Source organism: Bradyrhizobium sp. (assembly GCF_047605465.1).
Classification (GTDB): Bacteria; Pseudomonadota; Alphaproteobacteria; order Rhizobiales; family Xanthobacteraceae; genus Bradyrhizobium.
The window spans coordinates 1-49,403 of record NZ_JASGFS010000052.1 but is presented as its reverse complement, the minus strand read 5'-3'; the positions used below and the strand labels follow the sequence as shown (position 1 = coordinate 49,403).

Sequence of the window (49,403 nt, the reverse complement as noted above, 5' to 3'; positions counted from 1 at the left end):
GCGATAGTCGATGTAGTAGGAGTGCTCCCAGACGTCGACGCCGAGGATCGGGGTAGCGCCGTGCACCAGCGGATTCTCGCCGTTCGGGGTCTTGGAGATTTCGAGCTTGCCGTTCTTGACCTGCAGCCAGGCCCAGCCGGAGCCGAACTGGCCGACGCCGGCCGCCTGGAAGTCCGTCTTGAACTTCTCGAAGCCGCCGAGGTCTTCGTTGATCTTCTTCTCGAGCTTGCCCGGCAGCTTGGTGCCGCCGCCATTGGGCTTCATCCAGCTCCAGAAGTGGATGTGGTTGTAGTGCTGGCCGGCATTGTTGAACACCGCGGGGTTCTTGCCGAACGAGCCCTTGACGATCTCCTCAAGGGGCTTGCCTTCCCATTCGGTCCCCTTGAGCGCGTTGTTGCCGTTGGTGACGTAGGCCTGATGATGCTTGTCGTGGTGGAATTCCAGCGTCTCCTTCGACATGAACTGGCCGAGGGCGTCATAGGCGTAAGGGAGTGGGGGCAGCGTAAAGGTCATGGGTTCTTGTCCGCAACTGGGAGGGAACTGGCTTAACGGGGACTCTTATAGAAGGTTCCATCGTCGTTAAATACCGCCAATTTGCGAAAATGGGTGATGCGACGGCATGACTCGATTGCGCGGCAGCGCTATCGCGAAACCGCCAACCAACCGCCGCGGTCCGCAAAATATCATTGCCTTTGAGGCGCTTATGGCAGAACGAACACACCACGAAGCCGAGATGCGAGAGGCAGGACGATGAGCATCGAGATCGACATCCTGAACGGCGACGCCTCGTGGTCGATCGCGGAGCCGCTGCACAGCGCGGTCTGGCCGCGCCACCGGGTCGAGAAGCTGCCCTGGGGCCGCGTCATGTGGGCCCATGCCGACCTGCGCGTCCTGATCGAGACGCCCGAGGACGGCCTCGTCTGCCATGTCGGCATCTACTTCCGCACCGTGAGCTGGAACGGCCGCAAGGTTCACGTCGGCGGCATCGGCGGCGTCTGCACGCGCGAGGATCGCCGCGGCCGCGGCTACGCGACGATGGGACTGGAGGCAGCGATCCACACCATGCGCGCCAACGAGGCGGTGCGCTTCGCGCTGCTGTTCTGCGAGCCGCACAACGCCGCGTTCTACGAGGCGCGCAAATGGCAGGCCTTCGCGGGCGAAATCTATTGCGAGCAGCCGGAGGGGCGGGTCCGCTTCGACTACATGGCGCCCTACGTCTTCGACATCGTCCGCGCGCCGACGCTGGGCACCATCGACCTGTGCGGCCTGCCGTGGTGAGCCATCCGGGCGCATCACTCCAGACACTCGCCCGCGATGGGGCAAATGAGCGCAGCGACGTGATTTTGTCCGGCGTTGCACTATCCCGCTAGGCTGCTATGGAAGCGCCTCCATTTTCGGGGGCTTCCTCCATGTTCAACCGATTCGCCATCCTCTCCGTCATCCTGGCCGCGCTGTCCGGCGCGACGGCCGCGCATGCGCAGAGCGCCGATGCGAGCGGAACCTGGCTCACCCAGGCCGGCGATGCGCGCGTCAAGATCAGCAAATGCGGCGGCGGCATCTGCGGCGTCGTCGTCTGGCTGCGCGAGCCCTACGACACCGCGACCGGCCAGATCGCGACCGACAGCAAGAATCCCAATCCCGCGCTCGCCAAGCGTCCGATCGTCGGACTGCCGCTGTTCAGCGGCATGCAGCCGTCGGGTCCGAGCAAATGGTCGGGCCAGATCTACAATGCCGACGACGGCAGCACCTATGCCAGCAACATCAGCGTGAGCGGCGCGGATTCGCTGCGGGTCGAGGGCTGCGTCGGCGCGCTCTGCGGCGGCGAGACCTGGACGCGAGCGGGACGCTGAGCTTAGCCGCTCACGCCATCATCGCCTTCAACGCCGTTGCCGCCGAGGCGTAGCCGCCCCGCGCGCCGTCGATGAAATGGACATGGTCGCTGCGCAGCGCCGACGGCGTGAAGCAGGTCATCATCGCGGCGTCCTGCCGATGAAGACCGTGGCGCACGATGCCGTCCCTTGCAGCCGCCGCGAGCCGATCTCTCAAATCCCGTTCGAGTTCCGGCGTGCAGTCGAGGATCATGCGCAGGCCGTCGTCGTACTTGCGGAAGTCCGAGTTCTCGACGAGCTCCCGCTTGTAGGTCTTCGGCATGAAGCCTCCGACCTTGAGGTCGAAGCGCATGATCAGATAGACGAACAACGTATAGGCCAGCACGCGGGCGCGCCGGGCGAGCAGCGGACCGCCGCGCCTCGTGCGGGCTTCAAAGTCCAATCCCTGCGGCGGCCATTTCAGCGGAGGCCCCTGCGGCGGCACCGGGCGGCCGCCATCCGGACTGCGTTCGACGAGGTGAATGATGTCCTCGATCACCTTGCGGAACGCCTGTTGATCGGCGCCACGCGCCGGCAGCACCAGCACCGACAGGATCAATCCGCGCGAGGCCGGGATCACCTCGAAGCGGCAGGACAGGCCGGACAGATCGGGCTGGGTGCCGGCCGGCGCCTCGGTCAGCGCGAACTCGCCGCGCTTCATCGCGGCATCGGCCCAGCTCAGCCCGCCGCCCGAGAACATCGCATAAGACAAGTTCGCCGAGGGCCCGAAACGGGCGACGCGCACGTCGAGGCCCTGCGCACGGATGGCGCTCACCGGCACCAGCGCGATCCGCATGCTTAGATCGAGATCCTCCCGCACCCAGGTCGCAGTGGCCGCAAGGGCCTCGCGGGCGGCCTCGACATCGGAGGGGGCGACCGCGAAGCTCGCGCCGTCGCCGCCGAACACGAAGGGGAATTCCCGTCCCTCGAGCGCATTGGTCACCGCCGCGATCACCGCGGCACCCGCCATGTTGACCGCCTTGTAGCGTTGCGCGGCGATCGCCTTGGTGGAATCGACGATGTCGGCGACGCCGATGCTCCAGTCGTCCGGCAACGGCGAATACAGTGCCGGGTCCATCAGGCTGGTGAAGCCACGGAAAACCCGGATGCCGTCGTAGAAGGATGCGCCAGAGATCATCGGGTGATGCCGGATGGTTGGGAAGCGTGTCCGGGAACAGATACGCGGCAGAGCGGTCGGGGTTTTGATTCCCGATCATTGGCCGAAATGGACCGGACAACAAGCAGCGCGTTGCAATGCCGCAGGCCGCGATCGATCGCCGGCTCGATCCCTCATCGCGCCAAAGAGCGCGCACGGCACATCCATCGCCTCACCGAGCGGATGCCTGACGTCTCAAGAAAAACGGATTGACCCGCCGAATGGGCGGACGCGAGCGGCTAATGCAGCTTCTCGTCCTGGCGCTTGCGCAACGTGGACGCGCGCGCGTCATGACAGCCCACCAGGCGCACGAATTGCTGCGGATACATCTCGTGGCCGTAGGCACCGGAGTTCTGATGAGTCATGGGTTGGCAGCGGACGTCGCCCGGCTTCTCACGCGAAGGCTCGGCCGACGCGTGCCCCTCGTTCGCAGCGGACATGTTTGACATGGCCATGGACTGCTCCCTGTCGATTAGGGCAGATCGATTGACGTAACCCAACCGATTGCGAGGCATCTTATGACCAAACCCGGCTTGCTGTCATTGAGCCGGATCAACTCGATCGAGGCGTGACGGTTCCCGTCAGGCCGTGTTGCCCGCATCGATCGTGAATACGGTGCCGGTCACGTTCCGGCCGCCCTCGCCGAGCAGATATTCCACCATGCGCGCGACGTCGTCCGTGTCCGGCAGGCGCCGCAGCGCGCTGCGTCCGGCGATGCGCTTGCGCCCCTCGTCGGACAAATTGTGCGTGAGCTCCGTGTCGATGAAGCCCGGCGCGATCGCATTCACGGTGATGCCGAGCTTGCCGACTTCGCGCGCCAGCGAACGGGTGAAGCCGGTCGCCGCAGCCTTGGTCGCGCCATAGACGGACAGACCGTTATAGCCCGTGGTCGCGATGATCGAGGAGATGTTGATGATGCGGCCGGCGCCGTCAGCCATCATCTGCCGCGCCACATATTTGGTGAGGATGATCGGCGACAGCACGTTGAGCTGCACCAGAGCTTCGATCTCGGAATTGTGCATGGTCGCGAGCAGGCCTTCGGTGCCGAGGCCGGCATTGTTGACCAGACCGTAGATCGCGCCGAAATCATCGCGCACGAGCTTGGCGAAGGCCGGGATCGCGTCGATCACGGCGAGGTCGCAAGCACGGAAATGCAGGCGGCCTTCGGATGCGGCAATCGCGGCCTTGAGCTCCTCGCTCTCGCGGCGGGCCGCGGCGATCACATTGTATCCGGCGCCGGCAAGGCGCGTCGCGATCGCGAGGCCGATGCCGCGGCTGCCGCCGGTGACGAGAACATTATGCATCGGTGCGCGCCAGTTTTCCGGCCGGCGTGACGTCGAGCGCATCGACGAAGCGGATCACCGCGGGCACCTTGTGGGAGGCGAGATGCGCCCTGCACTGATCCAGGATCTGGTCGCGGGTCTCCTTGGCTCGCGCCGGATCGGTGCCGTCGGCGAGGATCACGTCGGCCACGACGATGCCGCCGGTGATCGGGCTGCGCCGCGACTTGGCCCGCGACATCCGCACCGCCGGATGACGGTTGATCACCGCCTCGATCTCCTCGGGGTGGACCTTCAGGCCGCCGATATTGATGATGCCGCCGCGGCGGCCGACGAAGTAGTAGCGGTCGCCGCGCAGCTCGACCATGTCGCCGCTGTCGACGAAGCCGTCGTCATCGGTCAGCGCGGAGGCGTTGCGGCCGATATAGGCATGCGCCGTGCGCGTCGAACGGATGCGGAGCGAGCCGTCGACGACCTTCATCTCCACTCCGTTGCGATTGCCGAGATAGTCGGCCGGAAAGCCTTCCAGCCCGTCGTTGACGGCGAAGCCGACACCCGCCTCGGTCGATGCATAGGCGTGGCCGACGGACGAATTCGGAAAGGCCGCCTTCAGTCCGTCGAGCACCGCCTGGTCGGCAATTTCGCCGGAGAGCCGGACATAGCGCGGCGCGAATTGCGCGGCCGCACCGCTCATCAGGAGCTTGCGCCAGTGCGAGGGCGTGCCGGAAATATGCGTGACGCCCCGCGCATTCAGGCGCGCGACGTGGTCGGCGAGCGCTTCATGCGGGTCCGACAGCACCATCGAGCCGCCGGAGAGGACGGCGCGAAGGAAGATCTGCAGGCCGCCGTAGCGGCGAATGTCATAGAATGTGGCCCACACCGGTGCCGGGCCGCGCGCGGGGCCCTCGGCGACGATCGCACCGGTCAGGGCTTCCAGCGTATGGCCGGCGATCTTCGGCACGCCCGACGTGCCCGACGTCAGCATCAGCCATTCGGTGGCGCGCTCGGTCCGGGCGGGCGTGGTGGTTTCGAGCGGCAATTGCGAGGTGACGACGAGCGCGACACCCGTCCCGGTCCAACGCGCGGGCTCGTCGGTGACGACCGCATCGATACCGGCGTCCGCGATCAGCGCATCGAGATGCGCCGGATTGAGGTCCGGCGGGCACAGCAGCATGCGACGGGCGATGCCGTCGAGTTCGATCATGGCGAGGCCGGATCGCAGCTGATCCGACAGCTTGAGCAGGACCGCGCGACCAGAGAGTTCAGGCAGCCGGCCGCCCAGAACCGTCTGCGACAGGATATCGGTCAGCGACACGCAATCATGCGCGTCCGACAGGGTGCGGCCCTTCAGCTCCGCGCCGAGATGGTCGCGAAGCGCGAAAATCTCACGCGGGGACATTTTCGTAGGCCCGCACGAAGTCACCCACGGTTGCGGGGAACGCTGCGTCCTCGGAAATGGTGAAGGGGTCGACGCCGGTCTCGTCCTCGAGGCGCGCGACCAGGATGGCGAAGGCGAGCGAATCGAAGCCCGTCTCGTGCAGGGACAGATCGTCCGTCAGTTCGGGAAGCGCGACGTGCTGTTCTTTGGCGATCTGCCGGATCGCTTCAATGATCTTTAACCTTACCGACATGGCTTGCTCGCTCTGTTATTGATCGTTCGTATCGCGGCGGCTCTTGATGACCGCCTCCCCATGGCCGTCTGTTTACCCGAGAGAAGTAAATGGCCTCTTGGACAATTCAGATAAAATTGGATCTATCTCCCGATTTCGGTGCGTCTACAGCCTGATCGATCCATTCGCGATCTCCGCGAAGACCACCGCATCGAGCACGACATAGGCCCCGGATTTCGGATCGAGCATGAACAGCGGATCGGCGATCGCCGCGGGATCAGATCCCTCGCGGGCGAGATCGCCCTTCTTCTGCTTGAACGTTTCGGTCGCGTCGAGTTCGCGCGAGATGCGGACGAAGACCGGGCGTGCGTAGGAAGGCAGGCGTTGGGCGAGATGCGCGGGCAGCGCCGCGATGTCGAACCCCTCGTTGACGACGATCGCGCTCATGCCGGCGCGGCCGTCGGCGCCGGGAACGCTGACGCCGTAGGTCGTGGCATCGACCACGCCGGTGAAATCGCGCACGGCGTCGTTGACCTCCGAGGTCGCGACGTTCTCGCCTTTCCAGCGGAAAGTGTCACCGATCCGGTCGACGAAATGGAAGAAGCCCTTGTCGTCGAGCCGCATCAGGTCGCCGGTCCGGAACCAGGCATCGCCCTTGGCATAAACATCGCGAAGGATCTTCTTCTCGGTTTCCCCGGCATCGGTGTAGCCCTCGAAGCGGCCGCCGCCCTCATCCGCCGTTCCGATGCGGCCGATGGCCTCGCCGGACTCTCCGCGTGCGCTGGCGACGCACAAGCCGTCGGCGGTGCGCAGCGGCTCTCCGCTGTCGGGATCCAGCTTGACGAGGCTTGCGGGAAAGCGGTGCGCGAGCAACGGCGGGATGCGGCCGATCGCGCCGGGCTGGCCCTCGACGTTGAACAGCGAGAAATTGCCCTCGGTCGCGGCATAGAATTCGAGGATGCGCGGAATGGCGAAGCGCCCCTGGAAATCCTCCCAGATGTCGCCGCGCAGACCATTGCCGCAAACGAGCCGCAGGCGATGACGATTTTCGTATTCCGACGGCGGAGACTTGAGCAGGTAGCGGCACAGTTCGCCGATATATTGGAACAGCGTGCAGTCGTGGCGCACGATGTCGGACCAGAAATGCGAGGCGGAGAACTTTTCCGCGATCACCACCGAGCCGCCCGCAGCCAGCATGCTGCAGGGTGCGACGATGCCGCCGACCGAGTGGAACAGCGGCAGGCAGTCGTAGAGCCGGTCCTGCGGCGTCGCGCCGGTCAGGCCGGCGAACCAGAAGCCCCAGTTGAGAATGCGGCGATGGCTGATGCTCGCGGCCTTGGGCAGACCGGTGGTGCCCGAGGTGTAGATCAGCAATGCGCGATCGTCGATGGTAACGTCGCCATGTTCGTCGCGCGAGAGCGGTCCGTCGTCGAGCGCGGCCAGCGCGACATCGATGGCCCGTTCGCCGCGGGCATCGCCATGAGTCCAGATCTTGCCTTGCCTCTTCAAATGCGGCGACGCTCCGTCCAGCACGTCCGAGAGCTGATGGTCGACGATGATGTGCGCGGGATTTGCGACGTTGAGGCAATGCGCCAGCGATTGCCCTACGAGCCTGATATTGATCAGCGCGGCCACGCCGCCGACGCGGCTGATGCCGAGCCAGGCAGCGACATAGTCGATGCCGTTGGGCATGATCAGGGCGACCGTATCACCCTTTGCCACGCCGACCGCGTGCGCCCAGCGCGCATAACGGTTGATGCGTTTCGAAAGTCCTTCATAGTCCAGACTTGCGTCGTCCGCGATCAGCGCGACACGATCGGGCTGCCGCCTCGCCCAATCGTCGACGACGTCGGCAAACAGGCGGCCTCGCAGAGTCTCGATCCGCGCGGTGAGTTCGATGGCCTTCAGCCAGATTTTCGAAGCCGAGGGCGCACGCGCCGCTTTCGACTGCTCGATGACACCGGTGGTCATGCCGTTCATTCTTTCGGGCCGTGTCTGCCTGTTTGCGGCAGCTTAACGCCCCCGCCCTGACCCAGGCGTTAAGAGACAAGGTAAAACTCGGTTAGCTCCCTATTAACTGCAGTCATCCTTTACCAAGTCGACGGGAACGCCGCGCGGCCTGGCGCAATTCTTGCGATAACAGGTTCTCAAATCCAGACGACACGCTCACCGCTTCTCCTCGTGGGAGGAACAACGCGAGAGTGGGGATGCAGACGATGATCTCGAAGCGACGTTTCCTTCAGACCGCCGCCGGAGCAGCGGCTTCGCTCACCGCACCGCGTGCCTTCGCCATGGGCAATCCGTCCTATCCATCGCGCAGCGTCAAATGGGTGGTGCCGTATGCGCCCGGGGGTGCCACCGACGTGCTGTCGCGGCTGCTGTGCCAGCGCCTGTCGGATCGGCTCGGCCAGACCTTCATCGTGGAGAACAAGCCCGGCGCCGGCAGCAACATCGGCACCCAGGCCGTGATCACCTCGACGCCCGATGGCTACACGCTGCTGCTGACCTCGACAGCGAACGCCATCAATGCCTCGTTCGATCCGACGCTTCCCTACGATTTCGCCAGGGATATCGCTCCCGTTGCAGGCGTCGCGCGGATTCCGCTGGTGCTGGTCGTCAACAACGACCTGCCGGTGAAGAGCGTGGCCGATTTCGTCGCCTATGCCAAAGCCAATCCCGGCAAGATGTCGATCGCCTCCTCCGGCATCGGTACCTCGCTGCATCTCTCCGGCGAATTGTTCAAATCGCTGGCGGGCGTACAATTCATTCACGTGCCCTATCGCGGCTCGGCGCCGGGATTGACGGACGTGATGAGTGGCCAGATCCAGGGCATGTTCGATAACGTCACCTCCTCTTTCGAGCTGGTCCGCGCGGGCAAGCTGCGCGCACTCGGCGTCACCACGCGCGAGCGCTCGGACATCCTGCCCGATGTTCCCCCGATCGCGGACACGCTGGCCGGCTACGAGACGAGTTCTTTCTACGGCGTCGGCGCCCCGCACGACACGCCGCGCGAGATCGTCGATCTCCTCAACCGCGAGATCGACACCGCCTTGTCGGATACGGAGATCAAGGCCCGGATCGCCGAGCTCGGCGCGATCCCGCTGCACGGCACTGCGAAGGAGTTCGGTGGCATGCTGACGGCGGAGACGGATCGCTGGCGCAAGGTGGTGCAGTTGTCGGGGATCAGGAAGGAATAGCGGCGAGCACCGCGTCCCTCACTCCGCGATCTCCCGGAGAACCCCACGGTCCAGGTTGCGGTTCAGGCGCAGCAGAAGATCGCAGAGCATTGCGACCTCCGCATCGCTGAAACCCTCGAGCAGCTCGGCACGGCCCGCGTGCAGCGCCTCGCGCAGCGCCGGCATCTTCGCCACCGCCTTCTTCGTGAGCGAGATCAAGCTGCTGCGGCCATCCTCCGGATCCGGCACCCGGCGGATCAGGCCATCGCGCTCCATGCGAGCAAGGGTCTGCGCCATCGACGGCTGTTCGACACGCGCAAGCCGGGCCAGGTCACGCTGCGACATCGTCTCGCCATTGCGCAGCAGATAGAACACCGGAATCTGGCCGGCGCCGACCCCGAACGGCTTCAGACGGCGCTCGGCGAGGCGCATCAATCCGCGCGAAGCCATGTTGATGAGCGGCGCCGGCGTGCTGAACAGCTCCTGTTCGTCGGCTGCGGCAAGTCCCGGCTCTCCCGTCGCCGTCACTGCCCCTTCCTTGCTCGATTCCACCATTGCATAGTCACCTATATATAATATATAGGACCCTATATATCATGCTGGAGGAGCCTGTCCATGGTCTCGCGTCCCCGTATTGCCATCATCGGCGCCGGCCCCGGCGGATTGACGCTCGCGCGCATTCTCCATCTCGCCGGCATCGCCGCCACCGTGTTCGAGAAGGAGACGCATGCGCTGGAGCGCCCGCAGGGCGGCACGCTCGACCTTCACGCCGACGACGGCCAGCTCGCATTGCGGCGCGCCGGGCTCGAGGCCGAATTCCGCCGTATCGCCCGCTTCGAGGACCAGGGCAGCCGGCTCTATGACGAGCACGGCACGCTGCTGTTCGCCGACGACGATGCCGCCGACGCCGACCGGCCCGAAGTGGATCGCACCGCGCTCAGGGAGATCCTGCTCGCATCACTGCCCGTCGGCAGCGTCCAATGGGGTCACGCTCTGCATGAGGTGCTTCCGGCCGGCGACGGCACGTTCGTGCTTCGCTTCGAGAATGAGACCAAAGGCCCGTTCGACCTCGTGGTCGGAGCCGACGGCACATGGTCGCGCGTGCGTCCGCTACTGTCGGCCTACCAGCCGCAATACACCGGCATCACCTTCATCGAGTTCGGCATCGACGATGCGGACGCCCGTCATCCGGCACTCGCCGCGCTGGTCGGACGCGGCAAGCTCGGCGCCGAAGGCGGCGGCCGCGGCCTGATCGTGCAGCGCAATGGCAACGCCCATTTGCGCGGCTACGCCATCTTCCGCGTCCCCGCCGATTGGGCCGACAAGACCTTCGACCTCGCATCGCCCGCGGCAACCCGCACCCGGCTCATCGACGAGTTCGCGGGATGGGCGCCCAGGCTGCTCGACCTGATCCGTGCCAGCAACGATCTGCTGGCGGCGCGCGCGATCCACGCGCTGCCGGTCGGCCATCACTGGACGAACCGGCCCGGGCTGACGATGCTCGGCGACGCCGCGCATGTGATGTCGCCCTTCGGCGGCGACGGCGTCAATATGGCGATGTTCGATGGGGCGGAGCTCGCCCGGCATCTGGCCGAGAAGGCGGATTGGCGCGAAGCGGTCCGCATCTACGAGCAGGAGATGTTCGCGCGAGTGGCAATGCCGGCCGCGCATGCCGCGGAAGCGGTCGCGACCGAACTTTCCCATATCGGGCTCGAACTGTCCCTGCAGCACATGCAGGGCCATCTCGCCGCGAGAGCCAATCTCGCCGCCGGCGTCACCGCGCACGGCGATGCCGCACGAGGCTAGCCGCTTCTCCGGTGGCGCAAGCGCGCCGGGGGAGGGGTGGGCGGATAATACGGATTGAGATCGCAGGTCGCCGGGCGGCCTGAGGCCGTTGCACGGCACTGCGGCAGCGAGGTGAAAGAGCAGTCGTACCACTCCCCGCCCCCGCCGTTCGCGCCGGAATAGACGTGCATGCAGACGGGAGCGCGGGGGTCGAAGGTCTGGGCATGCAAGGGCGCGGCCGCGAACACCGCGCCGATGGCGACGATCGAGCCGAGACGCATCAGGGATGCCGCTGTTGGCCGCACGCCGGAACGCTACTGCGGCTGCCGCTGACGCCGGCGCGGCGGCGGCGGTTCGTTGAAGGCGTAATAGGGATTGAGATCGCAGCTTGCGGAGCGGCCCGACGCCGAGGCGCGGCACTGCGGCAGCGACGTGAACGAGCAGTCGAAATAGTCGCCGCCGCCGCCCCACCCGCCCGTGGTGTAAATGTGCATGCACACCGGATAGCGCGGATCATAGGTCTGGGCGCTGGCATCCGCCGCGGCGAACAGCGCGGCAATCGCGGTGAGGGTCAGGATCGGCAGGCGCATGGACATGTCCTCGAATCGGTAGCGTCGACGGGTCTGAAGCCGACGGCACCCTATGGCACAACACCGCGACGGAGGCGACTGTTCCTGGGTGCGGATGACGGCAAGGTGAGGGAAATATAGCAGCGGAGCAGGCGGCAAATGAAGTCGCCTGCGGCGCCCTACCCACCGAGCCCCTGCAGCACGAGCCGGTTCAGCCGTGCGGCGAATGCGGCCGGGTCTTCCGGCAACTCGCCGTCCAGAATCTGCGCCTGTTCGAGCAGCAGCAGGCTGAGATCGTCGACGGCCTTGGAGCCGGCCTGGGCCTTGGTGATCGCGACCACCATCGGGTGGCGCAGATTGATCTCCAGGATCGGCTTGGTCCGCATGCCCCTGTTCTGCTGGGCCAGGATGCGCTCGAGCTCGCGGCTCGGGCCCTGGCTGTCGGCGACGAGGCAGGAGGCGGAGCTGGTGAGGCGCGTCGAGGCCTTCACGTCGCTGACGCGCTCCCCGAGCGCGGCCTTGATCACCGCGATGGTGGCAGCCTCGTCCGCGGCCGGTTCGTCCTTCTTGGCCTCGTCATTCTCGTCGACACGCGGGATCAGGTCGAGATTGAGGTCGCCCTGGCTCAACGATTTCAGCGGCTTGCCCTCGAACTCCGTCGACATCGAGGTCCAGAACGCATCGACGGGATCGGACAGCAGCAGCACCTCGATGCCGCGCGCGGCGGCGGCCTCGAGCCGCGGACTGGACTTCAACCGCTCGATGCTGTCGCCGACGAGATAGTAGATCTCGGTCTGGTTCGGCTTGAAATCGGCGACGACCTGCTTCAGCGAGCGGTTCTCGCCGGAGGTGGTGGTGAAGCGCGACAGCGCGAGCAGCTTTTCGCGCCGCTCGAAATCCTCGTAAATGCCTTCCTTCAGCACCGAACCGAATGCGTCCCAGATCTTCGCGAAATTCTCCGCGTCCTTGTCGGCCAGGCTTTCGAGCTCGTTGACGACGCGCGTGGCCACGGCCTTGCGAATCTGTGCGAGCTGCGGATTGTTCTGGAGCATCTCGCGCGAGATGTTGAGCGGCAGGTCCTCGCTGTCGACGACGCCGCGGACGAAGCGCAGGTAGCCGGGCAGCAGGTCGGCATCATCCGTGATGAAGACGCGCCGGACATAGAGCTTGACGCGCCCCTTGCGCGAGGGCTCGAACAGGTCGAACGGCTTGGTCGACGGCGCGAACAGCAGCACGGCGTAGGAGTAACGGCCCTCGGCGCGATAGTGCAGCGTCATCGCGGGATCGTCGAAGGCGGACGCGATTTGCTGATAGGCCTTCTTGTAGTCGTCCGCCGTCAGCTCGGATTTCGAGCGCTGCCACAGCGCGCTGGCCGAATTGATCTGGCGCGGCTCGCCCTCCTCGGGGACGAGTTCGATGGGGAAGAGGATGTTGTCGGAATAGGCGCCGACGATGCGCTCGATCTCGTAAGTCTCGAGATATTTCCTGGCGTCGTCCTTGAGGTGGAGGACGATCTCGGTGCCGCGTGTCACGCGCGCTGCATCGTCCTCGCCGGCGCGCGCGATCTCGAAGACCGAACCGCCGGACGACGTCCAGGTCCAGACGTCGCTCTCGCCGGCGCGGCGGCTGACGACGACGATCCGGTCGGCGACCATGAAGGCGGAATAGAAGCCGACGCCGAACTGACCGATCAAGCCGAGGCCGTCCTTGGCTTCCCTCAGCTTCGAGACGAAGGCCTTGGTGCCGGAGCGCGCGATGGTCCCGAGATGGTCGATCAGCTCCTGCCGCTCCATGCCGATGCCGTTGTCGGCAATCGTCAGCGTCCCCGCCGCCTTGTTCGGGATGATGCGGATATTGAGGGCGTCGCCCTCGCCCAGCAGCGCCGGGTTGGCGATCGCCTCGTAGCGCAGCTTGTCGCAGGCATCCGAGGCGTTGGAAACGAGCTCGCGCAGGAAGATGTCGGTTTCCGAATAGACGGAGTGCACCATCAGGTGCAGCAGTTCGGAAACCTCGGCCTGGAATGGCTGCGTATACACAGCCGTATCTGACGTCGTCATGCGTTTACCCGGTCAAAAGCAAGGGAAGAAACCCGGGATATAACGAGATGAGACGGGGGATCAAGAGGACATCGCGCCGGAGCCTCCCCCTGCGACGGGGAGAGGCGTCGTACCGGCGGCGGGACGAACGATCAGGTCACGCAGCGGCCGGGCTGCAGCAGCTTGGCGACCTCGGTCAGCGAGCTGACCATCGGCTCGCAGGCGACGGTCGGCTTGCGGCCGGACTTCTGCAGCAGCATCGGAGGCCGCGCGTTGCCGGTCTCGACGGCCGCGGGGACGCGGAGCAGCACCGACGTGTCGGCCAGATCGTTCAGGCGCATCGACACGGTGCGGGTCGGATTGGCGACGGACTTCGTTTCGGCGAGCCGATCGGCCTTGCCGGAACGATTGACGACATTGCCGGTCGCCACGTGGCCGGGCTTGTCGGCAACCGCCTGCCAGCGGTCCGCGAGATCATGGCCAAAGGCCAATTGCACGGCGCCAAGAGTTGCCGCAACGGCGACGGCGCTCAAAAATACCTTTTGAATCTGTGGCATGAGTGTCGGTCCCTCGCCCCATGGCGATCGCGGGAACAACGCGACGACAGGACCGGGAGTTCTCGGCAGTTAAGATCACTTAACCGTGTGCGAAAAAAATCGCGACGTGCGAAAAAATTCGCAACGGCCTGGAACGAGTCCAGCTCCAGCGAGTCGTCTCAACAGCCGGCTATTCCCCCCTGCCCCATAAGCCGGCGACGTAGGGCGCGGCTGTGGTGATGCCAGTCGCGCCTTACTTTTTTCTGCGAAAATACGTATTATTCTAGGGCACTTACCAACATTTTTACCAACAACGGCCGGCTCCAATCCGGCACGCTCGCCGCCTAAGAATTAAGAATCCCAACGCATGCCCGCATGGAGATTGGGTCGGGACCGGAAACATCCGCATTTAGAGCCCTTGGCCAGCCCGCGGAGCCAACCAGTTAAGGAACCGCGTCTCCTGCCGAACCTCCAGTGGTAAATTTGACTTAGTTTTCTAAGGAGATTCGACCGTGCTCAAGCTTCGCAACTACCCCGGTGGTCGCCCCGCTGCCGACGACGAATCCAATCTCGAATACAGGCCCGAACACCTCGGCTATCCGGTCTTCGTGGTGTGGATCGCCGACGACGTGCAGGGCAATGCGGTGAAGGTCTCGATCGGCTTCCCCTTCATTATGTCTTCGCGCATCAATGCCGCGCTTCTCAACAATCGCGCCGAGTTGGAAGCCGCCGCCAATGTGGCTTACACTCCCGGCGCGACCGAAGTAGGGGTGTTCGCCCAATACGGAGAAGCCGCTGCTTAAGCTCACGTCGGCTGGTTCAGATTGCCTCACAACGGCACTGATCCGACGGGCCCGCCAGAACTTATGTCTCTGCCGAGCTTAGCGCAGCCCCTTATACTTTCGCCTTTTGAAACAGCGCAGCACCTTTCCGTATTCGCGCGCAGCGAAATTGTGATTTTTCAAGAGCCACTCTGGCGTAAGCAACTCGGAAAACTCAACAAGAATTTTTCCATTGCTATTTTTGGTGCCAAATTTCCACAGCCGCGCAGGAAATTTCTCGAAGTCCGTGAACAATCGTCCGTGCGCAAACGCGTTTCTTAAATCAACGATCTTCTTGTCCAGAGTGAAGTTCTCTTGCTCGAAGCCAGCGTCCAACGAGTCGTTGAACTCGCTTACGAGCGGCCCAAAATAAGCAAACTTTGTCAGCCAAGTTTCATCGACCTCGGCCTCGCCCGGACGAGGGAAGACAAGATCCTGACCGTCCCGACATTGAAGAAAGGCCCGGATGGCCGTTTCGATTGCTTGGAGGTTCATGACGAAATAGCCGGTATATCGCGTGTGTATTTTTACCCGCACCACGTGCCTCCCGAGACATTTCGTACAGTCGAAGAGTTCAGTTAATCAGGGCATCAAATCTGCTTCGGAGCAATTTCCATTCAGCGAAGAGCTGGTCGCTAGATCGAGATTCAGTCAAGGACGCTAAATCATCATCATCGAGAGCGATCACGAATCCGCGCGAGTCTCTGGCCGTGTCGGCACAACGTTGCACGAACAATGCCTTGTTCTGAAATTGGCGACACACAAGAATTCCCACCTGCCCTCTACTCGGCGAGAACCTACCCGAAATCTGGTCTAGCTCGGGATTTCCAACCTCTTTGCCGTAATTCTTGCATTCCACGAACACGTGCGCCGACGAATAGTGGGTAGCCAGCCACTTGAAGAAGCCGTGGACGGCCATGTTCGTATACGTAATATCGATCCGTTTTCGGCCATTATGAATTTCGTGCTGTACGTTCGGATTGGTCAGATTGGGGTAGAACAACGCGCTCAGAATGCCTTCAACGGCTTTTTCGTAACGTCCGGAATCTGTCTGCCCTGTCGGCACGCTTCGCACGGCCTGCAACAATGCGGCCCAATCAGTCTCCGCGGCCCCCTCTAAACTCGACATATCTTCAAGCGTTAGCGGCAAGTGCTTTTCGTCGCGCTTCAACGCCTTATATGTAGCGAGGGCTTCGGGATGCTTTCGCGTCTCCGTCACGATTGCTTTCTTGCCGGTGCCATACTTGCCGAGAAGTGCTTTTTTAGTCACCCTCTTCCGAGTCCGCGCCCGCTTACCCTTGCCGGACTTTACGATCTCAACGAGCTCCGTGTTTGCAGCAAGCTCTGCCTGTTGCATGCGCGTTAGCAAAAAATGCCGGAAGTATTCGCCAGCGTCGTACTGAAGGTGGGTTCGCACGAGAACCTTTGGTACGAACATCAAACGGCCGCTTCCGGCTATAGGAAGTTCGACAAACTCCGAATACCAGCGCTTTTCGATTGGGTTCCAAAGCGGCCCCGAATCGACGCCGGGCGACATCGGAATTTCGTACTGCTCACACATGCGCTGCGTGTAACGAATTAACGGAGCGCGAATTATGTTGGTGGTAATGTCGGAAACAATGTCCACCGAGATGCCTTCAATCATCAGGACGGTATCTTCCAAATCTTCGAGCAAACCACTTTTTGCGGCCTCGCTCTGGCTTAGCGATTCCCACACATTATGCGCTGACCCGCTACCTAGCGCATGGCCTTGCGCTTTCCCGCTAGAAAGTCCCAGCCGCGTTTCGTTCGGCTCGCGAAGTTCTCGGAGCAATGCTTCAGCCTGTTGGTTTCGACCTCCCCGTATGTGGTCCAAAACAGTTTGGAAAAAGTTCTGAACTAAATGGACACACTCATCACCAAACTCCGATGGCAGCATCGTCAACGCCTTCGGGCTGAGAAATACAGGAGTATCGTTCACGATATCGACGTCAACAAAGTCCATGGTCGCCTGTGTCCGGCCTAAGCCGTAGTGCTGCGAAACCCTCATGATATCTTTCTTGGTCGTAGAAGGCTTTTTAACCCTCGGTCGGGTTACGAAGCCCCGCAATTATTGCGATGACACTCACCACTGAAGTGGCTGCCTCCACGCAAATGGCAGCGTCCTTAAATGTCGCCGTCCGCTTGTGCTGAAGTTGAACTGCCAGTTCGAGAGCAGCTTTCGCGTGTTTCCGCACATACTCATTGGCACCGCCAACAAGCTCAACGGCAATATACGCTTCGAGCATTCGTTTTGCGTCAGTGGAGCTTGCCTTAACACCGTCAAGCGTGGGATGGCGCTCAGCGTCAAAAACTTGTTGTGCGGCTGATATAAGTAACTCGCGGCCCAGCAGACCTATATTCTGGAACTGCTCCTCGGTTTTAGCGGCCGACAACTGCCGCTTCATTTCGGTGACGGTGCGATCTACCCGCGCCCATCCGGTCGGCTCGTACTGTTGTCCCGGCTTTCCAAGAAGGCGCTTCTGTAACTCGTCAAACCGCTCATTCAGAAACGTTCGCCTTGATTGATAAGTCGGAAGGTTTCCTTGGCTCCATCTGCCGTACCAGTCCCAAAGAGATCTATAGGGCAAACCACCTTCTATCCCTCTTTCTCTCAACGCCCGGTCCGCCTCATCGTGCATTCTAACGAATTGCGACTCGACAGTTGGGATCTTTCGATCCGTGGTTGCGACAGAAACCATGATCGCTTTGATCTTGTCGAGCGCCGCGATCAGCTCTGCCTCTGTCACGCTAACTTTCCGTCGCACGCTCTCGGATCAGCGACAGCGCCGCGTTGATCGTTTCCGCAGCTGCTTCTAACGCAATCACGGCTGCATGAGCATCGCGCCCGGTCAAATACGGTCCGGGAGGCGGCAACTTCTCGTGTGGAGCGGCAGCCACGTTCGCAAACTTTGCGCCAGTCGATATATCGCCAATTCGACCGCCGTTTACGCCAAACCATGCTGCGATATCGTGCTGCCTGTCGCCTCGCGCAAGCATGCCCTTGACGATAGCAGCGTCAACATCAGTCAACGAAATGCCGCTCGGCTCGGCCCTAGCCATTCCCACCTCGCAACCATTAATGGAAAGATAGTATTCTCTGTTGAGTCGCAGCCGCTGCCAAGACAAAAGAGAGCATGGGGATAAGTCTGAGGTACCGTAGCGCCACACGTGCGTCGTGGCGTCGCACAGCAGTCAACCCACGTCTGGCGCGACTGCGCAGACCTCAAATCCGAAACGAGGCCGCCGCTCGGGACTGAACCGGCGCGAAGCCCACCGACGCATCTTCTCGCACCGCCGTTTAGCGTCGGCCGAACATCCCCGCTTGGTTTTGTAACGACGCCCCAAAAATGCAAGTCGGTCGCCATCGGCAGTTACCGAATGAATCTCAGCTCTAAACATTTGTTGTCAGCTCCTCTGTTGTTATCTTCTGCAACGAGGAAAGCGGATGACGGAAAGGCTTGCAATAGGCGCATCATTCGTGATGCGGCACCGAATCTGCGGTCTCGGACGCTGTTTTCAAAAATAGAGAATCGAGCGAAGCTTTATTTTCCAAGGCGCGCGGCAGATGCCACGACGCTCCCAAGGCGCGATTTTAAAAATAGCGACGCCGTTCTTTAAAATACGTTTTATCAGAAATGGTTAATTGAACCGGGCCGGGGGGTATACCCTAAGCCTCTCCAAATTAATTTGTTGCTGGCCGACCACGGCGCCTCCGTTCTGCCCTCATTGCGCAAACGCTGGAAGGTAGCTGCGGGGGCAATCGAAGTGATTTGAGGGCGTGTATGGATCTCTAATACATTCCGCTTTCAAGCGACGCGGCGAGCTGCTGCGGTCCCAAGTGTTGCCGTTTCAGACTAGTGTTGTCGTTTTGTTGCTGCTTACGGCAACATCAAATGCGTTGATCTATAAGTCCTTTCCGCCATTTGTTGTCATGTTGCGGCTCAAAGACTAAAGTCGATTGTGAAGCTCACATCACTGAGCTGCTACACTGTTGGTTGGTATCGCGTAGGTAATAAGCGCAAACGCCAGCCAGTCTGAAAAAAAGCGGCAACACCGCAACAAACGGTCGTTCCCGCCGCAATCTCAGTCGCTTAGGCGTTGATCCGCTGCGGCAACACATCAGCAACAAGGAGCGCACAAATTCCGTGCGCAGCCGCAAAAATGCGGGCGCTAGCTTCTGTTTTGATGGTTTTGAAAAACGTACTAGTGGCCGGACTGTATCGGCCCCTCAGGCAAAGATCTTAATCTCTGCCAAGTCACCGTCCTTGGATCGCACGAGAAAGTTCGACCCTTCGCTATCTTTTTGAATCACGTATTCATAAAGGCGCAGAGCATCCTTCATGACCTCCGTATACGAAGGAGCTTCCACAAGATCTTTTAGCCTATTCAAGCGCTCAAACGAGCTTTGACTAAGCTCCATCTGAACCCTTCGGGTCTTGTCCGCACTTCCCATAACGCTACCGTCTACCTCTTGCGCCGGCTCTTGTTGTCGCCCTGTCGCGAGAAGAAATAGCCAGCGATGGCGCCGTACACCGGCGCGGTCGCACTCCAGACCGCCTGAAGTGCGCTGAATTCACCCTTGTACAAGCCGAGCGCGGCAGATCCCATTAGGAAAGCGGCGATCGTCCCGAACACAACCCAAACTATCCGGGAGCGAGTGATCGCCTCGGAAAGCTCGACGTTTTCAATATCGAACTCCTGCCCTACCGCAAGCGAGCGGCGCTGCCGAAGCTCCTTGCTTTCCGACTTCTCAGCAGCGGGCGTTGAGTCAACGCTCGTGACTGACAATTCGAAAGCCTTACCGACCTTCACTCGCCGACGCATCGCCTACCCTCCGGGTAGCGAGTCGTCAGAACTCACGCATCAGCTCTTGCAATTCCTATCTCCCGTGGAGCGACTTCTGACGAACTCACTGTTCGTTAGTCCACACGGCTGAAGAGCTGACGCTCTCCATAGGAGGGGCAAAGTTAGGATTCTCGGAAACAATTCTGGCCGTTGATGCCGATGAGCTTTGTTTCCAGATGAATTGTCTGATGGCTCATGTGCTTTCTCCTCTTCATGTTGCGGATCGCGGAATTGCGGTCCGGTCGCTTATCGACATCGCCTACATACGCCGCTCCCCGGCCAAGGTCAATGAAATCATCAAAATCTCATCATGATCCCATCAAAATTCGTGTAACAAGGTCGTTACAGCTACTATAATACCTCTATCTGATCACGATGGCTCTTTGGCGGTAGCATTATTGCGGCATGCCAGTTTCGGGTTCAAACAACCTTGCACGACCAATCGAGTCAGTCGCAGGGGGCTTTCTGCCGGACTTTGACTCCAGTGAACCAGCGGCGCATCACCGAGCCGCCCCCATGGGTCGATCCAATTCTGGGATCACGCCAGCGCCGGGCCATCTTGGAATCGAACCGAACACCGCACTCGCCAAGCGCAGCGATTAGATCGGCCCTGAAGTCGGCTCGGTTGCGCTTCTCGCGGCCGGACATGCCTTCGACGTGCAACGCCCAATGCTCATAAGCTTCAAACGCAACGGCCAACGGCACGGCGTCTGCTTGGTCGCCCGTCACGATCATGCATTCGTTCGCAAAGCGCAGCGCAGGGCTCTGCGCCTCTGCAAGCTCCTGTTGGGCTTTTCGTCCCCGCTCACCCACCGTGAAGCGATTGCCATTGCTGCGCAGGCGGCGAAGTCCTTCTAACGCCCAATTGGCAATGCCAGGCCATTCCGCCCGTAGCTTGTTGCCAAGCTCTGTGTCTTTCACCTTTGCGAAGGAGGACTCGAAGATCAGAACCAATTCGCGGTCTGCGAGCGCTCCAGACTCGTCCAAGAATTTTGGATGCTTATTTGCGACCAAGACGATCTTTGCGGGAATCCGGACCGACAACATGGCCTGATTCTTCCGGTTTACTGACAACTCGTCGTTGCCGGTAATGGACTTGATGCGCTCGATTGCGGCGGCCGGATGTTTCGTGTCGTGCGCGTCCGGGATAAACACCGCGCGCTTATCCATCAAACCAGCCAAGCCGAAGTCGCTGCCAAGATCGTTGAGCGTCACCGATGCATGATGATGCTTACCCACCAGCGCCTGCATGACCTTGGTAATCGTGCCCTTGCCACCGCGCTTGGCTCCCATCATCGCCAACAGGACTTCAATGGAGGTGTCTGAAGTCAGCAGATACCCCATGAACTCTTGGAGCGTGGCATGGAAGGATGGGTGTAACCATTCGCCAAGTTTTTCAAGCCAAAGCGGACAGGTCGCGTCGGGATCGCACTCCCAAACGGGCACGCCGGTCGCGAAGTAACGGCCATCGTGGGGAACCAATGCTCCGGTGTTTGCATCTAGGATTCCGTTCGCCGCAAGCACCAAGTCGGTGGGCTCCGGCGCGTCGGCGGGCTTATCGATCCATTCGAAGGGGCGCGCTTTTGTGAAGCGAGCCAAATGGATGGCCTTGACCATCAGGTAAATCTTGCCAACGTCCAAAACATTCGTCGGATCAGTTGCGCGGATTTCGGCCGCCAACTCATCGTCTTCAAGCGTTCGCCAGACGCAGTTGCCCTCCAGCGTGTACGACGCGCCGTCTGACGAAATGAGCTTTCCCGGCCGGTCTGCTAAGAACGTCTCCGCACTTCTGCTGGCGTTGTCCTTGCCTTGATACAAGAGCGGCTTAGGCCAGACGATTGGAAGATCAACATCCGACGCAGCGGGCCATGCGCCCCCGATTGCCGCAGCATTGGCCGCGTTGGCATAAGGGACGCTGCTCGTCACTCCCGGCTCCGTGCGTGCGCCCAAGTAAGCGTAATGGCACTGCTCGTTTACGTCTCCCTTCGTGAGCGGGCTGGTGCAATAGGTGTGAATCAAATCCACCGCCATCGCTTTGGAGATGCCCATGTCCCGAAGGTCAATCGCAAGGTCAAAAACGATGCGACGGCCCAGTGCGTTGTCTACAGGAGCATAGGCCAAGCCTTGGCAAAGGCGCTTGGCCTCCGCAACATCAACCGCGTTGTCCCAGCCATAACGCGGAGGCGGCCCGAAGTCGAAATTCGGTTCCACTTCATAGATCGATTCATCGTCGGCGACGATGGACACCGCGAACGTAGGACTTTGGAGCTGAAGCAAGGCCGCCCCAATCGTTACTTGAGGGCCCTTTGCGGACGTGATTTTCTGTTCGGTATTCATCTGACAATCTCCTCTCGGCCGTCCGTGCTTGCCCGCACCGACGGCCGTCTTTCTTTTCGAGACTGTCTCAGTCCGTCGCGCAGGCGACGGAACGCCTTTCGTACGATGCCCTAGCCGAAGTCGGCCTCGCCCTCAAAGACGAATTCGGCAGGGGCAAACGCGGTCATTAGCAACATTGTTTGCGGGCTAACGTCGTCGCCCTCCTCCTTAACAAGGGCCAACCAGCGCCCGGTAGCCGCGAGCCGTGCAGCAAGCCACGCAAGATCGGACGCGCTCGGCGCAACACCAAAGCGCCCGTGGGCTTCCGCAACATATCCCCTACCGTCGTTACCGTCCGCCAATTGACCGATGTCCTGATAGCGAGGAACGCCTTGCTCGTCCGGGCGCAACTCCATGATGGCTGTAGGATGGGACGACTTACGCGCGACGCGGTAGACTAGGAACCCACGCGGCACAAAATTCCTGAGCACGCTCCGGTATGTGTCAAGCTTCGCCCAGTAAACACCTGCAAGATGCTGAGGCAACGTCGCCCCGCGCGCCGTCCGGGGGATGGTGAGCCAAATCGGCGACAACACCGCCAGCACGTCGTTTGTCGTGATATCCGGGAGCTGTTTCGGACGGAGCTTGGCCGCCCGCACTTCGATGTCGCGTTTCCAATCGGCGTGGGTCGTACGCCCCTTAAAACCCGGCTTGATGGACTCCAAGAAGTCATCCGCGAACTCGCCGAACGTCGTTCTGACGGTCGCGCCTGCCTTGCGTTCGGCCGCCGGGTCAGTGCCCTTGCGGAGCTGCGCGCGAAGCTCGTCGGCGCGCTCGCGGGCGTCGGCAAGGCTTACCCCTTCCTTGTCGGCTGATCCAAGTCCAAGGTCATTCCCGCCCCCGCCCGGGCGACGATATCGAAACACCCATGACCGTCCACCATTGGCGCCAATCAGCAGACAAAGGCCGCCGCCGCCGCTGTGCCGTCCGGCTGCTTTGATTTTCTCGACTTCCTTCGCGGTGCCGAGCTTACGCAACTCACGCCTAGCCATGCTCTTACCAACAAACTTACCAACATCGGCGCCCGGCTTGGGGCGCTTTCGCTGGAATGCGACCGAACTATAATGGACATAATACCCGATCTAAGTATCTGATACAATTGGGGTAAAATGGACTGAGCTGGACTACTCTGGACTAAGCTGAACGCCCTCCACAGTCGGGGTGATGCCAGTCGCGCCTTACTCTTGTCTGGCGTTTACTTCGCCTTGCCCGCGAGCCACGCCCGCCCTTCTCCGTAGAGCTTTTCGACTTCGGCGCCGGTCAGCCCCGGCATGTCGCGCTTGACCTTGTAGCCGATCAGCTCCTGCATGTAGGCGAGGTGGCGATATCCCTCGGGAAGCGCGGCCAGCGCCTTCTGGTCGAGACTGAGTGTCGCGGCGGGATCGACCGGATCGATCCGGTCCTTCTCGTAGATCGGCTGGCGGCGCACGATGCCCCATTTGCCCTGCCGCTTTTCCAGGAAATCGTAGAAGCGGCCGGTGCAGACGACGTCGCAGAGCACGTCATGCACCGGCGCCCGCTGCGAGATCGTCATCTTGGTCTGGGCGATCGCCCGCTCGGCGGAGAGGTCGATGCTGGTACCGCCGAGAAAATGCAGGATGCGCACGCCCTTGGCGAACCCTTCCTGGCTAACGCGGATGAAATCCCGCGCCGGTCCCTGAAACCAGGTGGCGGACATCCAGCCGTCCTCGTGCCAGACGGTGACGAAGCGCTCCCAATCGCCGGCATCGCGCCAGACGGCCCAGTTCTCGACGAGGTCGCGGATGGCGAGACGGTCGAGCAGTTGCGGGTCCATGGGCTCATCTCCGATCGGGGCCGATGCACGAGGTATGGGCGGCGAATTCGGCCGCCGTCAAGCGCCGCAGGCGCGCAAGAAAAATCCGGCGTGCCTTGCGAGCACGCCGGATCGGGTCTTTTGGCCGGATGGAAGCCGCAGGCTCTCTATGACGGCGCCGTCGTCGTTGTCACGCCGCGGGCGCCTTGGGCGCGCGGTTGCGCGAGTTGCGCTGGAAGAACAGCGCCTGGCTGGCGACCGCCGACACCATCGCGGGCTGGAACGGCTTCGAGATCAGGAACGCCGGCTCGGGCCGCTCGCCGGTGAGGAAGCGCTCCGGATAGGCGGTGATGAACACCACCGGCACCTCGAAGGTCCGCAGCAATTCGTTGACGGCATCGAGACCCGACGAGCCGTCGGCGAGCTGGATGTCGGCGAGGATCAGGCCGGGCCGCTTGTTCTTGGCCAGCGCCACCGCGTCGGCATGGGTCCGCGCGACGCCGACGACGTTGTGGCCGAGATTCTTCACCAGGCTCTCGAGGTCCATGGCGATGAAGGTCTCGTCCTCGATGATCAGGACATCGGTGGCGATCTCGGCCGCCATCTCGCGTCCCGCGGTGTCCGCGAGCCGCCGCGTCTCCGCGACGTCGGTGCCGAGGATGTAAGAGACTTCCTCTTCCGAAAATCCCTCGAGCGACAGCAGCAGGAAGGCCTGCCGCGGCAGAGGCGTGATGTTCGAGAGCCGGCGCTCGGGCGGCATCGGCAGCTGGGTCACTTCGGCGTCGTCGTTGACGGAGACCGAATTCCATATCTGGGTGAACAGCCGGAACAGGCCGGCGCGCGGCCCATGGCTCTCGTCGAGTACCGACGGATCCCCCAGCATGGCTTCCAACATGGCTGCAACATAGGCGTCGCCGGAAGCCTGGTTGCCCGTCAGGGCACGGGCATACCGGCGCAATAACGGCAAGTGCTCAGCAACAAGCTGTGAACGGGACATCCCCACTCCATTCATCTTCGGGCCAAACTTGAACCATGCACAACGAGGAGAGGCCCGGGTTCCCCTACTGGACTGATTACGTTTCGGGACAAGAAAAGTTCCGCCAATCCGGGAACTTTTTCTCGAACCTCGCATTGAGCCTAACCAGGGAACGGCTCCCGGTTGAGAAAATTACTCGATTTTGCAGTCGCTTAACTCGGGGAAACGTGGAACAGGTCATGAAAGATCTCAAGTCTCAAGCCAGCAAAAGCACGACCCCCGGCAAGGGAGGGCTGACTCCGGAGATCCAATCCCGGATCGGCCATCAATTGCGCGCCATGTATGACGATGTCGTACGGCAAGGGGTTCCGGATCGGTTCGCGGAACTGATCAAGAAGCTTGATGCCCCCGGAGCGACACCCCAAGTGGAAACTGATGGGGGATCGAACGACAACAACAATGGGAGGGATTAATGCCTCTCACGGACTCCCTTCGTAATGACATCCTTGCCGCCGTGCCGAGCCTGCGAGCGTTCGCCATCTCGCTGAGCGGCAATGCGGATCGCGCTGACGACCTCGTGCAAGAGACATTGTTGCGCGCGCTCGCCAACATTGACTCTTTCCAGCCCGGCTCCAATCTGCCGGCGTGGCTGTTCACGATCCTGCGCAACCTGTTCCGCTCCGACTATCGCAAGCGGCGGCGCGAGGTCGAGGATGCCGAGGGCAATTATGCCAAGACGCTGAAGACGCAGCCGTCGCAGAACGCACACCTCGAATTCGAGGAGTTCCGCACGGCGCTCGACAAGCTACCGCAGGATCAGCGCGAAGCGCTCATCCTGGTCGGCGCATCCGGCTTCTCGTACGAGGATGCGGCTTCGATCTGCGGCTGCGCGGTCGGAACGATCAAGAGCCGCGTCAACCGCGCCCGCTCGAAGCTAGCCGCGTTGCTCTATGTCGACGGCGCCGAGGATTTCGGGCCTGACGAGACGGTGCGCGCCGTGATCGGCGGCAGCGGCGGCTGATAGCCGTCGCCCATCGGATCGAGACGAAAAATGAGGGCGGCCGTTCGCGCGGCCGCCCTCATTCGTGCGCAGGGCGTGCTGACGTCAGCGAGCAGGATCACTTGTCAACGAAGGTCACGGTGTCCGCCACGCTCGCGCGCGAGGTGCGGTAGCTGTTGACCTTGTGGGCGTCGTCCGCGTAGCCGAACGAAATGCCGCAAACGACCCGGCGATCGTCCGGCAGGTCGAAGTGGCGGCGGATCAGACCGGAGTGACGCGCAAGCGCGGCCTGCGGAATGGTGCCGAGCCCGAGCGCCTGCGCCGCCAGCATGAAATTGGAGACATAGCCGCCGCAATCGATCGCACCGTAGATGCCGAGCGGCTCGTTGGTGTGAATGATCGCCACATGCGGCGCACCGAAGAAATTATAATTCTCCAAGGCCTGCTTGGCGTAGGCCATCTTGTCGCCGCGGGGAATGCCGAGCGTGTTGTAAAGCTGAAATCCGCTCTCGCGGCGGCGATCGAGATAGACACCGACATATTCGCGGGGTGGCGCGAAGTCATGGTCGTCCGTGGCACCGCTCGCCGCCTCCGCGTAGATCGCCTTTCGGAAGCGCTCCTTGGCATCGCCGCTGGCGATCAGCACTTGCCAGGGCTGGCTGTTGCACCAGGACGCCGTGCGTTGCGCGGTCTTCAAGACATGCTCGATCGTCGCGCGGTCGACTTCCCGCGGCAGGAAGGCGCGCACGGAATAGCGCTCGTTGAGGAGCTCCTCGAGCACGCCGATGCGGTCTTTCTGGCTTACTTTTGCATCCATGGATCAATTCTCTTGTAAGGTGGGCGAAGGCGCAGCAGCGCCGCGCCCACCAAGCAGCGTACCTAGAAGCAAGATGGTGGGCACCTTCGCCTTGCCCACCCTACGCGATCAAGCGCGACGCAAGATCACCGTCCCTTGGTCGGGATCTTGTTGTATGGCACGTCCTTGTCAACGCGAATATCCCCGGGCAGACCCAGCACGCGCTCCGCGATGATGTTGCGCAGGATTTCGTCGGTGCCGCCTGCGATGCGCATCGAGGGCGAGGACAGCAGCATCTGCTGGAACTGCCCTTGCACCGTCTCCTCGTCCGTCCCGGTGAGAACACCGGCTCCACCCTGGAGGTCCATCGCATAGGCGGCAATGTCCTGAAGCATCATGCCGGAAACGAGCTTGCCGATGGAATTTTCAGGACCCGGCCGCTCGCCCTTGGACAAGGCCGAAATCGCGCGGTAGCTGGTATACTTCAATCCGCTCGATTTCACCGCCCAGTTCGCGAGCTTCGAACGCACGGCGGGATCGTCGATGGCGAGCCCGTCTTCCAGCATCAGGTCCGAGCAGAACTCGAACAATTCGGGGACCCCGGTCGCGAGGCGCGCGCCGATCGACATGCGCTCGTTCATCAGCGTGGTCAGCGACACGCTCCACCCCTCGCCGACGGCACCGAGCCGCTGGCTGTCGGGAATCACCACGTCGGTGAAATAAACCTCGTTGAATTCCTGCATGCCGTTGGCCTGCCTGATCGGACGCACCTCGACGCCCGGGCTCTTCATGTCCAGGAAGAACATGGTGAGGCCCTTGTGCTTGGGCACGTTCGGATCCGTGCGCGCGATCAGCAACCCATAGTCGGAGTAATGCGCGCCCGAGGTCCAGATCTTCTGGCCGTTGACGACCCAATTGTCGCCCTTCTTCTCCGCGCGTGTGCGGAGCCCGGCGACATCGGAGCCCGCGGACGGCTCGGAGAACAGCTGGCACCAGATTTCCTCGCCCGACGCGAGCTTGGGCAGATAGCGGCGCTTGGCCTCCTCGCTGCCCCAGGCCATCACGGTCGGGCCGCACATACCCTCGCCGATCTGGAACGGCTGCGTCAGCTTGCCGTAGACGCCCTCCTCCTGCTGCCAGATCACACGCTCGATCGGGGTGGCGCCGCGCCCGCCATATTCCTTCGGCCAGTGAAGGCAGGCCCAGCCGCCTTCCGCCTTCTTCTTCTGCCAGGCCTTGCCGACCTCGACCATGTCGTGCTTCGCCAGCTTGATGCGGCCGAGCGAGGACTTCGACAGCTCCTGCTCGAATTCCTTCGGCGCGTTGGCATCGACCCATTTGCGCGCGGTCTCGCGGAATGCGGCTTCCTGCGGGGTGTCGTCGAAATTCATGGCGGCTTCCTTTCTGTCATTCCGGGGCGCGCGACGCGCGAACCCGGAATCTCGAACCACAACTTCTGATTCCGGGTTCGCCGCGACGCGGCGCCCCGGAATGACGGCTAATTCCGTCCCTTCGTCGGGATCTTGTTGAACGGCACGTCCTTGTCGACACGGATGTCGCCGGGCAGGCCCAGCACCCGCTCGGCGATGATGTTGCGCATGATCTCGTCGGTGCCGCCTTCGACGCGGGTGCCCGGCGCACGCAGCAGCATCGCCTGGAAACGGCCCGCGACCTCGGCATCCTCGGGACCACTGATCACGCCGCTCGCGCCTTGCAGGTCGAGCGCGTAGGTCGCGACGTCCTGGATCATGGAGCCCGCCACCAGCTTGCCGATCGAATTCTCCGGCCCCGGCCGCTCGCCCTTCGACAAGGCCGAGATCGCACGCATGCTGGTGTAGCGCAGCCCGCTCGCCTTCACGGCCCAATTCGCCAGCTTGGCGCGCACCGCACGATCCTCGATCGCGGGTCCATCGTCGAGCATCAGGCTCGAGCAATATTCGAACAGTTCGGGAAAGCCGGTAGATACGCCCGCGCCGATCGACATGCGCTCGTTCATCAGCGTCGTCAGCGAGACGTTCCAGCCGTCCCCGACCTCGCCAAGCCGCTGATGGTCGGGAATGCGGACGTTGGTGAAATAGACCTCGTTGAAGTCGGACGCGCCGCTCGCCTGCTTGATCGGACGCACCTCGACCCCGGGGCTCTTCATGTCCAGGAAGAACATGGTGAGGCCCTTGTGCTTGGGCACGGTCGGATCGGTACGGGTGAGCAGGATGCCGTAGTCCGAATAATGCGCTCCCGACGTCCAGATCTTCTGTCCGTTGATGACCCAGTCGTCGCCGTCCTTCTCCGCGCGCGTGCGCAGGCCCGCGACGTCGGATCCGCCGGCGGGCTCGGAGAAGAGCTGGCACCAGACCCTCTCGCCGGAGGCAAGCGGCGGCAGATAGGTGCGCTTATGGTCCTCGCGCGCGAACGCCATCATGGTCGGCCCGCACATGCCGTGGCCGATGATGAACATGTGCGAGAGCTTTCCGAACGCGCCCTCTTCCTGCTGCCAGATCACGCGCTCGATCGGAGACGAGCCGCGGCCGCCATACTCCTTCGGCCAGTGCAGACAGGCCCAGCCGGCATCGGCCTTCTTCTTCTGCCAGGCCTTGGCGACCTCGAGGATGTTGGCGTTCTTGAGCTGGGTGCGGCCGAGCGAGGATTTGCGCAGCTCTTCTTCATATTGCCGGGGCGCGTTCGCGCCGATCCACGCGCGGGCGGTGGCGCGGAATTCAGCTTCCTGCGGGGTGTCGTCGAAGTTCATGGCGCTCTGCTCTATTCTGTCATTCCGGGGCGCGCGTAGCGCGAACCCGGAATTCAGAGGTTACCGAATCAAACCGAGGTTCCGGGCTCGCCGCCTTGCGGCGCCCCGGGATGACATCACGCCGCGTTCTTCTTCCGCATGCGATCGATCAGCTGGTCCTCCCAATAGGACAGGCTGCCGAGCCCGAGCGCCATCGCGTTGGCGCGGCGGTAGTACATGTGGCAGTCGAACTCCCAGGTGAAGCCCATGCCGCCGTGGACCTGGATGTTGTTCTTGGCGCAGTGCTGGAACGCCTGCGTCGCACTGATGCGCGCGGCAGCGGCGGCTTCCGGCAATTCGGCCGCGTTGGTGGAAAGTGCCCAGGCGCCGTAATAGCTGTTGGAGCGCGCCAGCGTCGCCGAAACATACATGTCGGCGAGCATGTGCTTGACCGCCTGGAACGAGCCGATCTGGCGGCCGAACGCGATACGATCGAGCGCATAGTCGCGGCCCATCTCCAGCGCACGATCGGAGCCGCCGACCTGCTCGAAAGCACAGAGCACCGCGGCACGGTCGAGCACCTGGGTCAGGATGCTCCAGCCTTCGCCGGCCGCGCCGAGCGGCTCGGCCTTGCAATCCTTGAAAGCGATCTCGGCCTGTCCGCGGGTCGGATCGAGATTGGTGAGGCTTTTCACCTCGACGCCTGCGGCTTTGAGATCGACCAGGAACAGCGAGATGTCTCCGTCGCGGCCGCTCGATCCCGTGCGCGCGGCGACGACAGCGAAGTCCGCGATGGCACCGTCAGCGACCGGCTTCTTCACGCCGTTGAGAACGCCGTTCGCGGCGGTCAGCTTGACGTTCTTCGGCGAAGGATTGCCCTTGCCCTCGAACAGCGCCAGCGTGCCGATCGCCTCGCCCGCGGCGATCGCGGGCAGCCACTTTTTCTTCTGCGCATCGCTGCCGGCGATCAGCAGCGCTTCCGCCGCCAGATACACGGTCGAGGAGAACGGCACCGGCGCATTGGCGCGGCCCATTTCCTCCGCGATCACGCACAGTTCGAGATGGCCGGCACCGGCGCCACCGAATTCCTCGGGGATCGCGACGCCGAGGAAGCCCATTTCGGCAAGCCCCTTCCACAGGTCCTTGTCGTAGGGCGCCTTGCCGTCGAGCACGGCACGTACCGCCTTGGGCGCGCACTTTTCGGCAAGGAATTTGCGCGCCTGGTCGCGGAGCTGTTTCTGGTCGTCCGAGAAATCGAAGTTCATGGCGGCTTACCCTCATTGATCCGTCTTGTTCATTGATCCCGTCTTTCCGGGGCGCGCTACACGCGCCCCGGAATGACACGTATGGAAACAGCTGTTCATCTCAGCACGATCACGTCCTGGTCAGGCCTGTCCGCATAGAGCCGATCGACCAGCGCCGCGCGGCGCTCCAGGCCCGCGCGTTGGTTGATGTAGCCCTTGTCGGTGAGCTCGTTGCCGTCGATCGAAGGCGGCTCGACCATCAGCATCGCGCGAGCGATGACGCGGCTGCTCGCGCCGCCGCATTCCGTGTTGTGCGCCTCAAGGCCACGCCTGAAGCAGGCGATCACCTCAGGGTGCCTCACCGCGTCCTCGAAGCTGAGATCGGGATTGCCGACAAGTTGACGGCACGCATGCAGATTGGGCCAGGCAAGCAGGCCGATCGAGCATTGGTCCTGCCCGGCGACCAGCGCGTCGTGCACGACGGGGGTGGCCGCCGCGATCGCGTCGGTGCGCAAGGATCCGACATGCACGAAGGTGCCGGTGGTGAGCTTGAAATCCTCGACGACGCGCCCTGCGAAGATGATTCCCTTCACCGGATCGGACTCATCGACGAAGATTCCGGCATCGCCGATGCAGTAGAAGCCCTCTTCATCGAACATCTTCTTGGTGAGGTCAGGCTGGCCAAAATAGCCGGGCGTGACGTTCACGCCGCGCAGGCGCAGCTCGTATTTCGTGCCGCACGGCACCATCTTCAATTCGACGCCGGGGAACGGCAGGCCGATCAGGCCGACGCGCTCGGTGTCCCAATAGGTGCCGGTCGAGGTCGGCGCGGTCTCGGTCGAGCCCCAGCCGGTGTAGAAAACGATGCGCTCACCGGTGGTCTTTATCGCCAGCGCCTGCATGCGATCATAGAGATCGTCAGGCAGCCGCGCGCCGCCATAGCCCATGATCGTGAGATTCCTGAAGAAGGAGCGGCAGAGCGCGTCGTCATTTTCCATCGCGGCGGCAAGCGCAGCGTAACCGGCCGGCACATTGGCATAATATGTGGGTGAGATTTCGCGCAGATTTCGCAGCGTCTCCTCGAGCTGACCCGGCATCGGCCGGCCGTCGTCGATGTAGAGCGTGCCGCCGTCGACCAAGACCGGATGGAACGCGGCATTGCCGCCCATGGTGTGATTCCAAGGCATCCAGTCGAGCACGACCGGCAGTGAACCGCCGGGCGTACGCGGGCGCACCTGCATCATCATTGCCGCATTGGCGCACATCATCTCCTGCGTGTTGATGACGGCCTTGGGCATGCCGGTCGATCCGGAGGTGAACAGCAGCTTGCCGACGGTCTGCGGCGTGATCTGCGCGATCGACGCCGCGACCTCGCCGGTGACCGGCGTGGCCGCGAGCTCGGCGAAGCTCACGCTCTTGATGCCGTCGCAAGGCCGCACGACGTGAACCACGGTGACGCCGGTGAGATCGAGCGCCTTCAACGCCTTCTCGAAGATCGGACCGTCCTGCACCATGACCACGGCCGGCTTGATCAGGTCGAACAGGTATTTCAGCTTGACGTGATCGTGGCTCATCAGCGAGTAGGCCGGCGACACCGGCGCGGCCGGCGAACGCGCCTGCATCGCGGCCTGCGTCATCAGCGCGTGCTCGATCGAATTGCCGGAAAGGATCGTGACCGGCCGGCCGTCGAGCTTGAGATCGAGCAGCGCCTGCGTCAGCGCATCGACGGTTCGCTTCGCTTCGCCGTAGGAGACCTTGCGCCATTCGCGATTGGGACCGCCGCGCTGCGCGAGCCAGATGCGCTCCGGCGCTTCCTTCGCCCATTTCGCCAGCGAAGCCGGGAGGTGCTTCTCGTAGGGTTGCAGCGGAATGCGCGACTTCAGCACCACCGTGCCGTCGCCACGGCGTTCGACGTCGATGTCGCGCTTGAGCCACTCGACCTTGCGAAAGGCGGGCTTCGTCATCACCGCCGCCGCACTCCCACTCATTTTGCGTCTCCCGGAATTACTGTCCTTTACGGATCATTCTCGTTTCAGCGCTTGATATAGACAGGCTTTCGCTTCTCAAGGAAGGCCCTGATGCCTTCCGAAAATTCTTCCGAGCGGCTGCACAGGACCTGGTTGCGGTCCTCCATCGCGATGGCGGCTTCCAGCGATCCCGCATCGACGCTCATGTTGAGACATTCCTTCGACAAACGCAGGCCCACGGGCGATGCCGACGTCATCGCATCGACATAAGGCTCGGCTGCTTCGTCGAGCTTGTCCTCGTCGACGACTTCCGAAATCAGCCCGACCGCAAGCGCGCGCTCGGCGCCGATGAAACGTCCGGTGAGGATCAACTCCGACGCCACGGAAACGCCGACGAGGCGCGGCAGGAAATAGCTGGTGCCGATGTCGCAGCCGCCGAGGCCGAGCTTGATGAAGGCGCAGTTCATCCGCGCCGATCTCGTCGCGATGCGGATGTCGGAGGCGAGCGCCAGCGCGAAACCGCCGCCGGCGGCAGCGCCCTGCACCAGCGCCAGGATCGGCTGCGGACAACGCCGCATCAGCATCACGATGTCGGCGATGCGTCGCTGCGAGTCCAGGGACTCGGTGACGCCCGGAGGCTCCTGCTGCCCCGCGCGGCGCGCCATCGCGCTCTTGAGATCGAGCCCCGCGCAGAAATTCTTGCCGGCGCCCTTGAGCACGACGACGCGGGTATCGCGGTTGCGCTGGAGGCCCTGGAAGTAGACGTTGAGTGCGTCGATCAGCGCGGGATCGAGTGCGTTGAGGCTGTCGGGACGATTGAGCATCACCCGGTCGACGCCGTCATTGTGTTCGATCAGCAGCGGTTGGGACATGGGCGCTCCTGCATCCGCTCTTTGAGTGGCGGTTATTGCGCCCTCCCCCCGTGTGGGAGAGGGCATTTACGTCGCTGACCAGATACTCGCCTGGGTGAGGGACCTGTCTCCGCGGATAGAGACCCCTCATCCGGCGCGCCTGAGCGCGCCACCTTCCTCCCACAAGGGGAGGAAAAAGAGCACCGCCTAGCGCGGCGCCATGCGGATGGCACCGTCGAGACGGATGGTCTCGCCGTTGAGCATCGGGTTCTCGACGATATGCACCGCGAGCGCGCCGTATTCGGCGGCATCGCCGAGGCGCGAGGGATGCGGCACCTGGGCGCCCAGGCTCTTGCGGGCCTCTTCGTTCAGACCCATCAGCAGCGGCGTGAAGAACAGACCGGGCGCGATGGTGTTGACGCGGATCTTCTGGCTGGCGAGATCACGCGCGGCCGGGAGCGTGAGACCGACGACGCCACCTTTCGAGGCCGAATAGGCGATCTGGCCGATCTGGCCTTCGTAGGCCGCGACCGATGCGGTGTTGACGATGACGCCGCGCTCCTCGCCGATCGGCTCGGCGGTCACGAGGCGTTCGGCGAACAGACGCAGACAGTTGAACGTGCCGATCAGGTTGACGTTGATGATGCGCGCGAACTTCGCCAGCGGATAGACACCGTCCTTGCCGACGATGCGCTGCGAACCGCCGATGCCGGCGCAATTCATCAGCACGCGGGCGACGCCGTGCGCGGCCTCGGCCTTGGCGATCGCAGCCTTGATCGCATCCTCGTCGGTGACGTCGGCATGCAGGGCCACGCCCTTGACCTCGGCCGCGACCTTTTCGGCGTTCTCCTTGCTCTGGTCGATGACGCCGATCTTGGCGCCCTTGGCTGCCATGGCGCGGGCGGTCGCGGCGCCGAGGCCGGAACCGCCGCCGGTGATGAGAACGGCTACGTCTTTCAACTGCATCGTAAGCTACCTTTCCTTGGGCGTTTCTTCTCTGGACTTGAACGTTCCGGCCGGGATCATCCGGCCGCGGCAGCTTCCACCTGTGCGGTGAGGATGCCGCCGCAGATCAGCGTTTCCATGTGCTTGATGTATTGCCGGCAGACTTCGTCGGTGACCGGGCCGACGCCGGTCGCGCGGGACATCGCGTGCCGGCCGAAGAACAGGTGATCGCAGGCGCCGATCAGGCTGGTGTAGAACAGCACCGGATCGGTCTTGCGGAACTCGCCGCGGCTGACGCCTTCGGCGAGCAGGCGGCGATGGAAGTCGAGCAGCGGCGCGACGAAGAACTTCGAGACCTCGTCGGCGGAGCCTGCGCTGCTCTCGTGCAGGAGATAGTGGATCAACCGGTTCATGTAGGGGAACCGGTAGTAGGCACGGATGATGCCGCCGATATGCAGCTTCAGCTTCGCCGTCGGCGTGATCGGCTGCACCAGCAGATATTCGAGATTGGACATCTCGGTCGCGGCATCGCGCGCGAGCAGCGCCAGCAACAGGCCGTCCTTGTTGCCGAAGTGATATTTGACCAGCGCGGCATTGGCGCCGGATTTCTGCGCGATGTCGGAGAGCGAAATCTCGATCGAGGAGCGTTCGATCATCAGTTCGCTCGCGGCCACCAGCAATTTCTCTGCCGTGGAATTCTTGGTCGCCGCAAGCCTGGTCGGTACGCTGGTAGTCACGGAGATCCCTGTTCTCGCCGCATGAGCGGGCCGCAGATAAGCTCAAGCAGCGCCTCATCACAAGAGTTAATTGATCGATTGACTAAACGATTGTCCGTCCCTTAAATCCGCCCCGACAACCCAATCCTATCCAGAACAATCCAGGGAGAAACCGAAATGGCCGAGGCTTACATCGTCGCCGCTGCGCGTACCGCGGGCGGGCGCAAGGGGGGCCGCCTCGCCGGCTGGCATCCGGCCGATCTCGCCGCCAAGGTGCTGGACGAACTGGTCGATCGCACCAAGGTCGATCCCGCCCAGGTCGAGGACGTGATCATGGGCTGCGTGATGCAGGTCGGTGAGCAGTCGAACAACGTCGCGCGCAATGCGATCATGGCCTCGAAGCTTCCGGAGAGCGTGCCGGGCACCTCGATCGACCGCCAGTGCGGCTCCTCGCAGCAGGCGCTGCATTTCGCGGCGCAGGCCGTGATGTCCGGCACGATGGACGTGGTGATCGCCGCCGGCGTGGAATCCATGACGCGCGTGCCGATGGGCCTGTCCTCGCAGCTTCCGGCCAAGAACGGCTTCGGCAACTACAAGAGCCCGGGCATCGAGACGAAGTATCCGAACATCGTGTTCAGCCAGTTCACCGGCGCCGAGATGATGGCCGAGAAGTACGGCCTGTCGAAGGATGACCTCGACGAATACTCCTACAACAGCCATCAGCGCGCGATCGCGGCAACGCAGGCCGGCCACTTCAAGAAGGAGATCGTGCCGCTCGAGATCACCCGCGCCGACGGCTCGAAGGACACGCACCACATCGACGAGGGCATCCGCTTCGACGTCAGCCTGGACGGCATCAAGGGCGTGAAGCTGATCGCGGAGAACGGCAGGCTCACCGCGGCCAGCGCCAGCCAGATCTGCGACGGCGCCTCCGGCGTCATGGTCGTCAACGAGCGCGGCCTCAAGCAGCTCGGCGTCAAGCCGCTGGCGCGCATCCATCACCTGACCATGACCGGCGGCGATCCCGTGATCATGCTGGACGCGCCGCTGCACGCCACCAAGCGCGCGCTGGAGAAGGCCGGCATGAAGATCGACGACATCGACCTGTTCGAGGTCAACGAGGCCTTCGCGTCGGTGCCGACCGGCTGGCTGAAGACCACCGGCGCCGATCCGGCCCGCCTCAACGTCAATGGCGGCGCGATCGCGCTCGGCCATCCCCTCGGCGGCTCCGGCACCAAGCTGATGACGACGCTGGTCCACGCCCTGCACCAGCGCGGCAAGCGCTACGGCCTGCAGACCATGTGCGAAGGCGGCGGCATGGCCAACGTGACGATCGTCGAGCGGCTGTAAGCGGTCGTTGCACCGCTCAGACGTTGCCACGCGAAAGGTGTCGTCCCGGCGAAGGCCGGGACCCATGACCACAAGGGTCCGTGGCGAGTCCAGCTCGGACGACATCGCTCTTCGACAATCTTGACCGATGGGTATGGATCCCGGCCTTCGCCGGGTGACACCTGTTTTGTTGCGAGATCTCGACCATGACCCATCCATCCGTCCACGCGAAGACCAATCCCGACAAGATCGCCTACCGGATGGCCGGCAGCGGCAAGGCGATCACCTATCGAGAGCTCGACGAGCTTTCGAACCAGGGCGCGCAGCTCTTCCGCTCCCTCGGCCTGAAGGCCGGCGACCACGTCGCGCTGCTGATGGAGAACCGTCTCGCCTTCATGGAGATCTGCTGGGCCGCCCAACGCAGCGGGCTCTATTACACAGCGATCAGCCGTTATCTGAAGCAGGACGAGATCGACTACATCATCGGCGACTGCGGCGCCAAGGTCGTGATCACGACGCCGAAATGCGCGGACCAGATCGGAGGCCTGATCAAGGGCGCGGCCGGCGGGCCGGTCTTCTACATGGTCGACGATCCCCTGCCGGGCTTCCGCTCCTACGACAAGGAAGCCGCAGCCCAACCGACGACGCCGATCGCGGACGAGGTCGCGGGCTACGACATGCTGTATTCGTCGGGTACCACCGGGCGCCCCAAGGGCATCAAGAAGGAGTTCGAGGGCAAGCCCATCGACGAGCCCAACGCTTTCCTGCGCGTGCTCTGCGCCGACATGTGCGGCATGAACGCGGAGAGCACCTATCTTTCGCCGGCGCCGCTCTATCACGCGGCTCCGCTGCGCTTCAACATGATGGCGGTCGTGCTCGGCGGCACCTCCATCATCATGGAGCATTTCGACGCCGAGGATTTCCTGAGGCTGGTCGAGACATACAAGGTCACGCAGTCTCAACTCGTGCCGACCATGTTCGTGCGCATGCTGAAGCTCCCCGACGATGTCCGCAACCGCTACGACGTCTCGACGCTCAAAGGCGCGATCCACGCCGCCGCGCCCTGTCCGGTCGACGTCAAGGCGAAGATGATCGAATGGTGGGGACCGATCCTGATCGAGTATTACGCGGGCTCGGAGGGCAACGGCGTCACCGTCTGCAACTCCACGCAATGGCTGGAGCATCGCGGCAGCGTCGGTCGCGCCGTGGTCGGCAAGATCAAGATCCTGGACGAGAACGACGAGGAACAGCCCACGGGCGAGATCGGTACGGTCTATTTCGCCGATGCGCCCGTCTTCACCTATCACAACGATCCCGAGAAGACGAAGAAGGCCTACAACGCCAAGGGCTGGTCGACGCTCGGCGACGTCGGTTATCTCGACCAGGACGGCTTCCTCTACCTCACCGATCGCAAGTCCTACATGATCATCTCGGGCGGGGTGAACATCTACCCGCAGGAGACCGAGGACGTCCTCATCACCCATCCCGATGTCGCCGACGTCGCCGTGTTCGGCGTGCCGAACGAGGAGATGGGCGAGGAGGTGAAGGCCGTAGTGCAGCCGCACGACCTCAAGCGCGCCGGCAAGACGCTCGAGGCCGATTTGATCGCCTACTGCAAGACGCGCCTCTCCGCGATCAAATGCCCGCGCTCGGTGGATTTCGAGGCCGAGCTGCCGCGCACGCCGACCGGCAAGCTGGTGAAGCGGCATCTGCGCGACAAATATTGGCCGAAGACGGCGGCGAAGATCTAGCTGTGACCATCGTTTACGTCATGCCCGGGCTTGTCCCGGGCATCCACGTTCTCTGTGCTGCGGTAAAGACGTGGATGGCCGGGGCAAGCCCGGCCATGACGCGCCGGACGAGCATCCGCAATCAATCGAACAGGCTCGGCGTGTGGTTCACCAGCGCGCCTTCGATCTCGAGCATCTTCAGCTTGGTCACGACGCCACCATTCGCAGAAAAGCCGCCGGGCTTGTTGCCGGCCGCCAGCACGCGATGGCAGGGCACGACGATCGGGCACGGGTTGCGGCCGAGCGCCTGGCCGACGTCGCGCGACAACTGGACGCCGCCGAGCTGCTTGGCGATGTCACCGTAGGTGATCGTCTTGCCGGGTGGAATGGTGCGGGCGATCTCGTAGACGCCGCGGTTGAAGTCGGGCACGCCGTCGAGATCGAGCGGGATGTCGGTCAGGTCGTCCGGCTCGCCGGCGAGCAGTTTTCCGATCCGGTCGATCGCGTGCTGCACCTCGACGGTCGGCTCGGCCTCGCTGGCGTCGGGGTGGCGCTGATGGATGCGGGTACGGATCTTCTCCTCGCCGCCCATCGGGAGCTGGGTGCCGTTGATGCCGCGCGGACCCCAGGCGATGGCACAGAGGCCGATCCTGGTCTCGAACAGGGTGAAATGCTGGTCGGTCATGACTGAAATCCTGGCTTGCGTCCCGTCGCAGGCCCCCACTTTGATCCAAGGCTAAATCTAGGCTTGGAAATAGTTGCGATCCACCCGGTTTCCGGGAATCTTGCACAGGAGTTCCTCCCGTCCTGCGAGCGGCCATGCAAAGCCTCCACGTCAACGGATACGACATGCCCTATCTCGATGTGGGCGAAGCCAGGTCCGGGCCGCCGCTGGTCTGCGTGCACGGCTCGCTGTCCGACTTCCGCGTCTGGGGCTGCGTGCTCGGGCCGCTGACGCAGCGGCATCGGCTGATCTGCGTCAGCCTGCGGCACTTCTTCCCCGCCCAATGGGACGGCATCGGCGACACCTATTCGATCGCCCAGCATGTCGACGACGTCATTGCCTTCATCGAGAAGCTCGATCTCGGCCCGGTCGACCTGATGGGCCATTCCAGGGGCGGCCACATCTGCTTCCGCGTGGCGCAGCGGCGGCCCGACCTGCTCCGGCGGCTGATCCTGGCCGAACCGGGCGGCGAGCTCGATGCGAGCCTGGACCCCGATCATGCCGGCGGCCCCTCGCCGCTGCTGGCGCGCTTCACGGCCTCGGCCGAGAAGATCATCGCCGGCGATGTCGACGGCGGCCTCGCCTTGTTCGTCGACACGCTGGAAGGTCCCGGCACCTGGCCGCGGCTGCCGGCGATGGTGAAGCAGAATCTGCGCGACAATGCCTACACCCTGATCGGGCAGGTCCGCGACAACCGCCCGCCCTTCTCGAAGGCGGACGCGGAATCGATCAAGATGCCGACGCTGTTCATCCTGGGGGCGCGAACCAAGGGCCTGCTGCCGAAGGTGCTGCACGCCCTGGCCGCGCACGTCCCCTACTCCAGGACGGCGATCATCCCGAATGCGACGCATCCCATGTTCGAGCAGGCGCCGCAGAAATATTCCGAAGTGGTGTTGGACTTCCTGGCGAGCTGATCATGCAGACATTTCGCGTCAACGGTTACGACATGGCCTATCTCGAGGTTGGAGAAGGGCCTCCGCTGGTTTGCGTGCACGGCACGCTCGGCGATTTCCGCACCTGGTATTCGGTGCTCGGCCCGCTGTCGAAGGCGCATCGCGTGATCGCGGTCAGCCTGCGGCACTTCTTCCCCGAGCACTGGGATGCAGTGGGCGACGACTACAAGATGGCGCAGCATGTGTCCGACATGATCGCCTTCATCGAGCAGGTCAGGCCCGCGCCGGTCGACCTGATGGGGCATTCGCGTGGCGGGCACATCGCGTTTCGCGTCGCGCAAGCTCGTCCCGATCTCGTGCGCAAGCTGGTCCTGGCCGAGCCGGGCGGCGATCTCGACGCCAGCCTGCCGCTGCCGCCAGGGACGCCCGTACACCCACCGCTGGCCGCGAAGACGATCCGTTCGGTCGAGATGATCCGCGCCGGCGACATCGACGGCGCGGTGAAGAATTTCTACGAGGGCATCGAAGGCGACGGCTCCTGGCGGCGCGTGCCGGCGGCGGCCAAGCAGCAGCTCCGCGACAACACGCTCACCTTCCTCGGCCAGATCAACGAACAGCGCAAACCGTATATGCTCGCCGACGCGCAGGCGATCAGGACGCCGACGCTCCTGATCGGCGGCGGCGCCACCACAGGCAGCCTGTCGGTGATCTGGCGCGCGCTGGCCGAACACATCGCCGGCAGCAGGACGGCGGTGATCCCCGATGCCGGCCACTGGATGTTCGAGCAGGCGCCGCAGGAATTCGGCGACGTCGTCAACACGTTCCTGGCGGAATAGGCGAACTCTTCGCCTCTCCCCGCTCGCGGGGAGAGGCCGGGTCGCATCGCAAGATGCGATCCGGGTGAGGGGGAGCCTCCGCGAGTCCAGCTGTCACCGTCCCTGTGGAAACTCCCCCTCACCCCAACCCTCTCCCCGCAAGCGGGGCGAGGGTGTGTACAACCGGTGCGCACCTCACATTCACACGCCGACCGGCATCTCGATCGCCGGTCAACCCGGTGGACGTCCGCGCCTCACGTCCGGTGGCGACTGCATCGTCGCATTCGACGCCATCGACGATGCCCGGCGGATCGCAGCACTCGATGTCGACCTGCCGGTGCGCCAGAGCGGCGTGGTATCCGAATGGCCCCGATGCTACGCTGCGGTCCAATCGCGCGCAGTGCCGGCGCTCAAGACGCGAAAGGATGCCCCATGACAGCCCGTTTCACTGCCCTGCTCGCCTTGTCCCTGCTCGGCCTTGCCGCCGGCGCCACGTCCGCGCTTGCAGCCGCCGACGAGAAGCTGAAGGCCGCGGCCGAGCAGGAGAAGGCGCCGCTGATCGAGACGCTGCACGACATGGTGATGATCGAAAGCGGCAGCGGTGATGCCGAAGGCCTGAAGAAGATGGCCGACTTCACCGAGGCACGCCTCAAGGCGCTGGGCGCCAGCACCGAGCGGCGCAAGACCACCGCGGGCACGCGCGCCGACATGGTGATCGCCACGTTCGAAGGCACGGGCACGCGCAAGCTGATGCTGATCGCGCATATGGACACGGTCTATCAGCGCGGCATCCTCGCGACGGAGCCGTATCATGTCGACGGCACGAAGATCTTCGGCCCCGGCATCGCCGACGACAAGGGCGGCATCGCCGTGGTGCTGCACGCGCTGAAGATCCTGAAGGACGCCGGCTGGAAGGACTATGCGAAGCTCACCGTCTCGTTCAATCCGGACGAGGAGGTCGGCTCGATCGGCTCGGGCGAGATCATCTCGGAGCTCGCCGACCAGCACGACGTCGTGCTCTCCTGCGAGCCGACGGCAGCCTCGCCGCCGGCCAAGAACGACTCGCTGCTGCTGGGGGCGAGCGGCACCGCGACCGCGAAGATGGAGGTGAAGGGCCGCGCATCGCACGCGGGCGCCGCGCCCGATCTCGGACGCAACGCGCTGATCGAGCTCGCGCATCAATTGATGCAGACCCGGGACATCGCCAAGTCGATCCCGGGCACGCAGCTCAACTGGACCACGGCGCAGGCCGGGACGGTGCGCAACCAGATCCCGGACAAGGCGGAGGCCGGCGCGGACATCCGCCTCACCATTCCCGACGGCATCGCCAAGCTGCAGACGGCGATCGATGCCAAGCTGAAAGACAAGCTCGTGCCCGATACCGAGACGACCGTGACGATCACGGCGGGGCGCCCGCCCTTCGTCGCCAGCGATCGCGGCCGCGCGCTGGCGCAGGAGGGACAAGCGATCTATGCCGAGATCGACCGCAAGCTCGACATCGTCGAGATGACCGGCGGTGCCACCGACGCGGGCTTCGCCAACCGCAGCGGCAAGGCGGTGGTGGTCGAGAGCTTCGGCCTAGCCGGGTTCGGCTATCATGCGCGCGACGAATTCATCGACACCAACTCGATCGTGCCGCGGCTGTACCTGATGAGCCGGATCCTGATCGAGCAGGGAAAGAAGCGGTAGCGTCCTGCGAGGCCAAGTGGACCTCGCGAATGGCCGCGGCCCGGCACGGGCCCGGCCATTCGGCCAAAACAACCCCATGCACAGTAGACCGCCTCAAATAATATCAATGACTTAGCAAACCCAAAGCGGCGTCACGCGGGGCGGGACGGCGGGATGCTTGACGCCCCCATCGCCGGGCTGTACCTTCGAATACGGAATTCCGTATTCCCTTTTATTCTTCGGAGTTGCCGGCGTGATCCCTCTCGACCCGCTCCCGAACCTGATCGACCAGGTCTATGCACGGATCCTGGAAGCGATCACCGACCGCACGCTGCAGCCCGGCCAGCGCATCCGGCAGAATGAACTCGCCGACAAGCTCGGCGTGTCACGACAGCCGGTGTCCCATGCGCTGCATCTGCTGCACCGGCAGGGACTCGTCGCCGAGAGCGGCCGACGCGGCTTCGAGGTCACACAGCTCGACCCTTCGCGCATTCGTCAGCTCTATGAGGTGCGTGGTGCAATCGACGCGTTGGCGGCCTGGCTGGCGGCCGAGCGCGCGGCGAGCGATGCAGCGGGACGCGCGCGGCTCGACGCGGCGCTCGCCGCCGGACGCAAGATCAATCGCAACACGTCGCTGACCGAACTCATCGCGCTCGACGTCGCGTTCCATCGCGCGATCTATCAGCTCGCGGGAAATCCGGTGATCGAGGAGACGATCGCGCCGCAATGGCCGCACATGCGCCGCTCGATGGCGACCGTGTTGTCGGAGCTCGATTATCGCGGCAGCGCCTGGGCCGAACATGCCGATATCGCCGGCCACATCCTTGCAGGTGACGCGAAAGCGGCCGAACGCGCAGCGCTTGCACATGCGCAGACGGCGGGACGAATGACCGAGGAGAGATTGAGGGCGACGGAAGACGCGGCGGCGTAGCCGCGAACGCCGTCATTCCGGGGCCTGCATGGCGCGAGCCCGCAATCCATCGGACGACATACGCTGCGGCGAAATGGATTCCAGGCTCGCGCTTCACGCGCCCGGAATGACAATAACGAACAACATAATGAACAAACCAAGGAGGACGACCCATGAAACTGTCTCAGGAGCAATTGGAGTTCTTCCACCGTGAGGGTTGGCTGTTCCTGCCCGAGCTGTTCAGCCAGGAGGAGGTCGATTTCCTGGCGCGCGAGGCGGTCGGCATCTACGACGCCAACCGACCCGAGGTCTGGCGGGAGAAGAGCGGTGCGCCGCGCACCGCCTTTGCCGCGCATCTCTACAATGACGCATTCGGCGTTCTCGGCGCGCATCCGCGCATGATCGACCCGGTCGAGCAGCTGTTCGGCGAGCCGGTCTACATGCATCAGTTCAAGATCAACGCGAAATCGGCCTTCACCGGCGACGTCTGGCAATGGCACCAGGACTACGGCACCTGGAAACGCGACGACGGAATGCCGGAGCCGCGCGCGATGAACATCGCGATCTTCCTCGACGAGGTGATGCCGATCAACGGTCCCCTGATGCTGGTGCCGCGCAGCCAGAACGCCGGCGACCTCGAAGCCGCGCACGACCTTGCCACCACGTCCTATCCGCTGTGGACGCTCGACGAAGCCACGGTGACCCGCCTCGTCAAGCAGGGCGGCATCGTGGCGCCGACCGGCAAGCCCGGCGGCATGCTGATGTTCCACGGCAATCTCGTCCACGGCTCGGCCGGCAACATCACGCCCTACCCGCGTAAGATCGTGTACCTGACGCTGAACGCGGTCTCGAACTACATCCGAACGCCGACCCGGCCGGAGTACATCGCGCATCGCGATTTCGCGCCGATCAAGACCGTCGACGACGACGCGCTGCTGCGGCTGGCGCGGGCACCGCGGCAGGCCGCGGAGTAGAAAGGCCTCGTGCCGGATTCTCAGGCGTCATGCCCGGGCTTGTCCCGGGCATCCACGTTCTCCCTGGATTCGGCGCGGCAGACTTGGATGGCCTCGTCACGCCCGGCCATGACGAACTGATAGAGACACGCAACTCACGAATTTTGGTATCACCGGATATTCCTCATGAACCTGTTTCGCCTCCTCCAGGCCCGCGCATCCGCCGGCAAGCCTGTTCGTGTCGCGCTGATCGGCGCAGGCAAATTCGGCTCGATGTTTCTCGCGCAGGTGCCGCACACGCCGGGACTGGAAGTTCCCATCATCGTCGACATCGACCGCGACCGTGCGCGCGAGGCCTGCCGGACCGTGGGCTGGAGCGCCGAGCGCATCGCAGCGACCGTCTTCACCGACGACGGTGCGCGCGCCATTGCCGGCGGCGCAATGGATGTGGTGGTGGAGGCGACAGGCAATCCGGCCGTCGGCATCAAGCACGCGCGCGCGGCGATCGCGGCCGGCAAGCATGTCGTGATGGTCAATGTCGAGGCCGACGTGCTGGCGGGCCCGCTGCTCGCGGAGGAAGCGCGCAAGGCCGGCGTGGTCTACTCGCTCGCTTATGGCGACCAGCCGGCGCTGACGGCGGAAATGGTGGACTGGGCCCGCGCCACCGGTTTTCACGTGGTTGCCGCCGGAAAGGGCACGAAATATCTGCCGGCTTATCACGACGTGACGCCTGACGGCGTCTGGCAGCATTACGGCCTGACCGCCGGCGAAGCGCAGTCGGCCGGCATGAACCCGCAGATGTTCAACTCGTTCCTCGACGGCACCAAGTCGGCGATCGAGATGGCGGCGATCGCGAACGCCTGCGGCCTCGACGTACCGAAAGGCGGCCTGCTGTTTCCGCCCTGCGGCGTCGATGATCTGCCGCACATCATGCGTCCCGGCGACAAGGGCGGCGTGCTGGAGCGCTCCGGCGTCGTTGAGGTCGTCTCCTCGCTCGAGCGCGACGGACGTCCGGTGTTTCGCGATCTGCGCTGGGGCGTCTATGTCGTGCTGGAAGCGCCGAACGACTACGCAGCCGATTGCTTCAAGCAATATGGATTGAAGACGGACGCCAGCGGGCGCTTTGCCGCGATGTACAAGCCGTATCATCTGATCGGGCTCGAACTGAACATATCGGTGCTCTCGGCCGCACTGCGGGGCGAGCCGACCGGCCAGCCCTACGGCTTCCGCGGCGATGTCGCTTCCGTGGCCAAGCGTCATTTGCGCGCCGGCGAGATGCTGGACGGTGAAGGCGGCTACACGGTGTGGGGCAAGCTGGTACCGGCGGCCGCGAGCCTCAAGGCCGGCGCTCTGCCGATCGGCCTCGCACATCGCCTCAAGCTGAAGCACGACGTCGCGCATGGGGAGATCGTGCGCTGGAGCGACGTCGAGTTCGACGCCAACAACGAGACGATCAAAACACGCAAGGCGATGGAGACGGCATTCGCGAAGGAAGGCTAGGACGCCTCCTCGCGAGCACATCTTTCAAGCGTATTCCGACGCAGCGCGGCTGTGATCGGCAGCATTGGTCGGATCAATCGCAGCATGACGTCCGCCGCGGACATCACACGGCTTTCGCCGTGACAGCGCAGCAGCCTCGCAAGAGGCCGATGTGCCGAAGTGTCGCAAGGCGTTGCGATCGGGCCGATTGCGCCGGCGGCCATGACTTTCCTGGCCGCCATGCTCGTCCCCCCATGTCGTTGCCTCATCGCGCAGCAGCCTCCGACGGCTTCTGCTTGCGTCAGGCCGGCGTTCGCAGTTGCGAGCACGGCATGAGGCTTGATTATCGTAAGGCGCCCGGTCATCGTCGGCTGCGGAACCGCAACGATCGGAATTCCAGCCAAAAGAGCCCTTGAGGGGCCGTTTCGGAAGCGCTCACAAAGTCTCAAGCAAACAAAGGTCGGTCTCGACCAAGAAAAAGCGACACGAAGATCGTTCCCCGGTCGAAGCATCGACATCACGGAGGGTACGCATGAAACGTCGTGAATTTCTGAAAGTGACGGGCGTCAGCCTGGCTGCAAGCACCACGATCGCCGCGCCCGCGATCGCACAATCCTCGCCCGAGGTCAGATGGCGGTACGCCACGAGCTGGCCGAAGGCACTCGATACGCTCTACGGCGGCTGCGAGTATTTCTGCAAGCAGGTCGCCGACATCACAGACAACAAATTCCAGATCCAGCCTTTTGCGGCCGGCGAGATCGTGCCGGGACTGCAGGTGCTCGACGCCGTGTCGAACGGTACGGTCGAAATCGGCAACACCGCGCTTTACTACTATTGGGGCAAGAATCCCGCCTTCACATTCGCCACGGCGTTGCCGTTCGGATTGAACACGCGCCAGCAGATCTCGTGGCTGCTGTGGGCCGGCGGGCAGGATCTCGTGAACGACCTGCTGAAGGAGCACAACGTCTACGGCATTCCAACGGGATCCACCGGCGCGCAGATGGGTGGTTGGTTCAGGAAGGAGATCAAATCGGTCGACGACCTCAAGGGCCTGAAGATGCGCATCGGCGGATTCGCCGGGACGATCCTCGCCAAGCTCGGCGTGGTGCCGCAGCAGCTCGCCGGCGGCGACATCTATCCGGCGCTGGAGAAGGGCACCATCGACGCGGCGGAGTGGGTCGGCCCCTATGACGACGAAAAGCTCGGCTTCGCCAAAGTGGCCAAGTATTATTACTATCCCGGCTGGTGGGAGGGCACGAGCCAGGGCCACAACATCATGAACATCGACAAGTGGAACACGCTGCCGAAGCATTACCAGGCGGCGATCGATGCGGCATCACGCGATACTTTCACCTGGATCACCGGCAAATACGATGCGGTAAATGCGCCGGCGCTGAAACGGCTGATCGTGAACGGAGCGATCCTCAAGGGCTTCCCGCAGGAAGTGCTCGAGGCCTGCTACACCACGGCCAACGAGATCTATGCCGACCTCTCCAAGACCAACGCGCATTTCGGCAAGATGTATGCGAGCATGATGGCGTACAAGAACGACTCGCTGCCTTGGACCCAGGTCGCCGAGCTGAGCTACGACAGCTTCATGGCGCGGATGCGGACCAAGACGTGAGACGTTGAACATCTTGCAAGACCGAAAACGACGAAAGCCCCGGAGATCTCTCCGGGGCTTTCCTATATCACGCGTATGTCGTTCCCTCAGTCGGTGTCGTCAACCATGGCCTCGGCGAGCTTGTCGTAATATTTGCTGACGAGATCGATGTTGCCCTTGATCGTCACCGCCGGCGGCGCGGACTTCAGCGCGCCGTTGAGTTCGGCGAGCGCTTCCTTCTTGTCATCAGCCGGCATCTTCTTGTCCGCCTGGATCGCCGCGATCCGTGCCTTGAGGACCGCTTCGGCTCCGACATATTTCTTGGTCGAGGGATCGATGCCGGCCAACACCAAGCCGATATTGTCGGCGACGGTCGCGTACTCCGCGTAATCGGCGAAGCCGTTCTTCTTCGCCGCAGCATCGAGCTGCGCGAGCCCCTTTTCGTCGGGCGCAGCATTATCCGGCATCTTTTGAGCCAGCGCGTCGAAATCCTTCTTTGCTGCGAGCACAGCCTCGATCTGCTTCTCGGTCAGCGCGATCTGCTTCAGTGCGGGCGCCTGCGCGGCCTGGTCCGCTGCCGGCTTCGGCGCCTGCGCGAGCGCGATTTGCGCCGAGCCCAGAGTGAGCGCGAAGGCGAGACAGGCAAGTTTCGGCGTGGCGACGAAGGGACGAAAGAATTCGCGCATGGACTCTCCGTGGGACTTTTGGGAAGCGAACGATGGACGGCATGACGGGCTTGACCCCGGACGGATGATGGAGCGGACAGAGCGGAAGCTGTCCGCGTCATCGCCCGAGGAGGCGGGCGATCCAGTATCCTACAAGCCGGGATTCGTGCGCGGATTCTCGCCACGCGGGCGCGCCGGACTGGATGCTCCGCCGGCGCCTGTCATCGGGCTCGCCGAATGCGAGGCCCGATGACGGGACATGACGGCGGAGCTTGCGGCGTGCGAAATGCGAGCCGGCGGCGATCCGGTCCGGATCGTCAGTTCTGGTCGTCGCCGAGCGCTGCGACCAGCTTGTCGTAGTACTTCGCGACGATGTCGATGTTGCCCTTGTTCTCGATCGTGGGCGCCGGCGTCTTCAGCGCCTGGTTGAGCTCATCGAGCGCTTCCTTGCGGTCCTTGGCCGGCATTTTCTTGTCGGCTTCGACCTGAGCGATCTGAGATTTGATCACGGCTTCGGGGCCGACATATTTCTTCGTCGCCGGGTCGAAGCCGCCGAGAACGAGGCTGACGTTGTCGACGACGTTGTTGTAATCGTCGTAGCTGACGAAGCCGTGCTTCTTGGCGACGCCGTCGAGCTGGGCGATCACTTTCTGGTCGGGCGCGGTATTTTCCGGGAGCTTTTCCGTGATCGCATCCATGTCCTTCTGTGCCGCCAGCACCCCATCGAGCTGCTTGTCGGTCAACGCGATCTGCTTGAGGGCGGGCGGCTGCGCCGGTGCAGCCTGGGCGGGAGCGGCCTGCTGCTTGGCCTGTGCGAAGGCCACACCGGAGGAGGCGAGTGTTGCCACGGACATCAGGCACGCAACGCCGAACGCGGTGAGGGGGGGACGAAGCAACGCAGGCATGGAAGTCTCCTCGGATCTTTGATTGCCAGATCTCTGATTGCCAGGATCTTTGATCGCCAAGTTTCTAGGACGGAACTCGATTACCGGCCGCGACGTGAATGGCCCATGAACTCGCATCCGACAGCGTTCAACTGAATGAGAGTACAGGAAATCCGATGCCGGCGGAGAGCCAGTCGCTGCGGACCATGTTCGGTTCGCATGCTGAACGCCGATCGTGACGGAAAGATGCAGCGGACGCGGCTTTCGCGCGCATAAAAAAACGCCGCCTCCGTTGCCGGAAGCGGCGTTTTTGATTTCGAACATCGAAAGAGGAGAATTTCTTGTCCTTGGCAGGCCTGGCAGCGACCTACTCTCCCAGGGCTTAAGCCATAGTACCATTGGCGCTGAAGAGTTTAACGGCCGAGTTCGGGATGGGATCGGGTTGAGGCTCTTCGCTAAAACCACCAGGCCGGCGAAGGACAAGAAAAACGAAGCAAGCGATCTTTTGTTTGGCGACTAGCGCCTCTCACTCTGGTCGGGATCTTCTCGATCCTATGGACACTGAAAATGAGAGCAATCAAGCCAATCGAACGATTAGTACCGGTAAGCTACATGCATTACTGCACTTCCACATCCGGCCTATCAACGTGGTCGTCTTCCACGGTTCTCAAGGGAAT

General features: G+C 63.1%; 48 protein-coding genes and 2 rRNA genes. 16 read left to right on the top strand and 34 right to left on the bottom strand.

All coding sequences use genetic code 11. The features are described 5' to 3' along the window. The coding region (locus tag QM712_RS27900; RefSeq protein WP_415026369.1) for a superoxide dismutase at positions 1-513 on the bottom strand (513 nt) is incomplete at its 3' end. Positions 514-750: 237 nt separating this feature from the next. Here QM712_RS27900 and QM712_RS27895 point away from each other — a divergent pair. Both QM712_RS27895 and QM712_RS27890 read left to right on the top strand, forming a co-directional pair. Continuing rightward, complete coding sequence (locus tag QM712_RS27895) at positions 751-1,278, top strand: GNAT family N-acetyltransferase (RefSeq protein ID WP_415026368.1); 528 nt, start codon at positions 751-753, stop codon at positions 1,276-1,278. A 131-nt stretch (positions 1,279-1,409) separates the two neighbouring features. Further along, positions 1,410-1,850, top strand: coding sequence for a DUF2147 domain-containing protein (locus tag QM712_RS27890; protein ID WP_415026367.1), 441 nt, complete (start codon positions 1,410-1,412; stop codon positions 1,848-1,850). A gap of 10 nt (positions 1,851-1,860) precedes the next feature. On the opposite strand, the gene QM712_RS27885 is transcribed toward QM712_RS27890, so the two are convergent. The 6 genes from QM712_RS27885 to QM712_RS27860 form a co-directional block, all read right to left on the bottom strand. Beyond that, a complete protein-coding gene (locus QM712_RS27885) occupies positions 1,861-3,006 on the bottom strand; it encodes a DUF3095 domain-containing protein (RefSeq protein ID WP_415026366.1) in 1,146 nt (381 codons plus the stop codon). Positions 3,007-3,263: 257 nt separating this feature from the next. Beyond that, positions 3,264-3,479 carry a hypothetical protein gene (locus QM712_RS27880; protein WP_415026365.1) on the bottom strand — a complete coding sequence of 72 codons (216 nt, stop codon included), beginning with the start codon at positions 3,477-3,479 and terminating at the stop codon, positions 3,264-3,266. Between the two features lie 126 nt (positions 3,480-3,605). Then, positions 3,606-4,328, bottom strand: coding sequence for an SDR family NAD(P)-dependent oxidoreductase (locus QM712_RS27875; RefSeq protein ID WP_415026364.1), 723 nt, complete (start codon positions 4,326-4,328; stop codon positions 3,606-3,608). After that, positions 4,321-5,703, bottom strand: a complete 1,383-nt coding sequence (locus tag QM712_RS27870) for a class I adenylate-forming enzyme family protein (RefSeq protein WP_415026363.1) — start codon at positions 5,701-5,703, stop codon at positions 4,321-4,323. Before QM712_RS27870 ends, QM712_RS27875 begins: the two co-directional genes overlap by 8 nt. After that, positions 5,690-5,935, bottom strand: a complete 246-nt coding sequence (locus tag QM712_RS27865; protein WP_415026362.1) for an acyl carrier protein — start codon at positions 5,933-5,935, stop codon at positions 5,690-5,692. Before QM712_RS27865 ends, QM712_RS27870 begins: the two co-directional genes overlap by 14 nt. Positions 5,936-6,079: 144 nt before the next feature. Continuing rightward, entirely contained in the window at positions 6,080-7,894 is a 1,815-nt protein-coding gene (locus tag QM712_RS27860) for a long-chain-acyl-CoA synthetase (RefSeq protein WP_415026361.1), read from the bottom strand. A gap of 236 nt (positions 7,895-8,130) precedes the next feature. Between QM712_RS27860 and QM712_RS27855 the strand changes: the two genes are divergently transcribed. Next, complete coding sequence (locus QM712_RS27855; RefSeq protein WP_415026371.1) at positions 8,131-9,111, top strand: Bug family tripartite tricarboxylate transporter substrate binding protein; 981 nt, start codon at positions 8,131-8,133, stop codon at positions 9,109-9,111. 18 nt (positions 9,112-9,129) lie between these two features. On the opposite strand, the gene QM712_RS27850 is transcribed toward QM712_RS27855, so the two are convergent. Beyond that, positions 9,130-9,540, bottom strand: a complete 411-nt coding sequence (locus QM712_RS27850) for a MarR family winged helix-turn-helix transcriptional regulator (RefSeq protein WP_415026370.1) — start codon at positions 9,538-9,540, stop codon at positions 9,130-9,132. Between the two features lie 165 nt (positions 9,541-9,705). Between QM712_RS27850 and QM712_RS27845 the strand changes: the two genes are divergently transcribed. After that, entirely contained in the window at positions 9,706-10,896 is a 1,191-nt protein-coding gene (locus QM712_RS27845; protein ID WP_415026360.1) for an FAD-dependent oxidoreductase, read from the top strand. Here the strand turns inward: QM712_RS27845 and QM712_RS27840 are convergent. The 4 genes from QM712_RS27840 to QM712_RS27825 all read right to left on the bottom strand — a co-directional run bounded on the left by QM712_RS27840 (position 10,893) and on the right by QM712_RS27825 (position 14,037). Further along, positions 10,893-11,156, bottom strand: a complete 264-nt coding sequence (locus tag QM712_RS27840; protein ID WP_415026359.1) for a DUF3551 domain-containing protein — start codon at positions 11,154-11,156, stop codon at positions 10,893-10,895. The genes QM712_RS27845 and QM712_RS27840 overlap by 4 nt on opposite strands. 33 nt (positions 11,157-11,189) lie before the next feature. After that, the gene (locus QM712_RS27835; protein ID WP_415026358.1) at positions 11,190-11,465 is read right to left on the bottom strand and encodes a DUF3551 domain-containing protein; all 276 of its coding nucleotides are present in this window, start codon (positions 11,463-11,465) and stop codon (positions 11,190-11,192) included. Between the two features lie 158 nt (positions 11,466-11,623). Continuing rightward, positions 11,624-13,501, bottom strand: a complete 1,878-nt coding sequence (gene htpG, locus QM712_RS27830) for a molecular chaperone HtpG (protein ID WP_415026357.1) — start codon at positions 13,499-13,501, stop codon at positions 11,624-11,626. A gap of 131 nt (positions 13,502-13,632) precedes the next feature. Next, a complete protein-coding gene (locus tag QM712_RS27825; protein WP_415026356.1) occupies positions 13,633-14,037 on the bottom strand; it encodes a hypothetical protein in 405 nt (134 codons plus the stop codon). Between the two features lie 491 nt (positions 14,038-14,528). Here QM712_RS27825 and QM712_RS27820 point away from each other — a divergent pair, with 491 nt between their 5' ends. Further along, positions 14,529-14,819, top strand: coding sequence for a hypothetical protein (locus QM712_RS27820; protein ID WP_415026355.1), 291 nt, complete (start codon positions 14,529-14,531; stop codon positions 14,817-14,819). A 78-nt stretch (positions 14,820-14,897) separates the two neighbouring features. Here the strand turns inward: QM712_RS27820 and QM712_RS27815 are convergent, their stop codons facing one another. The 9 genes from QM712_RS27815 to QM712_RS27775 all read right to left on the bottom strand — a co-directional run bounded on the left by QM712_RS27815 (position 14,898) and on the right by QM712_RS27775 (position 24,850). Next, positions 14,898-15,332, bottom strand: coding sequence for a hypothetical protein (locus tag QM712_RS27815; RefSeq protein ID WP_415026354.1), 435 nt, complete (start codon positions 15,330-15,332; stop codon positions 14,898-14,900). Between the two features lie 79 nt (positions 15,333-15,411). Next, a complete protein-coding gene (locus tag QM712_RS27810; protein ID WP_415026353.1) occupies positions 15,412-16,866 on the bottom strand; it encodes a hypothetical protein in 1,455 nt (484 codons plus the stop codon). A gap of 28 nt (positions 16,867-16,894) precedes the next feature. After that, entirely contained in the window at positions 16,895-17,605 is a 711-nt protein-coding gene (locus QM712_RS27805; protein ID WP_415026352.1) for a hypothetical protein, read from the bottom strand. Between the two features lies 1 nt (position 17,606). Beyond that, on the bottom strand, positions 17,607-17,918 hold the full coding sequence (locus tag QM712_RS27800) for a hypothetical protein (RefSeq protein ID WP_415026351.1): 312 nt from the start codon (positions 17,916-17,918) through the stop codon (positions 17,607-17,609). Positions 17,919-19,322: 1,404 nt separating this feature from the next. Next, a complete protein-coding gene (locus tag QM712_RS27795; protein WP_415026350.1) occupies positions 19,323-19,670 on the bottom strand; it encodes a hypothetical protein in 348 nt (115 codons plus the stop codon). A gap of 480 nt (positions 19,671-20,150) precedes the next feature. Further along, positions 20,151-22,040 carry a DNA primase family protein gene (locus tag QM712_RS27790; RefSeq protein WP_415026349.1) on the bottom strand — a complete coding sequence of 630 codons (1,890 nt, stop codon included), beginning with the start codon at positions 22,038-22,040 and terminating at the stop codon, positions 20,151-20,153. 110 nt (positions 22,041-22,150) lie between these two features. Continuing rightward, positions 22,151-23,056: an integrase arm-type DNA-binding domain-containing protein gene (locus QM712_RS27785; RefSeq protein WP_415026348.1), complete on the bottom strand. Its 906-nt coding sequence runs from the start codon at positions 23,054-23,056 to the stop codon at positions 22,151-22,153. Positions 23,057-23,274: 218 nt separating this feature from the next. Next, entirely contained in the window at positions 23,275-23,874 is a 600-nt protein-coding gene (locus QM712_RS27780) for a nuclear transport factor 2 family protein (RefSeq protein ID WP_415026347.1), read from the bottom strand. A 169-nt stretch (positions 23,875-24,043) separates the two neighbouring features. Continuing rightward, complete coding sequence (locus tag QM712_RS27775) at positions 24,044-24,850, bottom strand: response regulator (protein ID WP_415026346.1); 807 nt, start codon at positions 24,848-24,850, stop codon at positions 24,044-24,046. 218 nt (positions 24,851-25,068) lie between these two features. Here QM712_RS27775 and QM712_RS27770 point away from each other — a divergent pair, with 218 nt between their 5' ends. Further along, a complete protein-coding gene (locus QM712_RS27770; RefSeq protein ID WP_415026345.1) occupies positions 25,069-25,302 on the top strand; it encodes a NepR family anti-sigma factor in 234 nt (77 codons plus the stop codon). Continuing rightward, entirely contained in the window at positions 25,302-25,850 is a 549-nt protein-coding gene (locus QM712_RS27765) for a sigma-70 family RNA polymerase sigma factor (protein ID WP_018316216.1), read from the top strand. Before QM712_RS27770 ends, QM712_RS27765 begins: the two co-directional genes overlap by 1 nt. A gap of 97 nt (positions 25,851-25,947) precedes the next feature. Here QM712_RS27765 and QM712_RS27760 read toward each other — a convergent pair whose 3' ends face one another. From QM712_RS27760 to QM712_RS27725, 8 genes are all read right to left on the bottom strand, one after another. Then, on the bottom strand, positions 25,948-26,646 hold the full coding sequence (locus QM712_RS27760) for a nitroreductase (protein ID WP_415026344.1): 699 nt from the start codon (positions 26,644-26,646) through the stop codon (positions 25,948-25,950). 125 nt (positions 26,647-26,771) lie between these two features. Beyond that, the gene (locus QM712_RS27755; RefSeq protein WP_415026343.1) at positions 26,772-28,016 is read right to left on the bottom strand and encodes an acyl-CoA dehydrogenase; all 1,245 of its coding nucleotides are present in this window, start codon (positions 28,014-28,016) and stop codon (positions 26,772-26,774) included. Between the two features lie 107 nt (positions 28,017-28,123). Then, positions 28,124-29,371 carry an acyl-CoA dehydrogenase gene (locus QM712_RS27750; RefSeq protein WP_415026342.1) on the bottom strand — a complete coding sequence of 416 codons (1,248 nt, stop codon included), beginning with the start codon at positions 29,369-29,371 and terminating at the stop codon, positions 28,124-28,126. A gap of 116 nt (positions 29,372-29,487) precedes the next feature. Continuing rightward, on the bottom strand, positions 29,488-30,615 hold the full coding sequence (locus QM712_RS27745) for an acyl-CoA dehydrogenase family protein (RefSeq protein ID WP_415026341.1): 1,128 nt from the start codon (positions 30,613-30,615) through the stop codon (positions 29,488-29,490). Between the two features lie 95 nt (positions 30,616-30,710). After that, entirely contained in the window at positions 30,711-32,582 is a 1,872-nt protein-coding gene (locus QM712_RS27740) for an AMP-binding protein (protein ID WP_415026340.1), read from the bottom strand. Between the two features lie 44 nt (positions 32,583-32,626). Further along, positions 32,627-33,433: an enoyl-CoA hydratase/isomerase family protein gene (locus tag QM712_RS27735; RefSeq protein WP_415026339.1), complete on the bottom strand. Its 807-nt coding sequence runs from the start codon at positions 33,431-33,433 to the stop codon at positions 32,627-32,629. A gap of 186 nt (positions 33,434-33,619) precedes the next feature. After that, entirely contained in the window at positions 33,620-34,378 is a 759-nt protein-coding gene (locus tag QM712_RS27730; RefSeq protein WP_415026338.1) for an SDR family NAD(P)-dependent oxidoreductase, read from the bottom strand. Positions 34,379-34,434: 56 nt separating this feature from the next. Beyond that, complete coding sequence (locus QM712_RS27725) at positions 34,435-35,094, bottom strand: TetR family transcriptional regulator (protein WP_415026337.1); 660 nt, start codon at positions 35,092-35,094, stop codon at positions 34,435-34,437. A 156-nt stretch (positions 35,095-35,250) separates the two neighbouring features. Here QM712_RS27725 and QM712_RS27720 point away from each other — a divergent pair, with 156 nt between their 5' ends. Both QM712_RS27720 and QM712_RS27715 read left to right on the top strand, forming a co-directional pair. After that, the gene (locus tag QM712_RS27720) at positions 35,251-36,423 is read left to right on the top strand and encodes an acetyl-CoA C-acetyltransferase (RefSeq protein ID WP_415026336.1); all 1,173 of its coding nucleotides are present in this window, start codon (positions 35,251-35,253) and stop codon (positions 36,421-36,423) included. Positions 36,424-36,608: 185 nt separating this feature from the next. After that, on the top strand, positions 36,609-38,153 hold the full coding sequence (locus tag QM712_RS27715) for an acyl-CoA synthetase (RefSeq protein ID WP_415026335.1): 1,545 nt from the start codon (positions 36,609-36,611) through the stop codon (positions 38,151-38,153). A gap of 121 nt (positions 38,154-38,274) precedes the next feature. Here the strand turns inward: QM712_RS27715 and QM712_RS27710 are convergent, their stop codons facing one another. After that, positions 38,275-38,817, bottom strand: coding sequence for a methylated-DNA--[protein]-cysteine S-methyltransferase (locus QM712_RS27710; protein WP_415026334.1), 543 nt, complete (start codon positions 38,815-38,817; stop codon positions 38,275-38,277). A 134-nt stretch (positions 38,818-38,951) separates the two neighbouring features. Here QM712_RS27710 and QM712_RS27705 point away from each other — a divergent pair, with 134 nt between their 5' ends. From QM712_RS27705 to QM712_RS27675, 7 genes are all read left to right on the top strand, one after another. After that, on the top strand, positions 38,952-39,770 hold the full coding sequence (locus QM712_RS27705) for an alpha/beta fold hydrolase (protein WP_415026333.1): 819 nt from the start codon (positions 38,952-38,954) through the stop codon (positions 39,768-39,770). Positions 39,771-39,772: 2 nt separating this feature from the next. After that, the gene (locus QM712_RS27700; RefSeq protein WP_415026332.1) at positions 39,773-40,585 is read left to right on the top strand and encodes an alpha/beta fold hydrolase; all 813 of its coding nucleotides are present in this window, start codon (positions 39,773-39,775) and stop codon (positions 40,583-40,585) included. 411 nt (positions 40,586-40,996) lie between these two features. Further along, on the top strand, positions 40,997-42,253 hold the full coding sequence (locus QM712_RS27695; RefSeq protein ID WP_415026331.1) for a M20/M25/M40 family metallo-hydrolase: 1,257 nt from the start codon (positions 40,997-40,999) through the stop codon (positions 42,251-42,253). A gap of 232 nt (positions 42,254-42,485) precedes the next feature. Further along, entirely contained in the window at positions 42,486-43,163 is a 678-nt protein-coding gene (locus QM712_RS27690; RefSeq protein WP_415026330.1) for a GntR family transcriptional regulator, read from the top strand. 152 nt (positions 43,164-43,315) lie between these two features. After that, positions 43,316-44,116 carry a phytanoyl-CoA dioxygenase family protein gene (locus QM712_RS27685; RefSeq protein WP_415026329.1) on the top strand — a complete coding sequence of 267 codons (801 nt, stop codon included), beginning with the start codon at positions 43,316-43,318 and terminating at the stop codon, positions 44,114-44,116. Positions 44,117-44,281: 165 nt separating this feature from the next. After that, positions 44,282-45,595, top strand: a complete 1,314-nt coding sequence (locus QM712_RS27680; RefSeq protein ID WP_415026328.1) for an NAD(P)H-dependent oxidoreductase — start codon at positions 44,282-44,284, stop codon at positions 45,593-45,595. Between the two features lie 511 nt (positions 45,596-46,106). Next, the gene (locus QM712_RS27675) at positions 46,107-47,198 is read left to right on the top strand and encodes a TRAP transporter substrate-binding protein (RefSeq protein WP_415026327.1); all 1,092 of its coding nucleotides are present in this window, start codon (positions 46,107-46,109) and stop codon (positions 47,196-47,198) included. Positions 47,199-47,284: 86 nt separating this feature from the next. Here the strand turns inward: QM712_RS27675 and QM712_RS27670 are convergent, their stop codons facing one another. The 4 genes from QM712_RS27670 to QM712_RS27655 form a co-directional block, all read right to left on the bottom strand. Further along, the gene (locus tag QM712_RS27670; RefSeq protein ID WP_415026326.1) at positions 47,285-47,863 is read right to left on the bottom strand and encodes a hypothetical protein; all 579 of its coding nucleotides are present in this window, start codon (positions 47,861-47,863) and stop codon (positions 47,285-47,287) included. Between the two features lie 296 nt (positions 47,864-48,159). Next, positions 48,160-48,747 carry a hypothetical protein gene (locus QM712_RS27665; protein WP_415026325.1) on the bottom strand — a complete coding sequence of 196 codons (588 nt, stop codon included), beginning with the start codon at positions 48,745-48,747 and terminating at the stop codon, positions 48,160-48,162. A 333-nt stretch (positions 48,748-49,080) separates the two neighbouring features. Beyond that, positions 49,081-49,195, bottom strand: a 5S ribosomal RNA gene (gene rrf, locus QM712_RS27660). A 104-nt stretch (positions 49,196-49,299) separates the two neighbouring features. Further along, positions 49,300-49,403, bottom strand: a 23S ribosomal RNA gene (locus tag QM712_RS27655); the annotation flags it as partial.

Bases quoted from the DNA above. Each gene is read 5' to 3' on its own strand.
- QM712_RS27895 (WP_415026368.1), top strand. From the start codon at position 751: ATGAGCATCGAGATCGACATCCTGAACGGCGACGCCTCGTGGTCGATC.
- QM712_RS27890 (WP_415026367.1), top strand. From the start codon at position 1,410: ATGTTCAACCGATTCGCCATCCTCTCCGTCATCCTGGCCGCGCTGTCC.
- QM712_RS27885 (WP_415026366.1), bottom strand. From the start codon at position 3,006: ATGATCTCTGGCGCATCCTTCTACGACGGCATCCGGGTTTTCCGTGGC.
- QM712_RS27880 (WP_415026365.1), bottom strand. From the start codon at position 3,479: ATGGCCATGTCAAACATGTCCGCTGCGAACGAGGGGCACGCGTCGGCC.
- QM712_RS27875 (WP_415026364.1), bottom strand. From the start codon at position 4,328: ATGCATAATGTTCTCGTCACCGGCGGCAGCCGCGGCATCGGCCTCGCG.
- QM712_RS27870 (WP_415026363.1), bottom strand. From the start codon at position 5,703: ATGTCCCCGCGTGAGATTTTCGCGCTTCGCGACCATCTCGGCGCGGAG.
- QM712_RS27865 (WP_415026362.1), bottom strand. From the start codon at position 5,935: ATGTCGGTAAGGTTAAAGATCATTGAAGCGATCCGGCAGATCGCCAAA.
- QM712_RS27860 (WP_415026361.1), bottom strand. From the start codon at position 7,894: ATGAACGGCATGACCACCGGTGTCATCGAGCAGTCGAAAGCGGCGCGT.
- QM712_RS27855 (WP_415026371.1), top strand. From the start codon at position 8,131: ATGATCTCGAAGCGACGTTTCCTTCAGACCGCCGCCGGAGCAGCGGCT.
- QM712_RS27850 (WP_415026370.1), bottom strand. From the start codon at position 9,540: ATGGCTTCGCGCGGATTGATGCGCCTCGCCGAGCGCCGTCTGAAGCCG.
- QM712_RS27845 (WP_415026360.1), top strand. From the start codon at position 9,706: ATGGTCTCGCGTCCCCGTATTGCCATCATCGGCGCCGGCCCCGGCGGA.
- QM712_RS27840 (WP_415026359.1), bottom strand. From the start codon at position 11,156: ATGCGTCTCGGCTCGATCGTCGCCATCGGCGCGGTGTTCGCGGCCGCG.
- QM712_RS27835 (WP_415026358.1), bottom strand. From the start codon at position 11,465: ATGCGCCTGCCGATCCTGACCCTCACCGCGATTGCCGCGCTGTTCGCC.
- htpG (WP_415026357.1), bottom strand. From the start codon at position 13,501: ATGACGACGTCAGATACGGCTGTGTATACGCAGCCATTCCAGGCCGAG.
- QM712_RS27825 (WP_415026356.1), bottom strand. From the start codon at position 14,037: ATGCCACAGATTCAAAAGGTATTTTTGAGCGCCGTCGCCGTTGCGGCA.
- QM712_RS27815 (WP_415026354.1), bottom strand. From the start codon at position 15,332: ATGAACCTCCAAGCAATCGAAACGGCCATCCGGGCCTTTCTTCAATGT.
- QM712_RS27810 (WP_415026353.1), bottom strand. From the start codon at position 16,866: ATGAGGGTTTCGCAGCACTACGGCTTAGGCCGGACACAGGCGACCATG.
- QM712_RS27800 (WP_415026351.1), bottom strand. From the start codon at position 17,918: ATGGCTAGGGCCGAGCCGAGCGGCATTTCGTTGACTGATGTTGACGCT.
- QM712_RS27790 (WP_415026349.1), bottom strand. From the start codon at position 22,040: ATGAATACCGAACAGAAAATCACGTCCGCAAAGGGCCCTCAAGTAACG.
- QM712_RS27780 (WP_415026347.1), bottom strand. From the start codon at position 23,874: ATGGACCCGCAACTGCTCGACCGTCTCGCCATCCGCGACCTCGTCGAG.
- QM712_RS27775 (WP_415026346.1), bottom strand. From the start codon at position 24,850: ATGTCCCGTTCACAGCTTGTTGCTGAGCACTTGCCGTTATTGCGCCGG.
- QM712_RS27770 (WP_415026345.1), top strand. From the start codon at position 25,069: ATGAAAGATCTCAAGTCTCAAGCCAGCAAAAGCACGACCCCCGGCAAG.
- QM712_RS27765 (WP_018316216.1), top strand. From the start codon at position 25,302: ATGCCTCTCACGGACTCCCTTCGTAATGACATCCTTGCCGCCGTGCCG.
- QM712_RS27760 (WP_415026344.1), bottom strand. From the start codon at position 26,646: ATGGATGCAAAAGTAAGCCAGAAAGACCGCATCGGCGTGCTCGAGGAG.
- QM712_RS27755 (WP_415026343.1), bottom strand. From the start codon at position 28,016: ATGAATTTCGACGACACCCCGCAGGAAGCCGCATTCCGCGAGACCGCG.
- QM712_RS27750 (WP_415026342.1), bottom strand. From the start codon at position 29,371: ATGAACTTCGACGACACCCCGCAGGAAGCTGAATTCCGCGCCACCGCC.
- QM712_RS27745 (WP_415026341.1), bottom strand. From the start codon at position 30,615: ATGAACTTCGATTTCTCGGACGACCAGAAACAGCTCCGCGACCAGGCG.
- QM712_RS27740 (WP_415026340.1), bottom strand. From the start codon at position 32,582: ATGAGTGGGAGTGCGGCGGCGGTGATGACGAAGCCCGCCTTTCGCAAG.
- QM712_RS27735 (WP_415026339.1), bottom strand. From the start codon at position 33,433: ATGTCCCAACCGCTGCTGATCGAACACAATGACGGCGTCGACCGGGTG.
- QM712_RS27730 (WP_415026338.1), bottom strand. From the start codon at position 34,378: ATGCAGTTGAAAGACGTAGCCGTTCTCATCACCGGCGGCGGTTCCGGC.
- QM712_RS27720 (WP_415026336.1), top strand. From the start codon at position 35,251: ATGGCCGAGGCTTACATCGTCGCCGCTGCGCGTACCGCGGGCGGGCGC.
- QM712_RS27715 (WP_415026335.1), top strand. From the start codon at position 36,609: ATGACCCATCCATCCGTCCACGCGAAGACCAATCCCGACAAGATCGCC.
- QM712_RS27710 (WP_415026334.1), bottom strand. From the start codon at position 38,817: ATGACCGACCAGCATTTCACCCTGTTCGAGACCAGGATCGGCCTCTGT.
- QM712_RS27705 (WP_415026333.1), top strand. From the start codon at position 38,952: ATGCAAAGCCTCCACGTCAACGGATACGACATGCCCTATCTCGATGTG.
- QM712_RS27700 (WP_415026332.1), top strand. From the start codon at position 39,773: ATGCAGACATTTCGCGTCAACGGTTACGACATGGCCTATCTCGAGGTT.
- QM712_RS27695 (WP_415026331.1), top strand. From the start codon at position 40,997: ATGACAGCCCGTTTCACTGCCCTGCTCGCCTTGTCCCTGCTCGGCCTT.
- QM712_RS27685 (WP_415026329.1), top strand. From the start codon at position 43,316: ATGAAACTGTCTCAGGAGCAATTGGAGTTCTTCCACCGTGAGGGTTGG.
- QM712_RS27680 (WP_415026328.1), top strand. From the start codon at position 44,282: ATGAACCTGTTTCGCCTCCTCCAGGCCCGCGCATCCGCCGGCAAGCCT.
- QM712_RS27675 (WP_415026327.1), top strand. From the start codon at position 46,107: ATGAAACGTCGTGAATTTCTGAAAGTGACGGGCGTCAGCCTGGCTGCA.
- QM712_RS27670 (WP_415026326.1), bottom strand. From the start codon at position 47,863: ATGCGCGAATTCTTTCGTCCCTTCGTCGCCACGCCGAAACTTGCCTGT.
- QM712_RS27665 (WP_415026325.1), bottom strand. From the start codon at position 48,747: ATGCCTGCGTTGCTTCGTCCCCCCCTCACCGCGTTCGGCGTTGCGTGC.